Origin of the sequence: Mesorhizobium yinganensis (genome assembly GCF_040081985.1) — a bacterium.
Classification (GTDB): Bacteria; Pseudomonadota; Alphaproteobacteria; order Rhizobiales; family Rhizobiaceae; genus Kumtagia; species Kumtagia yinganensis.
This window is the reverse complement of record NZ_JBEBMH010000006.1, coordinates 223,539-278,255: the sequence shown is the minus strand read 5'-3', so window position 1 is coordinate 278,255 and position 54,717 is coordinate 223,539. Positions and strand designations below refer to the sequence as shown.

At 62.3% G+C, this 54,717-nt stretch carries 61 protein-coding genes and 2 pseudogenes (2 of these 63 running past the window's edge); 27 read left to right on the top strand and 36 right to left on the bottom strand.

What is annotated here, in order from left to right; all coding sequences use genetic code 11:
- On the bottom strand, positions 1-108 hold the 5' portion of the coding sequence (locus ABMA59_RS14825) for a DNA polymerase IV (protein WP_349006130.1). It extends 1,221 nt beyond the left edge of the window; the window shows 108 of its 1,329 coding nt (coding positions 1-108); the start codon lies at positions 106-108; its stop codon lies off the left edge, out of view.
- Between the two features lie 64 nt (positions 109-172).
- On the opposite strand from ABMA59_RS14825, the gene ABMA59_RS14820 reads away from it, so the two are divergent.
- Together ABMA59_RS14820 and ABMA59_RS14815 are read left to right on the top strand one after the other, a co-directional pair.
- On the top strand, positions 173-748 hold the full coding sequence (locus ABMA59_RS14820) for a GNAT family N-acetyltransferase (RefSeq protein ID WP_349006129.1): 576 nt from the start codon (positions 173-175) through the stop codon (positions 746-748).
- A gap of 261 nt (positions 749-1,009) precedes the next feature.
- Positions 1,010-3,499, top strand: coding sequence for a M10 family metallopeptidase C-terminal domain-containing protein (locus ABMA59_RS14815; protein ID WP_349006128.1), 2,490 nt, complete (start codon positions 1,010-1,012; stop codon positions 3,497-3,499).
- Between the two features lie 261 nt (positions 3,500-3,760).
- Here ABMA59_RS14815 and ABMA59_RS14810 read toward each other — a convergent pair whose 3' ends face one another.
- Entirely contained in the window at positions 3,761-4,414 is a 654-nt protein-coding gene (locus tag ABMA59_RS14810; RefSeq protein ID WP_349006127.1) for a hypothetical protein, read from the bottom strand.
- A complete protein-coding gene (locus ABMA59_RS14805; RefSeq protein WP_349006126.1) occupies positions 4,411-4,707 on the bottom strand; it encodes a DUF3572 domain-containing protein in 297 nt (98 codons plus the stop codon). Before ABMA59_RS14805 ends, ABMA59_RS14810 begins: the two co-directional genes overlap by 4 nt.
- Before the next feature lie 216 nt (positions 4,708-4,923).
- Between ABMA59_RS14805 and ABMA59_RS14800 the strand changes: the two genes are divergently transcribed.
- Both ABMA59_RS14800 and ABMA59_RS14795 read left to right on the top strand, forming a co-directional pair.
- On the top strand, positions 4,924-5,295 hold the full coding sequence (locus ABMA59_RS14800) for a response regulator (protein ID WP_349006125.1): 372 nt from the start codon (positions 4,924-4,926) through the stop codon (positions 5,293-5,295).
- Between the two features lie 37 nt (positions 5,296-5,332).
- Positions 5,333-6,706 (top strand): PleD family two-component system response regulator, encoded by a 1,374-nt coding sequence (locus tag ABMA59_RS14795; RefSeq protein WP_349006124.1) that lies wholly within the window; start codon positions 5,333-5,335, stop codon positions 6,704-6,706.
- A 516-nt stretch (positions 6,707-7,222) separates the two neighbouring features.
- Here ABMA59_RS14795 and ABMA59_RS14790 read toward each other — a convergent pair.
- From ABMA59_RS14790 to topA, 7 genes are all read right to left on the bottom strand, one after another.
- The gene (locus tag ABMA59_RS14790) at positions 7,223-7,510 is read right to left on the bottom strand and encodes a hypothetical protein (RefSeq protein WP_349006123.1); all 288 of its coding nucleotides are present in this window, start codon (positions 7,508-7,510) and stop codon (positions 7,223-7,225) included.
- A gap of 199 nt (positions 7,511-7,709) precedes the next feature.
- Positions 7,710-7,877, bottom strand: coding sequence for a 50S ribosomal protein L33 (rpmG, locus tag ABMA59_RS14785; RefSeq protein WP_349006122.1), 168 nt, complete (start codon positions 7,875-7,877; stop codon positions 7,710-7,712).
- A 100-nt stretch (positions 7,878-7,977) separates the two neighbouring features.
- Positions 7,978-9,126, bottom strand: a complete 1,149-nt coding sequence (locus tag ABMA59_RS14780) for an MFS transporter (protein ID WP_349006121.1) — start codon at positions 9,124-9,126, stop codon at positions 7,978-7,980.
- 56 nt (positions 9,127-9,182) lie between these two features.
- Positions 9,183-9,923, bottom strand: coding sequence for an NUDIX hydrolase (locus tag ABMA59_RS14775; protein ID WP_349006120.1), 741 nt, complete (start codon positions 9,921-9,923; stop codon positions 9,183-9,185).
- 99 nt (positions 9,924-10,022) lie between these two features.
- Positions 10,023-10,457, bottom strand: coding sequence for a DUF983 domain-containing protein (locus ABMA59_RS14770; RefSeq protein WP_349006119.1), 435 nt, complete (start codon positions 10,455-10,457; stop codon positions 10,023-10,025).
- Between the two features lie 2 nt (positions 10,458-10,459).
- The gene (gene rnr, locus ABMA59_RS14765; RefSeq protein WP_349006118.1) at positions 10,460-12,778 is read right to left on the bottom strand and encodes a ribonuclease R; all 2,319 of its coding nucleotides are present in this window, start codon (positions 12,776-12,778) and stop codon (positions 10,460-10,462) included.
- Between the two features lie 6 nt (positions 12,779-12,784).
- Entirely contained in the window at positions 12,785-15,439 is a 2,655-nt protein-coding gene (gene topA, locus ABMA59_RS14760) for a type I DNA topoisomerase (protein WP_349006117.1), read from the bottom strand.
- Between the two features lie 288 nt (positions 15,440-15,727).
- On the opposite strand from topA, the gene ABMA59_RS14755 reads away from it, so the two are divergent.
- Positions 15,728-15,931, top strand: coding sequence for a hypothetical protein (locus ABMA59_RS14755; protein ID WP_349006116.1), 204 nt, complete (start codon positions 15,728-15,730; stop codon positions 15,929-15,931).
- Here the strand turns inward: ABMA59_RS14755 and ABMA59_RS14750 are convergent.
- From ABMA59_RS14750 to ABMA59_RS14725, 6 genes and pseudogenes are all read right to left on the bottom strand, one after another.
- Positions 15,893-16,483, bottom strand: a pseudogene (locus ABMA59_RS14750) (DNA-processing protein DprA); the annotation flags it as partial. The gene ABMA59_RS14755 and the pseudogene ABMA59_RS14750 overlap by 39 nt on opposite strands.
- Positions 16,484-17,082: 599 nt before the next feature.
- Positions 17,083-17,898: a hypothetical protein gene (locus ABMA59_RS14745; protein ID WP_349006115.1), complete on the bottom strand. Its 816-nt coding sequence runs from the start codon at positions 17,896-17,898 to the stop codon at positions 17,083-17,085.
- 110 nt (positions 17,899-18,008) lie between these two features.
- Positions 18,009-18,767 carry an exodeoxyribonuclease III gene (locus tag ABMA59_RS14740; protein ID WP_349006114.1) on the bottom strand — a complete coding sequence of 253 codons (759 nt, stop codon included), beginning with the start codon at positions 18,765-18,767 and terminating at the stop codon, positions 18,009-18,011.
- A 16-nt stretch (positions 18,768-18,783) separates the two neighbouring features.
- Entirely contained in the window at positions 18,784-20,223 is a 1,440-nt protein-coding gene (locus ABMA59_RS14735) for a 5'-methylthioadenosine/S-adenosylhomocysteine nucleosidase (RefSeq protein ID WP_349006113.1), read from the bottom strand.
- Position 20,224: 1 nt separating this feature from the next.
- Positions 20,225-21,091, bottom strand: coding sequence for a hypothetical protein (locus tag ABMA59_RS14730; RefSeq protein ID WP_349006112.1), 867 nt, complete (start codon positions 21,089-21,091; stop codon positions 20,225-20,227).
- On the bottom strand, positions 21,091-22,314 hold the full coding sequence (locus ABMA59_RS14725) for a radical SAM protein (RefSeq protein ID WP_349006111.1): 1,224 nt from the start codon (positions 22,312-22,314) through the stop codon (positions 21,091-21,093). The genes ABMA59_RS14730 and ABMA59_RS14725 overlap by 1 nt, the downstream gene beginning before the upstream one ends.
- A gap of 713 nt (positions 22,315-23,027) precedes the next feature.
- Between ABMA59_RS14725 and ABMA59_RS14720 the strand changes: the two genes are divergently transcribed.
- Positions 23,028-23,255, top strand: a complete 228-nt coding sequence (locus ABMA59_RS14720; protein ID WP_349006110.1) for a hypothetical protein — start codon at positions 23,028-23,030, stop codon at positions 23,253-23,255.
- Between the two features lie 55 nt (positions 23,256-23,310).
- Here ABMA59_RS14720 and ABMA59_RS14715 read toward each other — a convergent pair whose 3' ends face one another.
- The 12 genes and pseudogenes from ABMA59_RS14715 to ABMA59_RS14660 form a co-directional block, all read right to left on the bottom strand.
- On the bottom strand, positions 23,311-23,766 hold the full coding sequence (locus ABMA59_RS14715) for a hypothetical protein (RefSeq protein WP_349006109.1): 456 nt from the start codon (positions 23,764-23,766) through the stop codon (positions 23,311-23,313).
- Positions 23,767-23,855: 89 nt separating this feature from the next.
- Complete coding sequence (locus ABMA59_RS14710; RefSeq protein WP_349006108.1) at positions 23,856-24,062, bottom strand: hypothetical protein; 207 nt, start codon at positions 24,060-24,062, stop codon at positions 23,856-23,858.
- Positions 24,063-24,066: 4 nt separating this feature from the next.
- Positions 24,067-24,795 carry a hypothetical protein gene (locus ABMA59_RS14705; protein WP_349006107.1) on the bottom strand — a complete coding sequence of 243 codons (729 nt, stop codon included), beginning with the start codon at positions 24,793-24,795 and terminating at the stop codon, positions 24,067-24,069.
- An 8-nt stretch (positions 24,796-24,803) separates the two neighbouring features.
- On the bottom strand, positions 24,804-25,514 hold the full coding sequence (locus ABMA59_RS14700; protein ID WP_349006106.1) for a hypothetical protein: 711 nt from the start codon (positions 25,512-25,514) through the stop codon (positions 24,804-24,806).
- Between the two features lie 73 nt (positions 25,515-25,587).
- Complete coding sequence (locus ABMA59_RS14695) at positions 25,588-26,097, bottom strand: hypothetical protein (RefSeq protein ID WP_349006105.1); 510 nt, start codon at positions 26,095-26,097, stop codon at positions 25,588-25,590.
- A 388-nt stretch (positions 26,098-26,485) separates the two neighbouring features.
- Positions 26,486-27,091, bottom strand: a complete 606-nt coding sequence (locus tag ABMA59_RS14690) for a hypothetical protein (protein ID WP_349006104.1) — start codon at positions 27,089-27,091, stop codon at positions 26,486-26,488.
- Between the two features lie 102 nt (positions 27,092-27,193).
- Positions 27,194-27,802 (bottom strand): hypothetical protein, encoded by a 609-nt coding sequence (locus ABMA59_RS14685; RefSeq protein WP_349006103.1) that lies wholly within the window; start codon positions 27,800-27,802, stop codon positions 27,194-27,196.
- 643 nt (positions 27,803-28,445) lie between these two features.
- Entirely contained in the window at positions 28,446-29,954 is a 1,509-nt protein-coding gene (locus ABMA59_RS14680; RefSeq protein WP_349006102.1) for a recombinase family protein, read from the bottom strand.
- A gap of 61 nt (positions 29,955-30,015) precedes the next feature.
- Positions 30,016-30,555 (bottom strand): annotated as a pseudogene (locus ABMA59_RS14675) (DNA-processing protein DprA); the annotation flags it as partial.
- Positions 30,552-31,139 carry a glycerol-3-phosphate 1-O-acyltransferase PlsY gene (gene plsY, locus ABMA59_RS14670; RefSeq protein WP_349006101.1) on the bottom strand — a complete coding sequence of 196 codons (588 nt, stop codon included), beginning with the start codon at positions 31,137-31,139 and terminating at the stop codon, positions 30,552-30,554. The pseudogene ABMA59_RS14675 and the gene plsY, both read right to left, overlap by 4 nt.
- A gap of 36 nt (positions 31,140-31,175) precedes the next feature.
- On the bottom strand, positions 31,176-32,462 hold the full coding sequence (locus ABMA59_RS14665) for a dihydroorotase (protein WP_349006100.1): 1,287 nt from the start codon (positions 32,460-32,462) through the stop codon (positions 31,176-31,178).
- Positions 32,459-33,424: an aspartate carbamoyltransferase catalytic subunit gene (locus ABMA59_RS14660; protein WP_349006099.1), complete on the bottom strand. Its 966-nt coding sequence runs from the start codon at positions 33,422-33,424 to the stop codon at positions 32,459-32,461. Before ABMA59_RS14660 ends, ABMA59_RS14665 begins: the two co-directional genes overlap by 4 nt.
- 196 nt (positions 33,425-33,620) lie before the next feature.
- Between ABMA59_RS14660 and ABMA59_RS14655 the strand changes: the two genes are divergently transcribed.
- The 7 genes from ABMA59_RS14655 (at position 33,621) to ABMA59_RS14625 (ending at position 39,361) form a co-directional block, all read left to right on the top strand.
- The gene (locus ABMA59_RS14655; protein WP_425475917.1) at positions 33,621-34,586 is read left to right on the top strand and encodes an ABC transporter substrate-binding protein; all 966 of its coding nucleotides are present in this window, start codon (positions 33,621-33,623) and stop codon (positions 34,584-34,586) included.
- A gap of 50 nt (positions 34,587-34,636) precedes the next feature.
- Positions 34,637-35,290 carry a L,D-transpeptidase gene (locus tag ABMA59_RS14650; protein WP_349006098.1) on the top strand — a complete coding sequence of 218 codons (654 nt, stop codon included), beginning with the start codon at positions 34,637-34,639 and terminating at the stop codon, positions 35,288-35,290.
- Positions 35,291-35,309: 19 nt separating this feature from the next.
- Positions 35,310-35,639, top strand: a complete 330-nt coding sequence (locus ABMA59_RS14645) for a hypothetical protein (RefSeq protein WP_349006097.1) — start codon at positions 35,310-35,312, stop codon at positions 35,637-35,639.
- Between the two features lie 112 nt (positions 35,640-35,751).
- A complete protein-coding gene (locus ABMA59_RS14640; RefSeq protein WP_349006096.1) occupies positions 35,752-36,579 on the top strand; it encodes a nickel-binding protein in 828 nt (275 codons plus the stop codon).
- Positions 36,580-36,752: 173 nt separating this feature from the next.
- A complete protein-coding gene (locus ABMA59_RS14635; protein ID WP_349006095.1) occupies positions 36,753-38,378 on the top strand; it encodes an acyl-CoA dehydrogenase family protein in 1,626 nt (541 codons plus the stop codon).
- A 114-nt stretch (positions 38,379-38,492) separates the two neighbouring features.
- Positions 38,493-39,041, top strand: coding sequence for a hypothetical protein (locus ABMA59_RS14630; protein ID WP_349006094.1), 549 nt, complete (start codon positions 38,493-38,495; stop codon positions 39,039-39,041).
- Positions 39,041-39,361 (top strand): DUF6105 family protein, encoded by a 321-nt coding sequence (locus ABMA59_RS14625; RefSeq protein ID WP_349006093.1) that lies wholly within the window; start codon positions 39,041-39,043, stop codon positions 39,359-39,361. The genes ABMA59_RS14630 and ABMA59_RS14625 overlap by 1 nt, the downstream gene beginning before the upstream one ends.
- On the opposite strand, the gene ruvX is transcribed toward ABMA59_RS14625, so the two are convergent.
- Positions 39,319-39,813: a Holliday junction resolvase RuvX gene (ruvX, locus tag ABMA59_RS14620; RefSeq protein ID WP_349006092.1), complete on the bottom strand. Its 495-nt coding sequence runs from the start codon at positions 39,811-39,813 to the stop codon at positions 39,319-39,321. The genes ABMA59_RS14625 and ruvX overlap by 43 nt on opposite strands.
- Before the next feature lie 63 nt (positions 39,814-39,876).
- Here ruvX and ABMA59_RS14615 point away from each other — a divergent pair, with 63 nt between their 5' ends.
- The 7 genes from ABMA59_RS14615 (at position 39,877) to ABMA59_RS14585 (ending at position 45,537) form a co-directional block, all read left to right on the top strand.
- A complete protein-coding gene (locus tag ABMA59_RS14615; protein WP_349006091.1) occupies positions 39,877-40,584 on the top strand; it encodes a metal-dependent hydrolase in 708 nt (235 codons plus the stop codon).
- Positions 40,585-40,604: 20 nt separating this feature from the next.
- Positions 40,605-41,222, top strand: a complete 618-nt coding sequence (locus ABMA59_RS14610; protein ID WP_349006090.1) for a hypothetical protein — start codon at positions 40,605-40,607, stop codon at positions 41,220-41,222.
- Entirely contained in the window at positions 41,191-41,610 is a 420-nt protein-coding gene (locus tag ABMA59_RS14605; RefSeq protein ID WP_349006089.1) for a hypothetical protein, read from the top strand. Before ABMA59_RS14610 ends, ABMA59_RS14605 begins: the two co-directional genes overlap by 32 nt.
- Positions 41,611-42,353: 743 nt before the next feature.
- On the top strand, positions 42,354-42,641 hold the full coding sequence (gene gatC / locus ABMA59_RS14600) for an Asp-tRNA(Asn)/Glu-tRNA(Gln) amidotransferase subunit GatC (RefSeq protein WP_349006158.1): 288 nt from the start codon (positions 42,354-42,356) through the stop codon (positions 42,639-42,641).
- A gap of 2 nt (positions 42,642-42,643) precedes the next feature.
- A complete protein-coding gene (locus ABMA59_RS14595) occupies positions 42,644-43,108 on the top strand; it encodes a GNAT family N-acetyltransferase (protein WP_349006088.1) in 465 nt (154 codons plus the stop codon).
- Positions 43,109-44,677: an amidase gene (locus tag ABMA59_RS14590; RefSeq protein WP_349006087.1), complete on the top strand. Its 1,569-nt coding sequence runs from the start codon at positions 43,109-43,111 to the stop codon at positions 44,675-44,677.
- A 62-nt stretch (positions 44,678-44,739) separates the two neighbouring features.
- Entirely contained in the window at positions 44,740-45,537 is a 798-nt protein-coding gene (locus ABMA59_RS14585) for a YdcF family protein (RefSeq protein ID WP_349006086.1), read from the top strand.
- A 39-nt stretch (positions 45,538-45,576) separates the two neighbouring features.
- On the opposite strand, the gene ABMA59_RS14580 is transcribed toward ABMA59_RS14585, so the two are convergent.
- Entirely contained in the window at positions 45,577-46,296 is a 720-nt protein-coding gene (locus ABMA59_RS14580) for a DUF599 domain-containing protein (protein ID WP_349006157.1), read from the bottom strand.
- A gap of 322 nt (positions 46,297-46,618) precedes the next feature.
- Here ABMA59_RS14580 and ABMA59_RS14575 point away from each other — a divergent pair, with 322 nt between their 5' ends.
- Both ABMA59_RS14575 and ABMA59_RS14570 read left to right on the top strand, forming a co-directional pair.
- Positions 46,619-46,747, top strand: a complete 129-nt coding sequence (locus ABMA59_RS14575) for a hypothetical protein (protein WP_349006085.1) — start codon at positions 46,619-46,621, stop codon at positions 46,745-46,747.
- A 187-nt stretch (positions 46,748-46,934) separates the two neighbouring features.
- A complete protein-coding gene (locus tag ABMA59_RS14570; RefSeq protein WP_349006084.1) occupies positions 46,935-48,335 on the top strand; it encodes an L-serine ammonia-lyase in 1,401 nt (466 codons plus the stop codon).
- Between the two features lie 28 nt (positions 48,336-48,363).
- Here the strand turns inward: ABMA59_RS14570 and ABMA59_RS14565 are convergent, their stop codons facing one another.
- Positions 48,364-49,242 carry a hypothetical protein gene (locus ABMA59_RS14565; protein ID WP_349006083.1) on the bottom strand — a complete coding sequence of 293 codons (879 nt, stop codon included), beginning with the start codon at positions 49,240-49,242 and terminating at the stop codon, positions 48,364-48,366.
- Positions 49,243-49,290: 48 nt separating this feature from the next.
- On the bottom strand, positions 49,291-50,253 hold the full coding sequence (locus ABMA59_RS14560) for a hypothetical protein (RefSeq protein ID WP_349006082.1): 963 nt from the start codon (positions 50,251-50,253) through the stop codon (positions 49,291-49,293).
- Between the two features lie 228 nt (positions 50,254-50,481).
- On the opposite strand from ABMA59_RS14560, the gene ABMA59_RS14555 reads away from it, so the two are divergent.
- Positions 50,482-50,919: a DUF1489 family protein gene (locus tag ABMA59_RS14555; RefSeq protein WP_349006081.1), complete on the top strand. Its 438-nt coding sequence runs from the start codon at positions 50,482-50,484 to the stop codon at positions 50,917-50,919.
- A 54-nt stretch (positions 50,920-50,973) separates the two neighbouring features.
- Here ABMA59_RS14555 and ABMA59_RS14550 read toward each other — a convergent pair whose 3' ends face one another.
- Entirely contained in the window at positions 50,974-51,675 is a 702-nt protein-coding gene (locus tag ABMA59_RS14550) for a TIGR02281 family clan AA aspartic protease (RefSeq protein WP_349006080.1), read from the bottom strand.
- Between the two features lie 10 nt (positions 51,676-51,685).
- A complete protein-coding gene (locus ABMA59_RS14545) occupies positions 51,686-51,910 on the bottom strand; it encodes a DUF1289 domain-containing protein (RefSeq protein ID WP_349006156.1) in 225 nt (74 codons plus the stop codon).
- A 132-nt stretch (positions 51,911-52,042) separates the two neighbouring features.
- On the opposite strand from ABMA59_RS14545, the gene ABMA59_RS14540 reads away from it, so the two are divergent.
- Positions 52,043-53,047 (top strand): nicotinate-nucleotide--dimethylbenzimidazole phosphoribosyltransferase, encoded by a 1,005-nt coding sequence (locus ABMA59_RS14540; RefSeq protein WP_349006079.1) that lies wholly within the window; start codon positions 52,043-52,045, stop codon positions 53,045-53,047.
- A gap of 18 nt (positions 53,048-53,065) precedes the next feature.
- Here the strand turns inward: ABMA59_RS14540 and ABMA59_RS14535 are convergent, their stop codons facing one another.
- Together ABMA59_RS14535 and ABMA59_RS14530 are read right to left on the bottom strand one after the other, a co-directional pair.
- Positions 53,066-53,473 carry a cupin domain-containing protein gene (locus tag ABMA59_RS14535; protein ID WP_349006078.1) on the bottom strand — a complete coding sequence of 136 codons (408 nt, stop codon included), beginning with the start codon at positions 53,471-53,473 and terminating at the stop codon, positions 53,066-53,068.
- A 60-nt stretch (positions 53,474-53,533) separates the two neighbouring features.
- A complete protein-coding gene (locus tag ABMA59_RS14530; RefSeq protein ID WP_349006077.1) occupies positions 53,534-53,716 on the bottom strand; it encodes a hypothetical protein in 183 nt (60 codons plus the stop codon).
- Positions 53,717-53,872: 156 nt separating this feature from the next.
- Here ABMA59_RS14530 and ABMA59_RS14525 point away from each other — a divergent pair, with 156 nt between their 5' ends.
- From ABMA59_RS14525 to ABMA59_RS14515, 3 genes are all read left to right on the top strand, one after another.
- Positions 53,873-54,196 (top strand): ArsR/SmtB family transcription factor, encoded by a 324-nt coding sequence (locus ABMA59_RS14525; protein WP_349006076.1) that lies wholly within the window; start codon positions 53,873-53,875, stop codon positions 54,194-54,196.
- Positions 54,193-54,624 (top strand): SRPBCC family protein, encoded by a 432-nt coding sequence (locus ABMA59_RS14520; protein ID WP_349006075.1) that lies wholly within the window; start codon positions 54,193-54,195, stop codon positions 54,622-54,624. Before ABMA59_RS14525 ends, ABMA59_RS14520 begins: the two co-directional genes overlap by 4 nt.
- 61 nt (positions 54,625-54,685) lie before the next feature.
- Positions 54,686-54,717 carry the 5' end (the start) of a hypothetical protein gene (locus ABMA59_RS14515; protein WP_349006074.1) on the top strand. It continues 196 nt past the right edge of the window, so 32 of the gene's 228 nt are visible here — the first part of the coding sequence; the start codon lies at positions 54,686-54,688; its stop codon lies off the right edge, out of view.

Genomic DNA, 54,717 nt, shown 5'->3' with positions numbered 1-54,717 from the left:
ACTCCCGCATCGCACGCAGCGAAGCGCGCCGCCCTGCTGGAACGCCAGGCAGTCGCGGCAGAAGCCGTGGTCGGGGTTGTTGACAGGCGTTGCCATTGATGCGAACATAAACAGAACACCGCAATGGTAAGACAGTGGGACGCTGCCCGCAAGGCGCGGCGATGGACAATCCATGCCGGAAACCGTCAAGCCGCTGACGCCCGATATGTGGCCGGCCTTCGAGGACCTGTTTGGCCGGCAGGGCGCGTGCTATGGTTGCTGGTGCACCCATTTCCGCTTGCGGCCGGCGATCCGCCGCGAGAATGACCGGCAGCGCAACAAGGACCATATCCGCGCCCGAATAGAGGCCGGGCCGCCGCCCGGCCTGCTTGCCTTCGATGGCGAGAAGGCGGTGGGTTGGATGCAGGTCGGGCCCCGTGCCGACGTGCCGGAATGGAACAATGCCGGCCGCGTGTCGGCACCGCTGGAGCCGGACCACGGCGCCGATCCGATGATATGGGCGATCTCATGTTTCTTCATCCGCAATTCGGCTCGGGGCAGGGGGCTTTCGCATCGGCTGGTGGCCGCGGGCATCGTGTTTGCCCGTGAAAATGGCGCACGCCTGCTGGAGGCCTGCCCGATCGACCAGTCGAAGGATTCGCGTTCCGTCGGTCTGTTTGTCGGTTCGACACGGGTGTTCGAGAAGGCGGGTTTCACACGGGTCGCGGAGCGCAAGGCCGGGCGGCCGCTGGTCAGGCTTGAGTTCTGAAACGGCATGATTGTCGATCCGTTGGGCGAAGAATCAGATCGTTTCTTTTCCAATCGGCTCGGCCGCCAGTCCGCCGAGCCGATTGGCTTGGAAATGAGGTGTGGCGTCTGGGACATGCGCCGGAGTGAATTTAACTTCGTTTCTGACAGGGGCAGACTGCGGCTTACCAAACCGGACGTGCCCGTGCCATAAGCGGAACAACCATAGGTGTTAATGCGATTCACTAAGGCGTCGGCATCGACAGGCCTTTGAGGGGGACTAATGACGGATATCATCGAGACGACCGACGCCGCTGCGGGCAGGAATACAGCCTATACGCTGGGCATTGGCCAGACCGCGCAGGGATATTTGACCAGAAGCGGCGGCGTGACCGAGCACGATTGGTACAAGGTCGATCTCGTTGCGGGCCAGACCTATACTTTCGCGCTCGCCGCCACGGGCGTAACCAACGGCAGCCTGGAGGATCCGTATCTGCGCTTGCGCAACGGCAACGGCGCGCTGCTGCTGGAGGACGACGACAGCGGCCCGGACCAGTTCTCCAGCATCATCTACAAGGCGACCACCACCGGCACCTACTATCTCGATGCGGGTCCCTTCGACGACGATTCCGCGGGCCAGTACGGGATTTCCGCCGTCCTCGGGAGCAGGGCGCACTATGACGCGATGATGGGCGCGGGCGACCTGACCAGCATCGTGCTGTCCTGGAGCACGCCCGGCACGCCGGCCACCGTCACCTGGGGCGTGCGCTCCAGTTTCTCGGACAGCACCGACGCGGGCGGAGACAGCGCGCCTTTCAGCCGGCTGAGCACCCAGCAGATCGCAGCGGTGGAAATGGCTCTCGGCGACTATGAGGAGATTGCCAACATCACCTTCACCCGAGTGAATCCGACCGGCGTGACCAACAGCGCGACGATGCTGTTTTCGAACTATAATTCCAGGACGGACGGATCAGGCGCTTACGCGCTTTATCCGGGTTCCACGGCATCGTCCGCCGCCGCTGGCGATGTCCGCTTCAACAAGCAGAGCGTCTCCACCACCGATCTGGAGCGTGGCACGTATTCTTATGCCACCGTTCTGCACGAGATCGGCCATGCGATCGGTTTCGCGCACCCCGGCGACTATAATGCCGATCCGGACGTCGAGATCACCTATGGCAAGCACGCTCAGTTCATCGAGGACTCCTACCAGTATACGGTAATGAGTTACTTCCTCGAGACCAATACCACCGAGGCTTTCGGCAGCGATCCGGACACGCTGATGCTGTTCGACGTATTGGCGTTGCAGCAGCTCTACGGCGCCAACATGTCGACGCGGACGGGTAATTCGGTTTACGGTTTCGGCGCCAATACAGGGGATGTCTACAACTTTGCCAAGAACACCGATCCGGTCCTGTGCATCTGGGACGCCGGCGGCAACGATACGCTGAACGTTTCGGGTTTTTCGCAGAACCAGGTCGTCGATTTGCGCGACGGCAAATTTTCCAGCATCGGCGGCTTCAAGGGCAATGTCTCGATTGCCGTCGGCGCGGTGATCGAGAATGCGAGCGGCGGCAAGGGCGCCGATACGTTGATCGGCAATGCATCCGCCAACATCCTGCGGGACGGAGCCGGCAAGGCCGACACGCTGAAAGGGCTCGGCGGCAGCGACACCTACCAGATCTATACATCCGGCTCGAAGATCACCGAAACCGCGAGCGGCGGAACGGCTGACCGAGTGACGGCGGCGGTCGATTACGTGCTCGGCAGCGGCGTCTATGTCGAGATCATGACCACCAACGGTTCGACCGGTACGGCCGCTATCGACCTGACCGGCAACGCGTTGAAGCAGGACATTACCGGCAATGCCGGAGCCAATATCTTGCATGATGGCGGCAAGGGGGCGGCCGACGTCCTGCGCGGTCTTGGCGGCAATGACACGTACCGCGTGTTCAATTCCGCGGACGTGATCGTCGAATCCGCCACGCAAGGAACCGCCGACAAGGTTGTCGCGGCGGTCGACTACGCGCTCGGGAGCGGCGTCCATGTCGAGATCATGACCACCGACAACGCCGCCGGTACATCGGCGATCGACCTTACGGGCAACACGCTCGCCCAGGACATAACCGGCAATGCCGGCGCCAACATTTTATACGACGGCGGGACGGGCAAGGCGGACATCCTGCGGGGGCTCGGCGGCAACGACATCTATCGTGTCTACAATTCCGCGGATGTGATCGTCGAATCCTCGTCGCAGGGTACAGGTGACAAGGTGATGGCCGCCGTCGACTACAAGCTTGCCGCGGGTGTTCATGTCGAATTCTTGAGCACCAACGGTTCCACGGCGACCACGGCGATTGCTCTTGCCGGAAACGACATCGCCCAGGTGGTCACCGGAAACTACGGCGACAACAGGCTTGAGGGCAAAGGCGGCAGCGATACGCTGCGTGGCCTTGCCGGAAATGACACCTTTGTCTTCGCCACGGCGCTCGGCTCCAACAATGTCGATAAGATAAGCGATTTCAGCGTCTTGGATGACCGTTTTCTTTTGTCGGATGCGATCTTCACGGCGCTTTCCGTCGGCACGCTTGTCGCTTCGGCGTTCCGGGCGAACACGACCGGACTGGCAGGGGATGCCTCCGACCGTATCATCTATGAGACCGATACGGGCGAACTTTATTACGACGCCAACGGCATCGGTTCTGGCAGCGGTATATTGTTCGCGATTGTCACCGCTGGACTGGCGCTCACCAATGCGGATTTTTTGGTCGCTTGACTGGACTTGATGAGTGACTTTTGTAGGCGTGAACAGTATCTTGAATTTATTATGAAAACGGATTTTTCGATCGAAGTTATGCCGCGCGGCGAATGACCTCGGGGTCTTCGCGGCAAGTCCGAAAGATCAAGCAATTCCATCGGGTTGTCGCGAATGTCGGCTGAAAATCGCCTTTTGCCCTGACGCGGACCCCTGACGGACTTGCCGCGCCACCCGATTTCAGGCGTTTCGCACCGGCGGGTACGCAGGATTCCCGTCCGGTCAGATGCCCAGCGCCGCCGCGATCCTCGGTTCAGCCTCACGCCAGTCGTCGACGATCTCGATCTGCTCGGGAAGGGGCGGCAGCAACGATCGCATCTGCGGCAGCGCCATCAGGTGGAAAAGATGCGCCTCGCTGACGGCGGCGCGCACCGAGACCAGATTGTGCGGGATGTCGTCGACGAAAGCGACGGGGCGAGCAGTCATGCCACGGAGTTCGCGGATCGCCGGTCCCTTGGCTGTCTCGGTCGTCAGCAGCGGGTAGGGGAAACCGAGCCGGTCGAGATGCGCGCGGCGCGTCGCGCGGTGACGGTGCGGCATTGCGGTGAGCATGACGATCTCCGCCTGTCGCGCCAGTTCGGCTATCGCGCCGACCGCACCCTCGAGCGGCGTCTGCCATTCGGCCTGAACGGCGAAGAAACCGTCGATCAATGCGGAAACCGGCTCGCGGTCAAGCGCTTCGCCGGTTTTCTTGTCGCGGATGTTGCCGTGCAGGCGGAAGGTCGCAAGCGTCAGTTCCAGACCTTGCGCGTCAAGGAACAGCATGAACGGGCGAACGAACTCCATCAGCACGTCATCGACGTCGAGCACCAGCAAGGGCCTTGTGTCGAGCGACAGTTCGGCGATCTGGCGCGCGGTCTCCGGATCCTCGCTCATGTCGAGGCCAGATAGCGATCGTCGCCGGTCGGCAGGGCTTTCAGCGCCTCGCCGACGGCTGCCGGCGCAACGCCGGCATGTTCGGCAAAGGCGGTCAGCGTCGGTTCATGCGCCAGGATGAAGCGCAGTACGCCAGCGAGGAAACCCGGTTCGCGGGCAGCTTGGCGGATCGCAGGGGCCTCTATGCCGGTGAGTGCGAGAAAGCGCGGCAACAGCACCGGGTCGTTCGCGACATAGACCAGCGCCGAAACGGCCAGCGCTTCGGCGTCCTGCGATGTGAGTTTGCGCGTCACTGGCGACTCCGGTAAGCGATCCCTATGTCATGCAGTAGCGGCGCGAGACGCTGCCTGCAAGCCGGCGACACCGGTCCCGCAAATCGCCGGAAATCAGCTAGGAACGGTTTCCGTTTCGTCAATGTTCTTCGGCTAGGGTGCGGCGGGGTTCGACGCAGGGATTGCGGATGGAACGGGCTGCCCCGGCAGGTGCGGTCCCCGTCGGGGAATAGGCGAATGGCCAAAAAGGTAATGATCGTCGAGGACAACGAGCTCAACATGAAGCTCTTCCGCGACCTGATCGAGGCGAGCGGCTACGAAACCGTGCGCACGAGGAATGGCCTCGAGGCGCTCGACCTGGCGCGCCTGCATCGCCCCGACCTTATCCTGATGGACATCCAGTTGCCCGAGGTTTCCGGTCTCGAGGTGACCAAGTGGCTGAAGCAGGACGATGATCTACACACGATCCCGGTGATTGCAGTGACCGCCTTCGCCATGAAGGGGGACGAGGAACGCATCCGGCAGGGTGGATGCGAGGCCTATATTTCAAAACCGATCTCCGTGCCGCGCTTCATCGAGACGATCAAATCCTACCTGGGCGACGCATGATCGGCGTGGCCGACGCATACCGGAGTGCTTGCAGCCGATGACCGCGCGCATCCTCGTCGTCGACGACATCCCGGCGAACGTGAAGCTTCTCGAAGTGCGGCTGCTCGCCGAATATTTCGAGGTGCTGACGGCGTCGAATGGCGAGGACGCAATCGAAACCTGCGAGAACGGCAAGGTCGACGTCGTCCTGCTGGATGTGATGATGCCCGGTATGGATGGGTTCGAGGTCTGCCGCAGGCTGAAGGCCGACCCGACGACGGCGCATATCCCGGTCGTCATGATCACCGCGCTGGGGCAAACCACGGACCGCGTCAACGGATTGGAGTCGGGCGCCGACGATTTTCTGACAAAGCCGGTCAACGACCTGCAACTGATGACGCGCGTGAAAAGCCTCGTGCGGCTGAAGATGCTGACCGACGAGTTGCGCCTGCGCGCGGCGACGACACGCAATATCGGGATCGAGGAATTGCTGTCGCGGCGGCTGCCGGCGGACGATCTGACGCCGAAGGTGCTGCTCATCGACGAGCGGCCTTCCTCCTGCGATGCCATCCGCAAATTCCTGGCGGGCAAGGCCGAGCTCGACGTCGTCAGCGATCCACAGGCAGGCTTCTTCCAGGCGGCGGAAGAGCCCTATGAATGCGTTCTGATTTCCACGGCGTTCGCCAACTACGACCCCTTGCGGCTCTGCTCGCAGCTCCGCTCGGTCGACCGCACCCGCTTCCTGCCGATCATCCTGCTCGCCGATGTCGGCGACGAGAACCGGATCATCCGTGGCCTGGAACTCGGCGTGAACGACTATCTGGTGCGGCCGATCGACGAGCAGGAACTGACGGCGCGGCTGCGTACCCAGGTCAAACGCAAGCGCTACAACGATCATCTGCGCGCAAGCGTGACCCAGACCATCGAGATGGCGGTGACCGACGGGCTTACGGGCCTGCACAACCGGCGCTATCTCGACAGCCATTTGAGGACGTTGTTCGACCGCGCGGTTTCCCGGCGCCGCCCGCTTTCGGTGCTCGTCCTCGACCTCGACCGCTTCAAGTCGATCAACGATACGCATGGTCACGATGGCGGCGACGACGTGCTGCGCGAGTTCGCCGGGCGGCTGCGCAAGAACGTACGCGGCATCGACCTTGCTTGCCGCTATGGCGGCGAGGAGTTCGTCGTCGTGATGCCCGACACGGAAGCCTCGATCGCCGAGAAGGTGGCTGAACGCATCCGCGCAGAAATAGAACGCAACCCGTTCACGGTCGGCAAGGATGCCGTGACGGTCGGTTTGACCATCAGTGTCGGCGTTTCCTCGGTGCAGCGAAGGAGGGATACGGTCGAGGATTTGATGAAGCGGGCCGACCTTGCCGTCTATGAAGCCAAGAGCGGCGGCCGCAACAGGGTCGTGGCGAAGGCCGCCTAAAAGTTGCAAATATTTGCATCAACTTTTTGCGAGCAATCGATGCAATTATAGAGCGAGACCGAACGATTTATGGTCATCGCATTTCGCTCTAGATCGCCGCCGTATCATGTTGAAATGGCGCATATTCTCTGGACGGTCCACGTCCATTTTTGCGGCTTTTTGACCGTTTCCCGCCTGCTGGCTAAGGTTTCGTGTTTACCTTAATAGCAGCGCTTTGCGCGGTTTGGTTAAGAAATGATTGATTTTTAAGTCTTCTTGCGCGACGATCACGTTCAGGAACAAGAAAGCGCCATATTGAAAGGCCTAGTCTGGCGCTGTCAGAGTTACCCCATGATGCTCAGGTCCGCCGCATCTCCTGGGTCCGTGGGGTCGGCCGGCCGGCGCTGGCACACAGTGGCCTCCTCGTACCGCTGCCAGATAGCCGGCCGGCCCCCATCGCTTCCTTCCTTGCGATAAGATTTGCGCATAGTTGCCAATGATGCGCCGCGAACAGGTTGTGAAATATCGGCGCTGTTGTCAGTAAGCCGATATGCACTTCTTGACCGGGCAAGACTTGTTGTCCTTGGTCGGCACGCTGCCAAACGCGATGGTGGTGCGGGAATCGCAGTAGTTCGAATCCGCCACATAGCGGCTGTAAAGGGGCGCGCCGCTTGTCTTTGACCGGTACCGCAGAATCGCCGAGCCGCTGGATTTCACTGCCGCCTGGACTGCTTTGCAGGTCATGTTGGTGACGGTGTAGGACGGGTCCGCGCCGGCGGCTGATGCCAGAAGAAGCATCGGGATGGCGTAGGCTATGGGTTTCATCGCCTTCTCCTCTCGCTTCGGCCATCATCGTCGGATGCTGTCGACCGTACAAGGAGAAGCGCTGACCTTGTTCTGGGCCAGACCGACGGGCCGCAAACGCTTGTGCGCTGCCACAGGAGGGGCCGGCGGAGAGATCGGCCGCCACAGAAACGAAAAAGCCGCCCGGAGGCGGCTTCGACGGCATATTGGAGGACGAAGATTACTTGATCTTCGTTTCCTTGAACTCGACGTGCTTCTTCGCGATCGGATCGTACTTGCGGAAGGTGAACTTGTCGGTCTTGGTGCGGCTGTTCTTGCTCGTCACGTAGAAAAAGCCGGTGTCGGCGGTGGAGAGCAGCTTGATCTTGATGTTCGCGGCTTTTGCCATGGAAAGGTTCCGTTCAACAGACTGGGGTTCGAACCGCCTCTAAGGGGCGGAACCCCGGCGCGGAAAACTGCCGCGACACATAAAGATCGGTGCCGGAAAGTCAAGAGCGGCGGCGCGACGCGGCGATGCGGGTTATGGCAAGCACGATATAGAACAGGAAGAAAAGCGCCAGCGCGCCGGCGAAACCCTCGTTGCCGAACAGGTCCATGCCGATGCCGATCGCCTGCGGCCCCAGCACCATGCCCAGCCCGTAACACAGCACGAAGGCGGCGTTGGCATTGGCCAGTTCATGGCCGGAGAGCCGCGAGCCGAGATGGGCGAGACCGACCGTATAAAGCGCGGCAACCATGCCGCCCCAGACGAACAGCACAGCGGCCATGATGTACCAGTTGCCGACCACGGTGGGCAGGAAGATCATGCCGGCCAGGCCCACGATCGCACAGCCCAGAAGCAGGTAGCGGCGGTCGGGCATACGGTCGCTCAGCATGCCGATCGGAATCTGCATCAGCACGTTGCCGAGGCCGATCATGGTGAGGAGCAGAGCGGCTTCGCCCTCCGAATAGCCGCTTCGCGCGCCGTAGACCGGGAAAAGGGCGAACCCGCCGGTTTCGACGGCGCCGAACACCAAGACCGCGGCGGTGGCCGTCGGCACCAGCCAGATATAGCGCAGGAAATGGCCGCTCTCGTCGCCGCTTGGGTGGATGTCCGGGCTCTGGCGCCAGGCAGCGATAACCGGCACCAGCGCGATCATCACCAGCACGAACACGGTGCCGAACGGTGCGAAACCGCCGCTGCCGATGCGTGAGAACAGCCACGGGCCGAGCGCGAAGCCGAGCGACAGCACGGTGGCGTAGATGCCGAGCACGAAACCGCGCCGATGCGGTGGCGCCGAGGAGGAGATCCAGAATTCGGAAAGGATGAAGAGTACGGTGAGCGCGATGTGCAGCACCACGCGCAGCGGGAACCACATCCAGAAGGCGGTGGCGAAGTAGAAGCCCATGAAGGCCAGCGCGCCGAACAGAATCATGGCGGCCATGGTCCAGACCACGCCGAATCGCATCGCCAGCGGCGTGGCCATTGGCGCGCCGACGATCGAGGCAACACCGGCGATGGCGGTGTTCAGCCCGATCATGCTTGCCGAATAGCCGCGAGTCTCAAGGATGACGCTGAGCAGCGGCATGCCGAGGCCAATGGCGATGCCGACCACGCTGATCGATGCGATGGCCGCCGAAATCGGCAGCCACTGCATGTGCACGTGTTCGTCCCCGGGATGAGCACTGCGGTTCATGTCGGAACTGGTATCTGCTAGAGGATTTCGCGGATGAAGCGGTTGCGGACCATGCGATAGAACGGGACCGCTCCACCGGGCCGCAACAGCGGATCGAAGGCCAGCCGTTGCTCGAGTTCGCCGAGAACGGTTCGCGTGATCGTCGGGATATCGGCCTGCTTGGCCTCGTCCAGCGGCAGCCAGACGAGTTCCTCCAACTCCTCCGTCGGCCCGCCGCCGGGCAGTTCCACGGCGACCGCGTCACGCCAGGCAGCGAGAAAACGTGTATCGAAACGGCGCACCCGTCCCGGCGGGGTGATGGCGCGGACGAGATAACGGAGCCCCTCCAGCGAGGGCGCGATGCCGTTTTCGGCGAACCCCTGCCAGCCGGGCTTCGGCGTCTTGAAGGGCGCCTTGTGGCCGATCAGCAGCCCGGCCTCCTCATAGGTTTCGCGGACGGCCGAAAGGGCTATGGCACGGGCGCGAACCGGACTTGTCCGGCCGGCACGCCGTAGGAGGTTTTGTTGCTCATCGGGGTGCAGGTCTTCGGCGACCGGCACAAAACTGTCGCCGGGGTCCGTGCGGCCGCCGGGGAAGACGAATTTTCCGGGCATGAAGGCGTGGCGTGCGTGGCGGCGGCCCATCAGCACCTTCACCGCGCCATGCTGGCGCTCGAGCAGGATCAGGGTCGCCGCGTCACGCGGGCGCAACGGTCCCTTGCCGAGCGCGAAATCCTTGGCTTCGGCCTTGTCGAGGTCGGTTCGGCTCATTCCGTCCATAAGGCTTCCCTTAGCGGAGCGAAGACGGCGATGGAACCACTCTTTTGATCGGAAAACTTAGACCAGAGGAGGTTTCAGCTTCGGATCCGGCGCTGGAAATCACGCCTCCGGGTGCTGTTCGATCAGATCGTGCTCGCCACCGAAGCCGTGCATATAGAGCGCCCATTGCAGTCCGACGACAGCGCCCTTGACCGGCCGCAGCAGCGCCAGCGCCATGATGATGGTGAGCGGCACCCAGATGGCCAGATGCTGCCAGGTCGAGAGCGTGCTCGTCGCCTCGACGCCCATGAAGGCGCCGACGACCACATGGCCGACGATGACCACCACCAGATAGGCGGGCAGGTCGTCGGCGCGGTGGTGAAACATTTCCTCATGGCAATGCTCGCAGCGGTCCACGGTCTTCAGGAACGAACGGAACAGTTTGCCCTCGCCGCAATGCGGGCAGCGTCCGAGAAAACCGCGCTTCATCGCCGTCCACAGCGGGCGAGCCACCCTGCCGGTATGATTGATCCCGCCGAAAACCTGTTCTTCCATCGTCATCTCCTGCCGCGAGGGCCCCGCGACATGGTGGCGCGCCCGCGCTTCTGCCGGGCCTTCGCTTTATGAAACGACCGTTTGGCGCCCGGCAGGGGCTTCGGCTCGCTCAGCATCTCGAAGCGGAGCGCGCCGGCCAGCGGCGCGACCTCGACGAGTTTCACCAGCACGGCGTCGGCAAGCTGATATCCCTTGCCCGTCCGTTCGCCCACCAGGGCCCGCGCCGTCTCGTCGAAGATATAGTAATCGCCGTCGAGTGTTGCGACGGGCACAAAGCCATCGGTTCCGTACTGCGGCAATTGGACAAATAGTCCCGCCTTGGTGACGCCGGAGACGCGGCCGTCGAATTCGCCATTGATCTGTTCGGCCAGATGCGCGGCGATCAGCCGGTCGACGGTCTGGCGTTCGGCGGCCATGGCGCGCCGCTCGGTGGTCGAGATCAGTTCGGACATATCCTCCAGCCGCGCTTCCTCCGTCGCCGTCAGCCCGTCCTTGCCGAGCGAAAGTGCTGAGATCAGCGCCCGGTGCACGATGAGGTCGGCATAGCGGCGGATCGGCGAGGTGAAATGCGCGTAGCGGCGCAGGTTCAGGCCGAAATGGCCGAGATTGTCGGGCGAATAGACGGCCTGGCTCTGGGTGCGCAGCACCACCTCGTTGACCAGCCCTTCATGTTCGCCGTCGCGGACCCGGTCGAGGATGGAGTTGAACTGCTGGGTGCGCAGTTCGGCGCCGCGCGCCAGCGAGATGCCGATGGAATGCAGGAACTCGCGCAGCGATTCCTGCTTCACCAGCGAGGGCGAGTCGTGGACGCGGTAGACGAGTTTCTGCCGCTTGGCCTCCAGGGTCTCGGCCGCCGAGACATTGGCCTGGATCATGAACTCCTCGATCAGTTTATGGGCGTCGAGGCGCTCCGGCACGATGACGCGATCGACCGTTCCGTCCGGCTTCAGCAGGATTTTGCGCTCCGGCAGGTCGAGGTCGAGCGGCCCGCGCTTGTCGCGGCCCCGCTTCAGAACGGCGTAGCCGTCCCATAGCGGCTTCAGCACCGGATCGAGCAGCGGCGCGGTCTTCTCGTCGGTCACGCCGTCGATCGCCGCCTGCGCCTGGGCGTAGGCAAGTTTGGCGACCGAGCGCATCATGACGCGGTGGAAGCTGTGGCGCAGCTTGCGGCCGTCGGCGGCGAATGTCATGCGCAAGGCGAGCGCCGGGCGATCGACGCCCTCCTTTAGCGAGCAGAGGTCATTGGAAATCCGTTCGGGCAGCATCGGCACGACGCGGTCCGGAAAATAGACGGAGTTGCCACGGTTCAGCGCCTCGCGGTCGAGCGCGGTCCCCGGCCGCACGTAGGACGCGACATCCGCGATGGCGACGGTGGCGATGACGCCGCCGGGGTTGGCCGGATCGGTGTCGGGCGTGGCGTGGACGGCGTCGTCATGGTCCTTGGCGTCGGCCGGATCGATGGTCAGCAGCGGCAGTTCGCGCCAGTCCTCGCGGCCATCCATGGTGGCGGGCTGGGCGGCTTCCGCCTCCGCGACCACCTCGCGCGGAAAAATGTGCGGGATGCCATGGGCGTGGATGGCGATCATCGAGACCGCCTTCTCGCTGGTCAGCGAGCCCAGCACCGTGACGACCTTCGCCTGCGGCAGGCCGTAGCGCGTCGACCGCCCCGTCTCGATCTCGACCAGGTCGCCGTCGCGGGCGCCGTTGCGGAACTCCTCCGCCACCTCGAATTCGGGCCGACCGCGCTCGACCGGAACGATGCGAAGCCCGCCGCCGGACAAGGTGCGGAACACGCCGAGCTCGGTCTCGGCCCGCTTCTCGAACACCTTCATCACCCGCGCGGTATAGGCAGGTCCCGGGCCTTCGTTGCGGAAGGTTTTCGCCAGCACGCGGTCGCCGATGCCGGGCGCCGAGCCGCGGCTCGCCTTGGCCGTCTTGATGGCGACCACCACGGGGGTATCAGAGGCGTCGCGCTCGGCGGGACGCGCCAAAAGGTTGCCGTCGCTGTCTCGGGAAAAGATGTCGAGCACCGTTACGTGGGGCAGGGAGCCCGGACGCTTCAGCCGCTTCTTGTCCTTCTCGATCAGGCCTTCGTCGTGGAGATCGGCCAGCGTGTCCTTGAGCCAGACGCGGTCCGCCCCTTTCAGCGAGAAGGCGCGGGCGAGATCGCGCTTGCCGCTCTTGTCCGGGTTCTCATCGATATAGGTGAGAAGCTCTTCGCGGCTGGGCCGAAAATCGCCCGCCGTCCTCGGATGCGCGCCCGGCCCGTAGGCTGGGCTTTTGCCGCTTTCCCCTCTCGGCGGAGACGGTTTTTTCGCCAACCGGGACTATTCCTTTTTCTGCGCCGCAGCCTTTTTCGCGGCAGGTTTCTTCGCCGCCGACGTTTTTGCGTCGGATTTCTTCGCAGTCGCCTTGGCCGCCGGCCGTCTTGCGCTGGCCGGCTTCTTGCCGCCTCCGGTCTTGGCTTCGCGCTCGGCGATCAGCACCAGCGCTTCCTCCATGGTGACCGATGCCGGGTCCTTGCCCTTGGGCAGTGTCGCATTGACCTTGGCGAAGTTGACGTAGGGGCCGTATTTGCCGTCGCGCACCGTGACCTTGCCGCCGCCATCCGGATGTTCGCCGAGATCCTTGAGTGCCGCCGGCGTGCCACCGCGCGCGCCTTTGCCCTTGGACTGCTTGTCAGCAATCACCGTGACCGCCCGGTTCAGACCGATCGAGAATACGTCCTCGATGCTGTCCAGGTTGGCGTAGGTGCCGTCATGCAGCACGAACGGCCCGTAGCGGCCGAGCCCGGCGGAGATCATCTTGCCGCTCTCGGGATGTTTTCCGACATCGCGCGGCAGTGACAGCAAGGCCAGCGCCTTCTCGTGGTCGATGGAATCCACCGTCCAGCCTTTCGGCAGGCTGGAGCGTTTTGCGTCCTTGCCGTCGCCGCGCTGGATGTAGGGGCCGAAGCGGCCGCTGCGCAGCGTGATCTCCTCGTTGGTGTAGGGATCCTTGCCCAGCACCTTGGTGCCATTGTCCTCGGCCTGGCCGTTCTCTCCCTCGCCATTGGCGGCGTCGCCGAGCTGACGGGTATAGCCGCATTCCGGATAGTTCGAGCAGCCGACGAAGGCACCGTATTTGCCGAGCCTGAGCGACAGCGTGCCGACGCCGCATTTCGGACAGACGCGCGGGTTGGAACCGTCTTCCCGCGCGGGGAAGATCAGCGGCGCCAGTTCCTCGTTCAGCGTCTCCAGCACGTCGCCGACGCGCAAATCCTTGGTCTCGGCGATGGCCGCCGAAAAATCTCTCCAGAAATCGCGCAGAACATCCTTCCAGACCAGCTTGCCGTCGGAAATCTCGTCGAGCTTTTCCTCCAGCCCGGCGGTGAAGTCGTACTCCACATATTTGGCGAAGAAGCTTTCGAGGAAGGCCGACAGCAGGCGTCCACGCGAATGCGGGATCAGCTTACGCTTGTCGATGATGACGTATTCGCGGTCTTCGAGCGTCTTCAGGATCGCCGTATAGGTGGAGGGACGGCCGATGCCGAGTTCCTCCATCTTCTTGATCAGCGTGGCTTCCGAATAGCGCGGCGGCGGTTCGGTCGAATGCTGCGTCGCCTGGATAGACTTGCGGTCGAGCGCTTCGCCGGCCCGGATTTCCGGCAGGCGGCCGCCTTCATCATCGTCAGTCGCGTCTTCTTCCTTCTGGTCGGTATAGGCGGCGATGAAACCGTCGAAGCGGATCACCGAGCCGACGGCGCGCAACGCGGCCGTGCGCGCGCCATTGACCGCCTCGATCTCGACGGTGGTGCGCTCGATCTCGGCCGGCTGCATCTGGCTGGCGATGGCGCGCTTCCAGATCATCTCGTAGAGCCGCGCCTGGTCCGCATCGAGATATCTGCGCATCTCCGCCGGCGTGCGGGAAAAATCGGTCGGGCGGATAGCCTCGTGCGCTTCCTGCGCGTTCTTGGCCTTGGCCGAATAGTAGCGCGGTTTTTCCGGCAGGTATTTTTCGCCGAACTCTTTCGCGATCGCGCCGCGGGCCGCGGAGATCGCCTCGGGCGCCATCTGCACGCCGTCCGTACGCATATAGGTGATCAGGCCGGCCGTCTCGCCGCCCATGTCCAGGCCTTCGTAGAGGCGCTGGGCGATCTGCATGGTGCGCACGGCGGAAAAGCCGAGGCGCGACGACGCCGCCTGCTGCAAGGTCGACGTTGTGAACGGCGGGCCGGGATTGCGTTTCGTCGGCTTTGCGTCGACCGAAAGCGCCCGGAAGGTTCCCCCCTCCAGCATCGCCTTGATGCCGTTGGCCTGTTCCGCGTTGTTGATGTCGAGCTTTTGCAGCCGCTTGCCGTCGAAGCCGGTCAGCCGCGCCTCGAACAGATCGGCGCGCGGCGTCGCCAGCGTTGCCGCGATCTGCCAGTATTCCTGGCGGACGAAACGCTCGATCTCGGCCTCGCGGTCGCAGACCAGCCTGAGAGCCACCGACTGGACGCGGCCGGCTGAGCGGGCTCCCGGCAGCTTGCGCCACAGCACCGGCGACAGCGTGAAACCGACCAGATAGTCCAACGCCCGGCGCGCCAGATAAGCATCGACCAGCGGCACGTCGATCTGGCGGGGATTGGCCATCGCATCCAGCACCGACTGCTTGGTGATGGCATTGAAGACGACGCGGCTGACCGGCTTGCCCTTCAGTGCACGTTTCTGTTGCAGCACCTCCAGGACGTGCCAGGAGATGGCCTCGCCCTCGCGATCCGGGTCGGTGGCGAGGATCAGGCCATCGGCTTCCTTCACCGCCTTAGCAATGTCGCCGAGCCGTTTGGAAGAAGGGCCGTCCACCTCCCACGACATGGCGAAGTCCTCATCGGGCCGCACCGATCCATCCTTGGCCGGCAAGTCGCGGACATGGCCGTAGGAGGCCAGAACCTTATAGTTGCGGCCGAGATACTTGTTGATTGTCTTGGCCTTGGCAGGCGATTCGACGACGACGACGTCCATGGATTCCCGTTTTTCCGCTAGGTGGATTGCCCCCAGTCGACGCGGCTCCCAGCCGTCCGCAATCCGTTTCGGGTTCGTCACATGGCTGTCCGAAGCCCGTTGGTCAAGGGTCGCGACCGAAATGCTCTTCCACGCCACCCGATACAACCCAGGGCATAGGTAAACATTCCTTGCAATTTCAGATTTATATGGTAAAATTGGATACGACTTATGATTGTATAATGAGGTAATGCATTTGCCGGACCGGGCCTATAGCAGGCTCCGCGCCCAATCGGGGTTGGGGGAAACATGAGTCAATCACACGGAAAACGCCGAACGGAACAACTCGACTATATCCAGTCCATGCTCCGCCAGTTGCGGGGCATGGCCGAGGCGGAGCGATGCGACATGCTCGCCTATCTCATAGAAATGGCCTATCTCGAAGTCAGCGACATCGCCACCAACGAACGACGGCTACGGGTCGGGGAAGACAAGCGAGACAGCGCCGCCTGAGTGGCGCTCCAGCCGCCCCGCGAGGTCCAGTTCAAGCAGGATCATGAATACCTGGGCCGGGTGCAGACCGGTGTGCCAGATCAATTCGTCGACGCTGCTCGGCACAGGGCCGAGCGCCTCCAAGATCTTGGCGCGGTCCGTCTGCGCGGGCACGGGCGCGTCCGAAAAGTCGGGCGACTCGTCGAGGTCGATCTCCGGCGGCGATTCGGTCAATGTCAGCGGCGCCAGCGCGTCCAATATGTCTTCCGCTGACGTCACCAGCACGGCGCCTTCCTTCAGCAGCTTGTTGGCGCCCTCGGCGCGCGGATCGAGCGGTGAACCGGGGACGGAGAAGACGATTCGCCCCATCTCATTGGCCAGCCGCGCGCTGATCAGCGAGCCCGAACGCCGAGCAGCTTCGACCACCACAAGCCCAAGGCCTAGCCCGGCCACGACGCGGTTGCGGCGTGGAAAATCCTGCGCGCGTGGTTCCCAGCCGAACGGCATCTCGGTGACGACGGCGCCGCTCTCGGCGATGCGCTCGCACAGGCCGATGTTTTCGGGCGGGTAGGGACGACCTTAGTGGTCAATCTACGAAATGCAAAAAACGCATAGCTTCAAGGCGGCTCAGATTGGGCCTCCTGACCGGGATCGGGGGCGCTAAGGAGGCCTTGTGTTACAAGGGCTTCGGGCTTGGGCACTGTACCGGCATGTACGATTTTCTGTACCGGATGTCCGTCAAGTTTTCGCGATATAGTAAGGCGAAAGCGGAGGCATGAGGTACCCTACGGGGGAAATAGGCTAATCTGCATATGCGTAAATCCTGAAACAGATTTTCCCAAAAAGGGTCGCGACCCGCTAGCGTCGGAGGGACCCAAAAAGAGCTCAACTGGGGCGGAGTTCATACTGGCCAAGACCGACAGTGGCCCTAGTTGTCCTCAAAAAGTGTCCACGGTTTGCTCAACCCAAACGAGGCCCAAATTCCTCCGTCCGCTCGTCGCGGTAGCGGGCAGGAAGTCCGCCCAATGCTGGCAGAAGTGAAACAGGAGGACAGCAACCACCACGGAACACGACTTGGGAGCGGCGAAGCCTGTTGAGAGAAATCCCCGTCTGCCGGGCGACGTTACAGGCCCCCGAACGCAAACGCCGTGCCTGGTCGGCAAAATTGGGAATTATGCATTCGGCGGAGAATAGCTTTCGGGGTACGTTTTGCCGAACTGGCTATAAGTCTTTTCGCCCTCGGAGTGGACACGTAGCACTTTCGATCCCGGAATTGTATGATCGACGCAGATATCACGACCTTCCGGCCACAGTTCACAACCAAGGGATTGGGCGTATTGCTTTATCACAACCTCACCGACAGAAAAAGCAGCCCGCCCGCTATTTGCGTTTAGGAGCGGCACCAAGATTTCCAGGATGCGGCCTCGACCAATCCCCCGCAACACATCTAACATACCTTCATCGCGAGCGCCCGTAAAACGCCAGTACGCCGATTCGCCCCCCCAAAACCCGACTAGAAGATTAACCGCACCATCGCTGGGTTGAAAGGGTACAGTGGTTGTCCAGAACCCTTTGCGAATACCACTATCGGCAAAATGAAGTGGACTCTCCGCAAATATTCTCCCACCCTGTTCCTTCGACAAAAGCCCTTCCTCGACGATGTGGTCAATTCTCTCTTTCAAGAAGCTCGAAGAAGTGGGAACAATACCGTTTGAGACAAGCGATTTTACCTCGCGATCCGTCATCCTGCTATAATGAAACACACGAATTTCTTTGCTCGCCAAGATGCCAGCCAAGTCCTCTCTGGCACGAAGATAGTCTGCGGAATAAGGGTTGGGTGGGGAAGCACTCCACCGTGCCTCCTTTTCCATTTCCTCGTCGCGCTTTTTTTCGAAATCGAAGTAGCCGAGTATCAGTGATTTGTGTCGATGCAACCAGTCCTCAATATCAGCATCGTATGTTCCGACGTCCCATAGATCGAGTGACATGCTCCCCCACCTCAGTACTCGAGTGTCATCACTGGAATCGCAACTAGCCTGCAGCGTCCCGATTGACGGCTGCCTCCGCCGCAGTAGCAAACGAAAAGGCTAGCGGCCCGTCAGGAAAGTTCTACCGAGACTGGGCAGTGATCCGATCCAGTCCGCTCGGCCATGTGACGACAATTTAAAAGCCTGCTCTCAAGTGATTCAGTTACCAAGATATAGTCTAGCCGCCACCCGACATTTCGATCCCGCACGCCCGAGCGTAGGCTCCACCAGGTGTAGTGTCCCGAGCCCGGTTCGAACTTTCGGAATGCATCTACAAAACCCGATGCTAGCATTCCGGAAAGCCACTCGCGTTCCTCAGGCAAGAACCCCGCATTTCTGGCATTTGCCTTAGGATTCGCCAAGTCAATTTCGGTGTGCGCGATGTTTAGGTCACCAAGCACGATAGATGGGCCTTTAGTAGCGTTCCGCGCCAAAAACGAAGACAAAGCTGCGAGGAACGCAAGCTTAGCGTCAAGGCGTATTAGTGTACGGTGACTATGCGGGGCGTATACGTTGACTATCTGTATACCTAACACCTCAAGCGAAAGAACTCTCCCTTCCACATCGGAATCTGGATGGCCTATACCTTTGTAGAAGATGCTCGGAGCCAGACTTTCACGTACTAAGGTCGCAACACCGCTGTAGCCGGGGCGCTCGGAGGTATTCCAAAAGGACTTATACCCACCAAACCAATTTGTTGTTAAGAGGTCTTCCTCTATCTTGACCTCCTGTAAGCAAATCACATCCGCATCCAGTTGGCGGAGCCAATGTTCGAAATCACGACGGACCACAGACCTTAGCCCGTTTACGTTCCACGTGACGATCTTCATTCGAGCCTTTTCGTGCTCAGGAGGGGTCTCTAGAGTGTCGCCCACGGGGCGTGGGCATACTCTCAATCAAAGTTACCGCGAACACTGCCGCAGCGGTCGCCGCATAGGGCTGCCATGACTTTTCCTTCGCATCATTCGCGTAGTCGCATATGCCACGCACAACAAAGAACCCTGTTCCATTCTGCATTGCCGCTTCCGCGACGCCAGATGCTTCCATCTCAACCGCTAATAGTTTAAAGTCACTTCGCAATCTCTCTCGATCAGCCGCGTTTTTCAACACAGTATTGGCACTGCCGATCGGACCGGCATGGACTATGGGAGTATTCTTGATTCGTTGCGGATTGGCCGGTCGCCGTAGCGGCTTTCCCCTCTCAGGTTTGGGATCATCTATCAGCCTGTCGCGTTTGCCTCGTCTTAGCGCGCGCGCCGTGGTAACCTGTGAGAGTCGCGTACAAAATTTCGCAATTTCTTCAGGTTTGGCGAGTAGCCCAGTAGATCGCGTCAACCAAGCTTGCGAAGGGGGGCGCGGTTGGTAAATGTACTCCACGCCATCTGAGGTTTTCTTATTGAAGTCGGTTTGGATCACGCCCATTTCGTTAGATATAACAACGTCACCCAATCGGACGTCAGCCTGCCCCTTCTGTAGTTGCGGAATCCCCGCAGCCACACCGACCATAATAACTTCATCTAGCTTGAAGTCTGAGAGCATCCGTTCAGTTAACACGGAGGCGCGGTTATTCCCTTTTCCAACTTGCGTCACAACAATGTGATGCTTGCGACCGTCGTGGGAGGGCAACGTCCCGTGTTCGTATTCTCGGAGCGTTCCCGCGCTATCTCTCTCACGCTGTCCGCGTCGGTCATTTAGTAAATGCACGATGGCCTCATATTCCACCTGCAGCGCCACGACGATACCAATCGTTGGTGCAAATTCTTCGGCCTTTCGCCTAGCCATACTGATCTCGTGTCGCCTGCGGTTGACAAGGGTATCAACGGTTCGCACACAAAGTTTCCCGTCCGCTACCTCTTCTGGTCTGAAAAGATCAATCGAAACACCGTGGTGCTCAAGCCGTTTGCGAATGAAACCCTCGGCAAACGACACTGGCAGAGCGACATGAAGTTTCTTTCTGAAAGGCCTGCCGTTTGAAGCCTCCTCATGTGACAACTCTAGTGCCTCTGCAGACACACCTGTGCTTCCCGCGATCATTACGAAGGCATCGATCGACTCGACCGACGATCGGGCGATATTGCTTGTGAGTGCCCGATGGATGTCCTCAATTGACTTTATGTCGGCCCCCAGCCGCGCGAGAACATTACCTAGCGCCATACCAGCGTCGCAATATAATTCCTTGGAACGAGAGTGCCTCACGCGAACGCTCAACCCTTGTAAGGGCAACGGTTCCGTGACGCAGCAAAAATCGAGATGGTCTTCCGCCACTTTGAGCCAATAGTCGAACAATTCATATCTCTGTGTCTTGAAAGAACGATCTCCCAGAATCGGTTAGCGTAAGTCCTGAGTGCTCAGACGGCAAGACAAATGCCATCCTGCATAGTGCGTCGAGCGTGATTTCCGGATTCAAGGTGGTGGTGTAAAACCGCCGATCAGCCAGAAGCCCGTCCTTATCGATGCCGGGGGTGCGACCAATCATGGCCAAAAAAGCGCGCGCCAAATTGCTATGTAGTGTTCCAACAAAGTCGTGGAAGTGCCCTTCGTCGATTTCGGTAGCGTCGTCGAGAGCGATTTGCGCCTGCTCACGCAAGATACCGTTGATATTTTCCGATTCTAGCAACCAAATTGGCTTTGCCAGCGCTGTGTCGCTATGTTTAGCCTGCAGTTGAACATATCGATCGCCGAAGACAGAATATTGAATTCCAGTTTGAGCTTCCTGTCCCTTGAGGTCCACACCTCGGCGACCGATCATGTCGATCGTGAGCAGTTTCTGTTGCCAACGATGTAGACCTTTAGCTTCCCATTGTTCGAGGTTCCAAGATACAAGGTCCCATGGGCTTCCCATGCGATCTGATGGCACATGATATAGTACCTGAAAAGGCTGTTTGTTCTCACCCAGCATCGCCTCACAAATCCGGCGATGGAACGGGTCGGTTAGTGCGCGCGCGCCGCCGGTGACATGAATGCAAGTGCCAAGTTCATCGTTTCTCAACAACTCAAATATAATGGTGTTCGTATTTCTATGGACGCGTTCGTTGTCTTCAGAATTGGCCGATGAAGAATTTAGTATCTTGGCCTGTCGAGCGAGAGGAGCAGAAATCCCTGCTTGTTCCAGGGTCTCAAGCAGCAAGCTGTCGCCACTGTTGAATCTAACCATCAGACGGCTTCCACAATCGGGGCGGCACGGTTACTTTCCCAATTTAGGCGGTGTTGCCACACATATTCATCCTGTCCTGGCTTGAACGAAAAGCAAACGGGAACGAGGTCTCCGTATTTCCTATGACGGCTGCGGTTTGTGCACGGTGTCAGCCTATTCAATTCATGTCCTGCGATCTCATTGGCATCGCTGCGATCCCATCTTATTTGCCTCTCGCCGTACCGCGCTGCACCGAAGGCTGTGCAGATAAGGTTCGAACAAATCCGTATTGTGCCGTTTGGATGGACCATCACCCGCTCGCCCAATTTCACTGGGCAATAGCCATAGTAGGCTGGATTTCTTGCGAACTCCGCTTTTGTAACGAAGCACTGAGGCAACCGCACTGAAATCGAAAAATCGTCTCTCGCAACTTTCTCAGCCAACTCGGCATACACCGGGATCCAGTCCTTGGGACGAGGCGCAAAGTTTCCTGTCCACGTGTCCATGGGAATCCCCACCTTGAATAAGTCATGAAAATTGATCTGATGGACTCCTAATTCCTCCGCAAAGCGGATCATTTTTTCAAGCAATAGCGTACCTTCATCATCGCGCTCCAGAAATATCCTCTGAACACAGCATGTGATACTGACGGCGTACCCGCTCTGGAGTGCGCTTCGGATACCATCGACCGCCCGTATGAAGGTGCCGCGTCCTCGCAGAGGATCGTTAATTTCGGGCGAAAATCCATCGAGGCTGAAAGCAAGTTCGTCTAGTTTGGCGAACGATTGAGCACTCAGCAATGGCTTCACCCGCTGCCCGTTGGTGTCGAGCCGAATGTATTCATAACCGAGTGCCCGCGTCCCTTCGATGAGATCGAGCAAAGGCTTTCCGCCCTGGCGATGGCCATAAAGGGTTGGCTCCCCGCCCAAAAACGTAACCTTACCTGCGCCAAGTTGACGAAAACTCGCCAACAGGCCCAAAGCGTCGTTCAACGATATTTCTTCGTTGATAAAGTGAGTTATACTGGGCTTGTAGATGCATTGTTCGCATTCTAGATTGCATCGGTCGGTTATGTACATAAAGACCTGATGCAGGCGCGCGAAGTGCTTCTGAAAAGCGGCGTCCATAGCGAACGCATTTTTCGCAGGTTCGACTATGCCCGTTTCCGAAACCGTCATGTCCGTCCCATTGCCCACGAAGACCCCGCCACCAAAAATGCCGCTTGGCCGCTCGGATTTCACCATCTAATGCGACTCGATCCTGAACTGTATGCCCTCGTCACGAACTTGGCCAGAGGATCAGCCCTTCGAGGTCGTCTACCCCGTTCGCCGCTGACGGTGCTGTAGGAAAAGCCTTAGCGATGCGGGTTAGGGCGATGGCTCAGATAGGCCCCGATTCTGGCGTGTGTAGGTGATATATCTACGTTACCGGAGAGGCTCCACTCTACTAGGCATTTATTCCTTAAGTGCATGGGTCGGCGTCTGCTTCGATGCATCTGTGAATTTCACCGGCCATTGGGTGCAGCATGGAAAATTAGCTGATCACCAACACCAACAGACACGGCTTACAGATAGGGGAACTCGTGAGCTCCCAACCCGGACAACGGGACGCCTGCGCCTTCGGTTGGAACAACGCACCCGAGGGAACAGACGATTTCCAAGTGTACAGCGAGGACGACTATGCCGCGCTGACAGGCGGCGCGGGATATCGGCTACGCGGTAGCTGACGATAGAGCTTTTCTTCGTGAGCAGAAGGGCCGCGTGTTTTCATGGGCCTCATACGATTTGGAGAGGTGACATGGCATCAGGCGGTGAATTTTTTACCGTGAGGAGAAGCTTGGCGGGTCGATCTCTCCACTAATGGAGAGTCTCCACTAGTGTAGGTATTTATTCCTTGACCTTGCGCGTCGGCTCGTGCTCCAATGCGGCTGTCAACTTAACCGGCCATAGAGGGCACCATGGAAAATTACCTGATCACCTTCACCAACGAACACGGGCTGCCCGCAGGGGAACTCGTGACCGCGCAAGCCTCTCACTGGAACGCCTGTGACCACGGGTTGAACAATATGCCCGAGGGGGCCACCGAGTTCGAAGTGTACAGCGAGTATGAGTACATACGTCTGGTTGGAGCCACATTGGACGGCAGGCCCTTATTGCCGGTGTCAGATGGGGCTGTGGCGGCATAGATGGACGCGGGGGGACCAAAGCTAATCTGGTTAGGCTTGGTCCCCCTTCGCTTTTTTACGCTTCCACGCCAGCAACCTCGGGGCCGCGCAGTTGCGGAAAGAGCCGCTCCAGTTCCTCCTGGGTGACCTTCGGTGTCCCGGCACCCAGGTCGCGCTGCGGCTTGGTCTCGGCGGTATAGGGCAGGCCTGTGGCCGGGTCGTTGGTGCCGTGCTGGATGCCGCGCTGGACCTCGGCCATCGACATACGGGACGCTCGCTCCCCCGCTTCGGTGAACTCAAAACTCAGCGGACGGTTGCGAATGTCCACCTTGTGGACGGCATCGCGAACAAGCTGCATGGCGTCCTGCGCGAGCTTCAGTTGCCGTTCAAGGTCTGTGCGCTGCGAGACGAATGAGGCGTTCTCCTGCTTCAGGTGTGCAACCTCGGCTTTGAGCGAGGCGACCTCTGTCGAGTTGTCGAAGGCTTCGAGTTGGGCGAGGAGTTCCTCGCGGGTCACGGTCTTCTTTGCCATGATGATGGTGTTCCTTTCAGGTGATGAGTTGGATGAGGCTGGCCATTGCGATGGTCAGCACGTAGGCGTTGATGGCGGTCCCGAGCATGTCAGCTAACGCCGATGCCTGTTGGGGCGCTGTTGGTCCCCAAGCCAGCGGTGCCGATGCCGGATGCCGTCCGGTACTTCTTGGTCCCGATGGCCAGCGCACTGGCTGGCGTCTCGGCTGTCTTCTTCTTGGCCGGTGCGGCTTGCTTAAGAACCTCGGGCGGTGGGGCCGGTGCGGGAATGTCAGCGTCGGAATTGTTGAAGCACATCGTCTCAGGCCTCCGTGTCCGGTAGCGAGTTCCACCACATGTCGTACGCCCTCGGCAGTTTCGACGGATGAAGTTCCCCGGTGATCACACTCGTGAGCACACGGCGGGCAAACGGGTCCGGGGTGGACGTCGCGGCGTAGACCAGAGAGGACCAGCGGTCTCCGCCGATGTACTCTGATGCCACCGGCGCGGCTTCCATGATCGTCGTCTCGATGAGGCTTGCCGATGTCTGAGCGTCGAGGCCAGTAGCGGCGGACACACGAGCAAGGGTGTCCTCGGCATCGCCGTTCTTGATCATGGCTTCCAGCCCTTCCGCCAAGTGCTCGGCATAGAAGCAATCTGCGATCTCGTCATAGGTGGACGACAGGGACGGCTCGCGTTCCGTGCGGGCTTCGATCTGTTCCTGAAGGTCCGCAAGTTCCTCGTCGGACATCTCGCTGTCAGCCTCGGCCCATTCGTTCGGGTCGGCACCGGGGCGCAGGCCGAGTGGGTTCAGGGCGTCGGTATTGTGCGGGTTGCCCTCGGGCCCCGCCGTGCCAGCCGTAAGCCCAAGCTGGGCGGCAACGTCGGCGTCAACGTAGGTGTTCAGGCCGCTGACAAAAACCTTGCCCTCCGGAACGGGACCAGCAGCACTGCCGATACTGTAGCCGGGGGTGCTTGGTCTGAGCCATTCCTGGGGGTGGTCAGGGTTCGGGAGGAGGCTCCGGGGAGCGTAGTCATCGTGGTCGTGCATAGTGTCCTTCAAAGGAGGTTGGCGGCGCGGAGCGCCAGTTTCGCGTAGTCGAGGATGGTCATTGATTGGCCGGATGCCGTGGCCACCGGAGAGGACCAGAAGTCCCTGCCGTAGACCGTGGCCGCGTGCCGCGTGAGGTGTGAGCCGAGGTGCCGCTTGACGGCTCCCGAGACCACCTTGGCCATCTTGGCGGACGGCTTCGATATGTCGCCAAAGACGGCCCCGGCACGGGTGTCGAGGAAGGCTTTCCGGTTTCGCCAGAGGCCTCCAGAGGTGCCCGTGTCGTAGTAGACCGACATCCACCCCATGAGGGCGAGCGCATGGATGACGGCTTCGGTATAGGTCCGCCCGTGGCGATGCTGCCAATTGGCGCGGAGGCCGGTTGTCTTGGCCACCACGGGCAGCTTGCCATGGATGTCGCCGGGGGAGAGGCAGAAAGACGGGGGCAACGTCATCCGCCGTTCAAGGGCCGAAAGGTCCGTTGTGACCTTCGCGGCCATCTTGGGGTCCGTGCCGAGGTAGAGCGCGATGGCCCGCTTGAAGATCGCGAGTTCATTGCGGGATGGCAGGCGGGACAGAGGGTCGCCCCTGTCGCTCTTGGCCTGCTTGTGGGTGGCGCAGTAGGGCGAGATACCGGCACGGTTCCGGGTGCAGCCGGGGCACGAGCAGGATTTGAGTTCGTTGGTGATCTGGCGTGCCCAGAGGGAACGCACAGACACGTCAGACTGTCTGGCTACCCGCCAGTCACGCGGGTGCCCTCGCGTGGTCGGGAGGGGCATGGGGTTCCTTTCGTCATTTTCTGAATTTGCCGTAGCCGTCGAGGCCAGCGGTCGCGATGTTGCTGAAGGCGTTCAGTGGGCTGAGGGACGCCTCGGTGGCGATGCGGTTCGTCGCGCCGATCTGCGTGTTCTTGCCAGCCAGGGCGTAGTTTGCACCCGCTGCGGCGCTACGGTCCTTAGCGTTGGCGATGGACAGGGCGGACTGTCGGGATTGTTCGGCGGACCTCAGGCCTGCCGTGAGGCCCTGCATTCCAGCGCCACTGGCTTTCACGATGGCTTGTGCGCGGTCGCCCTCAAGTGCGGCCTGATAGGCGTCCTTGTTCGAGGCGTCGGCTTCCACGAGAAACTCACGCTCTTGCGTGGCGTATTCGAGGTTGGCCTGTTTCTTGATCAGGTCGCGGTTCTTGTCGGCAGTTGACGCCTGACCAGCGGCTTGCGCGGCCCCGGCAGCAATGCCGAGGGCTAATCCCATGTCACACATGGTCTTATTCCTTTCGATGATGATGGTGATGAGGTTGGCCACAGGTGACCGAAGTCACGAGTGGGCAGGGTCTATCGTTACCCTGTGCCTGTCGTCAGGAAGAGAGACGGGCTTTGCCCGTTCTGACGGGTCAACAGGAACCCGATAAAAGTCATCCTTCGGGGGTGAGACCGAATAGATTATTCCGATTGAATGGAATTTTTGTCTTCCATCCAAAGGCATGTCTCGGGATGGATAGGCTGAACTCGGTGGAAAGCGTCAGTCTGCGCGTAGCGCGGCTCTCTGCCTGACGATATCCCGAGCGCGTCCTATGTACTTGGCTCGCCTCGGGCTGTTCGTCACTGGGTGAGTCAATCTCCAGCTTCCGACCGATGCTAACCCGAGTTCTCTTTACTACGCGGACGTGCATCACTTCTGACGCAGCGTCACCTCATGCGGCCAGCCGCTTCATATGACGGGACACGGTGGTCTGGTTGCATCCCAATTTCCTCGCGATGTCCCGGTGACTGAGCCACGGTGCCGTATCAGCGAGGTGTCCAATCCGGTCTCGTAGCGTGGCATCGGAAACCCGTGGTCCGCTCAGGCCTTCCCGGATGAAGGCTTGGCCCCTCGGCGTGAGCAGTTCCATTGGCTGGCCATCGCGCGCCTTGATGACTACGCCGTGACCCTCCGCCAGTGCCCACGGGGTTAACGTGTGGCGGTGGAAGTATTCCGGCTTGGTCGTCGCGGGAGCGGTGATCGTTGGTACATCCTTCCAACTGAGGACACGGTGGACGACGCCCAAGGCCTCCAGCTTGACGTACAGGCCTCGCGTGGTGGTGCCGAGTTCCGTGGCGAACCTGCCGACCGTGAGGCATGGGGACATGAGTTCTCCGGTTTGAGGATTGACGATCTCTCCCGGCTTGCGGTCTCGGGTTGCCATCAGGGCGCTGTCGAGGAAGCCCTCGTCGTAGCCTTTCGGAATGTAACGGAGGGCCCTGCCACCTCTGGCGATAGCAGTTTGTCGATGGCCGTCGAGCCATCGTTGATATTTCATTGGCGGTGATCCTTTCGATGACCATGCGAAGGCCCCTCACGGACTCAGGGAGTCGCGTGGAATGGCGTTGCGGTGATTGCGGTATAGGAAAGCGGGTTGAGGCTAGACGCCGCTGGCGCGCCTGTGTGACTCGCTGCGGGCCTCCCTGCCGTATCTGAGTGCCGCGAGTTCGTCGGGGGACTGACGTTCTGCGAACCCCGCCGGGATGAGGTCGGCGGTGTCGTTCGGACGCACGGCTTTGCGGGCAACGATGCCCGTGACCTGAGCGTAGTTCAGATAAGCCGTGTCGCCGGGAAACCAGCCGAGCAACCTGAATTCCCACAAGTTGCTCATGATCTCCTTCACGGTCTCGGCGCTCAAGTCGTGGCGATAGCGTGTGTCGAATAGGGTGTTATGTAAGCAGCCTTCCGGTGCCATTGCGCCATGGTTTGCGAGACGCCGCGTAGCACAATTGAGACGGATAGGCATGGGGTTGGCGCGGGTACGCTCGATGCTCACGACTTGCCGCTCGTATGGGGTGCGGGGTGCGCGGGTTCGCGTCTCAGCCAGTATGCGTTCTTTCTCAGCGGCCACAATCCGCCCCGCTTCTGCGGTGTCATCTTCATGCATCTTGTGGAGGCGCTGCATGTATTCTGCGCCGGTTTCGTCAGGACGTTTCGTGTAGGGATTTTCGCGACGTGGACGTCTTCGCAGAGGGCGTGCGGTTTTCATGGGTGGTCCTTTGGTTTCATGGGTGAGGCGCGCCAAACTGCACGCCCAAGTCAAAAGACATGAGCGGACGTACGGACGGACGCGGAGGGGAACGGCGGGCTTTCGATATCTCAATATGAGTACCTAACTGGACCAAGCCGCGTTTGGACCAGAGGCGTTCGCTATCTCAATATGCAGGGGTAATAGGTGCGGCTGGCAAATGCCCGTTCGGTCGTATCATTACGGGGCCCGAATTGGCCGAGGCTCGCGGGCCATCCGGGTTCCTGTGTGCTATATGGGCCCCTAATCGCCATTCGTCGGTGCCTACTGCATGGGCAATAACCTGGCACCATGCGCGCGACAACTGGTGCGCCGTTCCCTCAATCAATATGGAGGGGCAACTCACGCGGCCCGGCGTTAGATATGTTCTTTATGAGGGGGTAATTAGGTTTCGAAAGTCGTCTGCTCGTTTTCAATATGGGCAGGTAATCAATTTGAGGCGCGGGAGCGCGACAGGTCCTTGGCCTTGCATCCTCTATATGGGTACCTAATTTCCACCGCCGTTCGGTGTTTTCTATATGAAGCCGTAATCACCGTTCACTTCTGTCTATATGGCAACCAAAATGACGCAGATGGGTCTTCTGTCTGTACGAGTACCAAACTGCTAACCACCGAGAACGAAACCAACTTGCGACCCGTTCCGCAGCGTGACAGAGGCGCGCCGCAAGGTTTCCGGCGTAACCCTGCCCACACCATCGGTCTCTAGGTCGATGCGTTCCACAAGGTCCCCGATGAGACGCTGCGCGCCCTTGCGGTCCTCCTTTGCCAAACGCTGTATCTCCGCAAGGTCCGCCTCAATGTCGACCACGGACGCAGCGGCATCATGGAAGCGCGCGGCACTCTCGCGCAACCGGACCAGTTCGGCCTTTCGGCCTTCGATGTCGCGGGATATGGCCGCAGCTTGGTCAAGCAGCACTTTGCGAATGTCCGCCGTATCCGCCTCTGCGATACCCGCCAGCACGTTGGCGCGCTTGGTTTCGAGAGCGTTGAGCGCCGCATCCAATTCGGCCACGCGGGTGACCTCGGGGGCCGCAGGGTCCGCCGGTACAGGAACGGCTAGTAGGCCGACGCGGCTGACAAACTCCGCCTCAAACTCATCATAGCGCCAGTTGGGGGCGTTGCAGTCCGTCCGCTTGAAGGACTTCCCTTCGCAGACAAGGTAGCGCCAGAGGCTACCGCGCACATGCGATGTCGAGACATTCATCGGGGAACCGCAGACAGCGCAGCGGATTAGACGCGGGAACAGGTTCGTGGTGCCCGAGGCCTGTGGGTTCCGATGGCGTTCGCCCTGGCGCTGCTGAATTGCCAGCCACTCCGTTTCGGTGATCAATGCGGGATAGTAGCCGGGGACTTCTTCCCCCTTGACCACGAGGGAACCATAGGACGCCTTCGACTTCAGGACGTCTTGAACCACGGACTTGCCCCAGGTGCCTCCACGTGGCGATGGAATGCCGCTTTCGTTGAGATGGTTGGTGATGGTCCATTGGCCAGCACCCTCCTTGGACATCCTGAAGATCATCCGGGCAACGTCAGCTCGTTCGTTAAGCTGCTGTGTTTGTTGATCAATCCAGAAGGGAACCTTGGACATCTTGACCCGGCCCTGCCGCGCACGCTTGGCGCGGTTCTTCCACTCATCCCCAACCCGGAACGACAGCTTGGCGCTGTATTCGTGTGCGGCCTGCATCGCCATGAGGGACATCATGAGGTTGGCGAAATTGTCGTCATAGCCTTCGCTTGTATGGACTCGCTGATCCGTCAGGGTGACCAGCGTCAGGCCTGTGTCCAGAAGGTCGAGGAAGTAGCGAATGGCGCGCGTAGGTTTGACGCGAGTGATGCGGTCTATGTTCTCGACAATGAGAACCACGTCAGCGGCAATCTTACCTTCCCGCACGTTGGACACGAATTGCCCAAGGCTGGCTTCTAGGTTCGCGCCCTTGAAGGCCGAGACGCCGTCGTCGGTTATCGCCCTGTCGAGCGTGAGACCGTAGGTTGCGCAGAAGTTGGCGGCTTCTGCTGTCTGTCGGCGGAGGCTGTCACCCTTTGCTTGCTGTCCCGAGGACCAACGCGCGTAAGAAATGGCGGTGCGGCCTTTGAGGTCTCGGGGTTGCAACATGGCGGTATCTCCAAATCAGGTGGTCTGACTTGGGTGATAATGTTTTGTTGAATGACCGTCAAGGTCGGTCGAGACCGCCGGCCAGCACGCCCACCGTGCCGGTTGCGATGCTGCCTTCATGGGCCGCGGTATCGATGCCGCGCGCCAGCCCGGAGATGACGGCATAACCCTCCTTGCCGACCGCGGCGGCCAGCATTCGCGCCATCTTGAGCCCGGCGAGCGAAGCGTTGCGCGCGCCCACGATTGCGACGGCCGGTAGGGAAAAGATCGCGCCGTTGCCTTTCACGGCAATCAGCGGCGGCGGATAGTCCATGCGCCTGAGTTGCGCCGGATAGTCGGGTTCGCCGATGCCGATGAACCGCGCCCCGTGCCGCCGCGCGGTTTCCATCTCGGCTTCGGCGGCGGCGACGGGCGGTATGCGCGGCGCGGCGGCGGACCCGGCATTGCGCATGAGGGCCGGCAGTTCTTCGATCGCCGTCTCGGCGGAGCCGAATCGGTTGATCAGGTCGCGGAACGTCGCCGGCCCGACATTCGGCGTGCGGATCAGTCTCAGCCAGGCGAGCCGCTGACGCTCCGAAAGCAGCGGCCTTGGCTGGGTCATCCCCTGGAGCCTATCCGGGTCTCGGTGCCGGCAAGAAGGCGCGAGATGTTGGCGTGGTGTTTTATCCAGATGATCGCCGACATGACGGCGAATGCGATCGCAAGGTCGGTGCGGCCGGTGAAATACAGAAACACGGGGACCGCGACGGCTGTTGTCAGCGACGCTGCCGAGGAATAACGGAGCAGGAAGGCGACAGCCAGCCAGACGACCGCGAACACCAGCGCGGCCTGCCAGGCAAGGCCAAGCGCGACGCCAAGATATGTGGCCACGCCCTTGCCGCCCTTGAAGCCAAGCCAAACCGGAAAGATGTGGCCGATGAAGGCAGCGAAGCCGGCGGCGATGCCGAGTTCCGGCGCAAAATGCCCGGCAATCAGCGCGGCGACCGTGCCTTTCAGCATGTCGAGCAGCAGCGTCAGCGCCGCCAGCCCCTTGTTGCCGGTCCTCAGCACATTGGTGGCGCCGATATTGCCGGAACCGATCTTGCGCACGTCGCCGAGCCCGGCGGCGCGGGTCACCAGCAGCCCGAACGGGATCGAGCCGAGCAGATAGCCGAAGACCACTGCGACAATGAGATTGATCGTCATGAGCCTCCCCCGGACGGCTCGCGCCGCCCCTCGGAACTATGCCTCGAAAACCGTGCGTCCGGCAACCAGCGTGCGAAGGACGCGGCCCTGCAACCGGGCGCCCTCGAAGCAGGTGTTTTTCGAACGCGAGCGGATATCGCTTTCGCGGACCACCCAGGGCTCGTCGAGATCGACGAGCACGAGATCGGCCGGCGCGCCGGGCTTCAGTGTGCCGCCCGGCAGGCCGAAGAGTCTTGCCGGCGCGGTGGACAGTGTCTCGACCAGGCGCGGGAGCGGTACGTCGTCATTGTGGTAGAGACGCAGCGCAGCGCCGAGCAGCGTTTCCAGCCCGATCGCGCCGTCTGCGGCGTCCGCGAAGGGCAGCCGCTTGGTATCGACGTCCTGCGGATCGTGCGAGGAGACGACGATATCGATAGTCCCGTCGCGCAACGCCTCGATCATCGCGAGCCGATCGTCCTCGGCGCGCAGCGGTGGCGAAAGGCGGAAGAAGGTGCGGTATTCGCCGATGTCGTTGTCGTTCAGCGACAGATGGTTGACCGACACACCGGCCGTTACGTTGGCGCCGTCCGTTTTGGCACGGGTCACCGCCGTGGCCGAGAGCGCGGTCGAAATCTTCGCCGCGTGATAGCGACCTCGAGTAAGGCGGGCCAAGGCAAGGTCACGCTCCAGCGGGATCGATTCGGCTTCGCGCGGAATGCCCGGGAGCCCAAGCCAACTGGCGAACAGCCCCTCGTTCATCACCCCGCCGGCGGCGAGATCGCGATCTAAAGTCTCGTGGCAGATCACCGCGTCGAAATCGCGCGCATAGGTCAGCGCCCGGCGCATCACAAGCGCATTGGCGATCGAATGGCGACCGTCGGTGAAGGCGACCGCGCCGGCCTCGCGCAAAAGGCCGAACTCCGTCATCTCGCGGCCTTCCAGCCCCTTGGTGATGGCGGCGGCGGGAAAGACATTGACTTCGGCCGTGTCGCGGGCGGTGCGCAGCACGAACTCGACCAGCGCGACATTGTCGATCGCCGGATCGGTGTCCGGCATCATGACGAGCGAAGTGACACCGCCGGCCGCCGCGGCGCGGCTGGCCGAGGCGATGGTCTCGCGATGCTCGGCGCCCGGCTCGCCGATGAAGACCCGGCCGTCGACCAGTCCGGGCAGGATCGTCTTGCCTGTGCAGTCGATCACGGTAGCGCCGCCCGCAAAACCCTGGTTCAGCGCCGAGGCGCCGGCCGCCAGAATTGTCTTGCCGTCGACGATGACGGCGCCGACTTCGTCAATACCGCGCGACGGGTCGACGATGCGGGCATGGGAAAAGACGGTGACGCTCATCCGGCGCGCCCTTCGGGATTGCGGCGCGGGTCGAGCAGCGCTTCCATGACCGCCATGCGCACGGCGACACCCATTTCCACCTGTTCCTGGATGACGCTCTGCGGCCCGTCGGCGATTTCCGAGGCGATCTCGACGCCACGGTTCATTGGGCCGGGATGCATGACCAGCGCATCCTTTCTCGCGGCCTTGAGCTTCTCGGCGTCGAGGCCGTAGTAGCGAAAATACTCGCGCGTCGACGGCACGAAAGCGCCGGCCATGCGCTCGCGCTGCAGCCGAAGCATCATCACCACGTCGGCGTCGCGCAGCGCGTCCTCCATCGTCGCGCAGACATCGACCGACATCTGCTCGATGCCGGCGGGCAGCAGCGTCGAGGGCGCGGCGACCCGCACATAGGCACCCAAGGCGGTGAGCAGCAGGATGTTGGAGCGCGCCACCCGTGAATGCAGGATATCGCCGCAGATCGCCACCCCCAGCCCCCGCAGCTTGCCCTTGGCGCGGCGGATGGTGAGCGCGTCGAGCAGCGCCTGCGTCGGGTGCTCGTGGGCGCCGTCGCCGGCATTCACCACCGAGCAGCCGACTTTTTGCGCGAGCAGCGCTGCCGCGCCCGCGGAGGCGTGGCGGATGATAAGAATGTCCGGACGCATGGCGTTGAGCGTCATCGCCGTGTCGATCAGCGTTTCGCCCTTCTTCACGGACGAGCTGGCGACGCTCATGTTCATGACGTCGGCGCCGAGGCGCTTTCCCGCCAGTTCGAACGACGATTGCGTGCGGGTCGAGGCTTCGTAGAAGAGGTTGATCTGGGTGCGTCCGCGCAGCGTCGAGGTTTTTTTCTCGGACTGCCTGGAGATCGCTACGGCGGCGTCGGCTCGGTCGAGCAGATGCTCTATATCGGCCGCCGAAAGGTCGCGGATGCCAAGCAGGTGGCGGTGGGGAAACAGCGGCAGGGATGCGGCGTCGATCATCTCAAGCGGCTGCTATAGGCTGCGCATCGCCTTGCCACAAGGTGATATCCAACGTCGTCAACAAGATGCCGGTAACTGTTTCCACGCTGCCGGCCATGAGTCCTTTCCCGCAACAACGATGGCTTATGCAAATTGCGCTACGTCCCCAGACATGTAAAAGTCTTGGGGGGCGCGTCACGGTTGAGAGGGACTCCGCATGCTCTACGCATGGTCTTGGCTGAAGACTGCGTTGGCCGCCTCGACGCTTTGCCTTTCCTGCATGGGCGCGCAAGCCGCCGACCTCGTCATCGCGATGCCCAACTGGTGGTCGGGCAAGGCCTCTGCCAACATCATCAAGGTTGGCCTGAAGAAAGAATTCGGCCTTGAGGCCGACGCCGTCGAGATGGGCACGCTGATCGCCTTTGCGGGGCTGGATTCCGGGCAGGTCGACATCCACCCGGAAGTTTGGCTGCCCAATCTCGACAATCTCGTCAAACGCTACGTCACCGATGCCGGCACCGTCGCCATCAGCCCGATCGGCGTGCCGGCGTGGCAGGGCATCTGCGCCAACAGGGTGGCCGCGGACAAGGACGGCATCCGCGATATCTCCGACCTGAGCGACCAGAAGAAGACCTCCGTGCTCGACACCGACGGCGATGGACAGGGAGAATTGTGGATCGGCGCGCCGACATGGTCGTCCACCGAGATCGAGCGCATCCGCGCCAACAGCTACGGCTATGCCAAGAAGTTGACGCTGCTGGAAGTGCAGGAGGATGTCGGCATGGCGGCCGTGGACGCGGCCGAGGCCACGGAGCGCCCCATGGTCTTTGCCTGTTACGCGCCGCACGCCGTGTTCAAGCTGCACGACATCGTGCGCCTGACCGAGCCGCCCTACGATCCTGCCAAATGGAAGGTGGTGCTGCCGGGCGAGGACCCGGAATGGCTGTCGAAATCGAGCGCGCCTGTGGGCTGGGACGCCGCCCATTATCACATCGCCTATGCGACCGCGCTGCGCCAGAAACACCCGGATGTCGCCCGCTTCCTCGATCGCATCGATTTCAAGCCCGAGGAGGCGATCGACATGAGTTATGCCTTGCAGGTCGAACGTCAGGACCCTCTCGCCTTCGCGGAGCAGTGGGTGGAAAAGAACCAGGCGCGCGTTGACGGGTGGGCGAAGCCATGACTGGACCTTCCAGCAGTCCTGCGCTTTCCAGGGCCCTGATGCGCGGCCGGATGATCAAACTCGGCGCGCTGTTCGCGGCCGGGCTGATGCTTGCGACAGCGGTAGCGTTCGCCGCGGCCGGAACTCAGGTCTACGACCCGAAGACGCGGACCTGGACCAGCTACGACCGCACCAAGGCCTACAAATACTGGCGCCAGCACAAGCAGGTGCCGGAAGCCTTCCGGCCGCAGGTGGTAAAATTCCGCACCGCCGAGAAGCCGGGCACCATCATCATCGACGGCAATCAGCATTTTCTCTACCTCGTCCAACCCGGCCAGCAGGCGATCCGCTACGGCATCGGCGTGGGGCGCGAAGGGTTTGGCTGGGCCGGCATCGTGCGCGTGGGGCGCACGGCGGAGTGGCCGATCTGGACGCCGCCCGCCGAGATGGTGGCGCGCGATCCGAATGCGCGAAAATGGGCCGGCGGCCAGCCGGGCGGTCCGCAAAATCCGCTCGGCGCGCGGGCGCTCTACCTCTACGAGGGCGACCGGGACACGATCTACCGCATCCACGGCACGCCCGAGCCCTGGACCATCGGCCTCGACGTGTCGTCCGGCTGCATCCGCATGAACAATGACGACATCGTCGACCTGCATTCGCGCATCGAGATCGGCGCCAAGGTGATTGTGCTGATGCAGGGGGCCGCTCTCTACAAGGGGGTATGACTTTTCCAAGGAGGGGATGATGACTGCTTGCGTAAACTGGGTTGTCAGGTCGGGGCCGTGGCCCGGCCTGTTTGCGGCGGGGCTCGCCGCGGCGCTGAGCGCCTGCACGACCGGCCCGACGCCCGACCAGATGGCCAGGACGACGCTGGAAACGGCCCCGGCCGACCTGCAACTCCTGTGTGCCACCGAGGCTGCGCGATCGGCCAGCTTGGAGGCCAGCAAGGTGCTGCCCGTGAGTTCGCGCAAGCTGGACGCGAAAAACTATCAGGTGGAACTCAACGCCGCCGGCAAGCCGACCACCTGCCTCATCGACGCCGACGGCAAGATCGTATCGATCCAGCCGGCTTGATATAGCCTGGAAGGATCCCTGACGGTGCGTCTTCGACACAGCGGTTTGCGAAAGGGCCGCAAGCGGAATATCCTGCCGTGGATAGATGGGTGACCGAGCCGGAGTGCAGGACATGCCCATTTTCATGGACCGGCATGATTTGCGCGGCATGACCGCTGCCGAGATAGCCAGCGCGCACAAGCTGGACCTTGCCACGCAGGAACTATACGGGGTGAAGTTCCTCACCTACTGGTTCGACGATCGGCGCGGAACCGCCTTCTGCCTCGTTGACGCGCCTGACAAGGACGTTGCTCAACGCGTGCATCATGAAGCCCACGGCCATGTCGCCGGCGAGATCATTGAGGTTTCGCTGGCCGTGGTAGAGGCGTTTCTCGGTCGCATCCAGGATCCCGAACCGCCTATCGGCACCGAAAACCCGGAGATGGATGCCGGCCATCGGACAATCATGTTCACCGATATCGTCGGCTCGACCAGCATGACCGAACGGCTTGGCGACAAGAGCGCCACTGAACTGGTCCGCGCGCATGATTCGATCGTGCACCGCTGCCTCGCCAGGTCCGGCGGCCGCGAGGTCAAGCACACCGGCGACGGTATCATGGCTTCCTTCACCTCGGCCGCGGATGCGGTCGAATGTGCGATGGCCGTCCAGCGGGAGTTCCGGGCCTTCAACAGTGGCAATCCTGAGCCACTTCACGTGCGCATCGGTCTCGACTGCGGCGAGCCGGTCGCCGATGGCAACGACCTGTTCGGCTCGACGGTACAGCTTGCCGCCCGGTTGTGCTCCGCAGCGTCCGGCGACCAGATCCTCGTCTCCGAGAATATCTGCCGCGAATGCGGCGATGCAGGCGCGTTCCTGCGCAGCAGACGCCGGCGCCTCAAGGGTTTTTCGCAGTTGGTGTCGTCTTTTGAATGCACATGGGCTGGTTCGCAAACGCCCTGACAGCTGCCCCGCCTGTCCATCCTCCACCGCGCCCGTGTCGGTCATGCTACTTGCCGTCTCGTCGATGCGAGCAAAGGCCCCGTTCGGGTTTTTTCGTCGTGCGCCACACTTGCCATCGGTTATAAGCATCGGCAGGCGCTTGGATTCGAGGGCGCAGGGGAAAGAGATCCGGCGTGACGCACGAGGTAACCAACCAGCCGCCGCCGCTCGCCGGCGGCAACGCATGGCGCGGCGATCCGCTGCTCGTGCAACTGGCCGAGGATTTTTCCGAGCCCGTCCGCAAGGAACTCGATGCGCACGGCAAGTTCGTGCTGAGCCAGGAGGCGCAGGAACTGGCGCGGCTGGCCAATGCCGAGACTCCAAAACTCAGGACGCATGACCGGCAGGGCAGGCGGCTTGATATCGTCGAATACCATCCCGCCTACCACGCGCTGATGCGCCGCGGCATCGCCGGCGGGCTGCATTCGTCGGTATGGGAAAACGGCGAGCAGGAGACCGGCCGCCGGCACCAGGTGCGCGCCGCGCGCTTCTACCTCACGGCGGAACTCGAGGCCGGGCATCTCTGCCCGATCACCATGACCAGCGCCTCGCTGGCGGCGCTGATGGCCAGCCCGAAACTTTTCCGCGAGTGGGCGCCGCGAATCACCAGCCGCAAATACGACCAGACCCAGAAACCGCCGGTGCAGAAGGCCGGCCTGACGCTCGGCATGGGCATGACCGAGAAGCAGGGCGGCACGGACGTGCGCGCCAACACGACGCGCGCCGAACGGGCAGGCAGTGGTTTTTATCGAATCACCGGCCATAAATGGTTCATGTCGGCGCCGATGTCGGATGCGTTCCTGGTGCTCGCCCAGGCGGCGGAAGGGCTGACCTGTTTCCTCGTCCCGAGGATCCTGAGCGACGGCAACGGCAACGGTTTTCGGTTCCAGCGGCTGAAGGACAAACTCGGCAACCGTTCCAATGCCTCGACCGAGGTCGAGTTCGAGGGTGCCGTCGGCGAGCCGGTCGGCGATCCCGGCGCCGGCGTCAGGACGATCATGGACATGGTGACGCTGACCCGGCTCGACTGCGCGGTGGCATCCGCCGCGATCATGCGCGCCGGCGTGGCGGAGGCGGTGCACCATGCCCGCCACCGCAAGGTTTTTGGCGGCAATCTGATCGACAAACCGCTGATGCAGCGCGTGCTGGCCGACATGGCGCTGGACGTCGCCGGCGCAACCGCGCTGTCGTTCCGGCTGGCGCGCTCCTTCGACGAGGCGGCAAAGGATCGCGGCGAAGCGGCGTTTGCCCGGGTCATGACGCCGGTGGTCAAATACTGGGTCTGCAAGGTCGCCCCGACCCTGCTGGCGGAGGCGATGGAGTGCCTCGGTGGCAACGGTTATGTCGAGGAGGGGCCGCTGGCCCGCTATTATCGCGAGGCGCCGGTCAACGCCATCTGGGAGGGGTCCGGCAACGTCATGGCGCTCGACGTGCTGCGCGTGCTTGGCCGAGGGCCTGGCCTTTTCGACGAGGTGCTTGCCGGCATTTCGCGCGACCTCGGCGCGGGCGGGGCAGGGACGGTGGGCGTGTTGCGCGCCGCCATGCAGGTGGCCTCCTCGGACGAGGGGTCGGCTCGGGTTCTGACCGAACAGCTTGCGCTGTCGGCCGCCGCCGCCGAACTCAGGCGCATAGGCGCAGGCCGAATCGCCGACGCTTTCGTCGAGACCCGGTTGGCCGGCCAATGGCGTACTACCTACGGAATGCTCGCCCCGCGCCACGATCCGGCGCTGATCCTCGACACGCTCTATCCCGCGAACTGAGCCGGCGAGTGGGCACGGCGGGCCGTTTCTCCCCAGGCCGTTAACCTTAACAAATGGTTTACGTTGCGCCGGAACGGCAACGGCCCCAGTCTGTGTCCCACGAATGAGGACAGCATGCCTCGGTTACTGACTCTTTTTCTGGTTCTGCACTGGGCGGTGCTGTTTTCACTGCTGGCTGGGCTTGCCGTATTCGGCGGCGATGGCGGAGGATTGACCTTCCTCGGCATAGACATGTCCGGCCAAGACATCTTCCTTGCCTCCGTGCCGGTCATGAAAGCCACGGTTTCATTCGGCTTCGCGATCTGTTCCGTGCTCTTCTGGTGGGCTTTCGTGACCTTCTTCGTCTCGCCGGGGAACCGCGTGGCCGGCGACGAAGTTCTGCGCATGGCATTCTCGACCGCTTCCGGATTGATGACCCTCATGCTCGTCGTCGGCACCATCAAGGCCACCGCCGGCCTGTTTCCGGCGATGGCCGCGCATTTTGCCGCGCTGATCGCCTCCTATGTCGCGATCCGGGCCGAGCGGCAACTCGATCCACACCAAGCCGTCGATGGCGGGGAGGCGCGGCTCGCCGCGCGTGTCAAGGCGATCGACGCCTCGCGGACGGCGCGGCTGTCGCGTTTCGTCACAGCCTACGACGGCCAGCGGAGCTTCGATCGCTGATGCGCTACATCCTGACGATCTGGGCGCTGCCGCTGGTGATCTTTTGGGGTTGGTTCGGCCTGTCCTATTACGACATGAATTTCGGCTACCTGATGCTGTCGCGGCAGGTGCATGACATCTATTTTCAGCTTGCCGGCCAGATCATGAATGTCGAGCCGGCGTCGGTGCCGTGGTTCATCGCGAAGGCCTGCATCTTCGATACGCTGATCCTGCTGGCGATCTGGGCTTTCCGCCGCCGCCGCGAGGTTGCGGCCTGGCTGCGCAGGCAGCGCGAGCGCTATTCAGGCCAGGCACCCGCCTCGGATTCGCCCAGCGCCTGAAGCCGATCCAGCACGCCCTGCAGGATGAAGGCGGCCGCGGCCGAATCGATCTTGCCTTTTCGCTTCTCGCGCGAAAAATCCATCTCGATCAGCGTGCGCTCCGCAGCCACCGTCGACAGGCGCTCGTCCCAATAGGCGAAAGGCAGATCGGTCAGCCGCTGCATGTTGCGCACGAACGCGCGCGTCGCCTGGACGCGCGGGCCTTCGCTGCCGTCCATATTTACGGGCAGGCCGATGACGATCGCGCCGGTCTGCTCGGAGGCGAGCAGTTTCAGCAGCGCCTCGGCGTCGGCCGTGAATTTCTTCCGCAGAATCACCGGACGCGGATGGGCGAAGGAAAGGCCGCGGTCCGACACCGCCACGCCGATGGTCTTTTCGCCGAGGTCGAGCCCGGCCAGCGTCATGCTGCCTTGCAGGAGTTGGGGTAGGGCTTCGATGGTGACGACCGGCACGGGCTTTCCTTTCGGCTTGCCGGCGTTCTATCCTCTTGGCAACGCGAAATCGAGGAGACCGTCATGAAACTCACCTGGCACGGCCATTCGGCCTTCCGCATCGACGCGGGCAACGCCAAAATCCTGATCGATCCGTTCCTCAGCGGTAATCCCTCCTGGGGCAAGGGTTGGGAAGGGCCGGCCGACGGCATCACGCACGTGTTGCTGACGCATGGCCACAACGACCACGTCGGCGACGCCGCCGAAATCCTCAAGAAGACGGGCGCTCAGCTCGTCGCCTGCTTCGAACTTTGCATGTATCTGGTCGGCCAGGGCGTTGCGGGAGACACGATCAATCCCGGCAACACCGGCGGCACGGTCGACTGCGGCGGCTTCACCACGACCTTCGTGCAGGCGCTGCACTCCTCGTCCTTCAACATAGGTGACGGCTCGAACACTTATCTCGGCAACCCGCTCGGCCTCGTCCTGCATTTCGCCGACGGCCGCTCGCTCTACCACATGGGCGACACCGATATCTTTGGCGATATGGCGCTGATCGAGGAACTGCATCAGCCGGAAATCGGCATCGTGCCGATCGGCGACCGTTTCACCATGGGCGGCGCGGTGGCAGCCCTCGCCTGCAAGCGTTTCTTCAACTTCAAGAAGGCCGTTCCCTGCCATTTCGCCACATTTGGCGCACTCGACCAGAGCGCCGACAAGTTTGTTGCCGGGCTGGAGGGCAGCGGCACGGAGGTCGTGCTGCCGAAGATCGGGGAAGCGATGGAGATCTGATCTCGAGGGATCGGGCTCCCATGGCGAAGGAATTCGACCGGGCTGAATTGCTCGCCGCCTTCGACGAGATCGGCGAGGCGGCTCACCGGAACGGCGCCTTGATCCACTTTGCCGTCTATGGCGGCTCCGCGCTGATGCTCGCAAGCAACTTCCGCTTTGGCTCGGAAGATGTTGATATCGCGGAACTGCCGATGCCTTGGCCGCAATGGCTTGCCGAAGTGGTAGCCATGATTGCGGCCCGGCATGGCTGGTCCAAGGACTGGCTGAACGACGCGGTATCCTTTCATCTCAGCCGCATCGCAACGATGGAGGGCGATCACGTCGAGTTCGGCACATTTCCGCGTTCGGATGTGGAGCCCGGCCTTGTCGTTTATGTCCCAACCGCCGAATATCTGCTGGCGCTGAAGGTGAAGGCGATCCGCGTGCTCGATCCGCTGCAAGGCGCGAAAGAAGCGGAGGATATCCGCAACCTGATGAAAATTGTCGGAGCCGAGGGCCCGGACGCGGCAATTGGCATCATGTCGCGTTATTTTCCGCGTTCGGCCGCCGATCCGGAAAAGCGGCTTTTCCTGCTCAGGCATGTCCTCGACACTTTCGGAGCCGCCGATGCGCCCCGCTACCCTGTCTCAAACCTGTGAGCGCATCATCGCGGGCGAACCCCGCGAGAAGGCGTTCGCCGAGTTTCTGGACACATTCTATGGGCTCGCGGATGCCGACGCCCGGTCCGCTGCCCTAGCTCCCGAACCGCCGCTGACCGGTGACGAGCGGCTCGACGCGCTTGCCGGGGCCGCGGCCTCCTATCTTGCAAAAAAATACCGGGCACGGGTCCCCGCCTGGGTGGCCGCGCCGTCGCGCTATCTCAAGGAACCGTGGTTCACCACGGAAAAACCCGGATTGGGCATCAACGAATTCCTGTGGCATTCGAGTCCGGCCGAATTCCGCTCCCGCAACATTTTCACGGAGGCCCGGCCGCTCAGGCGGGCTTCGCAGGCGCTGTTGCAACGGCGGGCGGACGGCGCGAAATGATCCCGCCGTTCCCCTCTGCTGTATTTCGCCGCCATGACCGGCAAGGCGGCAAAGGCGCGTCCGACGGGGACAGGTTTCACCCCATTCTGCGAAAATATGATCGTCCAACAACGCGCCTGAATGAGAAAAGAGCGATTTTTCAAGGCTTTACCTGGACCCACCGCGTCGCCGGAAAACTGAATCGTTCGATTTTCGCCCGGCCTCATCCCCGCCGGCCCATTCCGCCTCATAATCCCCGCGATCGCTCTCGCGGGAAACCTGGTGCGCACCGGGTATCAGGGGAGAGCATCGGCGCCGGGGTGGCCGCGTAACGGTGCGCGGCCTGGCGAGAGCCTTTACGCCCGGGCCCCAGATCGCGACGACGCGCTCCCGATCGAGTGGGCGGTATCAGCGGTCGGGCAAGCACGCCGGCGGGGCGCGAGGGTCGCGCCACGTACAAAAACTTTGAGAGGCTCGGCTTCGCGCCCCGCTTCCCACGCTCTCGGAAGGGAGTTTTTCCACTCAATGGCCAGGGCGGAGTTCCGCAGCGTGGCGACGGGGAAGGCTGCATGCCGGGGACAGTTTACTTTTATCCCCGGAAAGGCGTGGTTCTGGATGGGTTGGTGCGAGGGGATAAAAGTAAACTGTCCCCGGGTTTTCCCACGAAAAGCGGCGCGGCGGCCTTGCCGTCTGCGGTTGCGCGGCGCGCGGCGCGCCGCTATAGCCCGGACTTCGCCTTTCCCCTCCTTTCGCTGAGGCAAGAGATGTCCGTCGATATCGCCACCGTGAAGCGCGTCGCGCGCCTTGCCCGCATCGCCGTCGACGATGCGGATGCCGAACGCATGACCGGCGAACTCAACGCCATCCTCGGCTTCGTCGAGCAGTTGAACGAGGTCGACGTGGCCGGCGTCGAGCCGATGGTGTCGGTGACGCCCATGGCCATGAAGAAGCGGCAGGACGGCGTGACCGACGGAGGAAAGGCCGCCGACATCGTCGCCAATGCGCCGGCGACGGCGGAAAACTTCTTCCTGGTGCCGAAGGTGGTGGAATAGTCATGGCACTCGAGATCACGGTCGAGACGCCGCTGCAGGACGATGTCCGCACGATGGTGGCGGCCCTGAACGCCACCATGATCCCTCTGACGCCGCGCGAGTTCCAGTTCCAGCTCACCGTCGAGCAGATGGCTGAACCGTCCGTCACCCTGTTCGTGGCCCGCGACGAAGGCAGGCCGGTCGGCATGGGGGCCTTGAAGGACCACGGCGATGGCCTCGGCGAGGTCAAGCGCATGTTCACGCTGCCGGAAGTGCGGGGAAAACGCGTCGGCTCGCAACTGTTGCAGAAGGTCGAGGCGCTCGCTCGTGAAAAAGGCATTTCCCGGCTGGTGCTGGAAACCGGCGAAGCGCCCGGCTTCGAGCCGGCCTACCGCGTCTATGAGCGCGGCGGCTTCACCACCTGCGGCGCGGTGCTCGACTATCCCGATTCCGGCCATTCCCGATTCTACGAAAAGAAGCTTTCCTAAATGACCGAGCTCACCGGACTGACCATTGCCGAGGCCCGCGAAAAACTCCGGGCGAAAGAGATCTCCTCGGTCGAACTGACCGACTCTTATCTCGCGGCGATCGATGCCGCCAACCCGACCTTCAACGCCTATGTTGCCGTCACCCACGACAAGGCGCGCGCCATGGCGAAGGCATCCGACGCGAAACTGGCCAAGGGCGAGGCCGGCGCTCTGGAAGGCATCCCGCTCGGCATCAAGGATCTGTTCTCCACCGAAGGCGTCCACACCCAGGCGTGCAGCCACGTCCTCGACGGGTTCAAGCCGCGTTATGAATCCACAGTAACGTCCAACCTGTGGGCCGACGGCGCGGTCATGCTCGGAAAACTCAACATGGACGAGTTCGCCATGGGCTCGTCCAACGAGACGTCCTATTACGGCCCGGTCGTCAATCCGTGGCGGCGCCAGCGCACCGAGCAGAGCGTCATGCCTGCCACCCATATGGGCGAGGGTGGGTTCGTCTCGGCCGGCGGAGGGGTCAGGAAGGCGCGCGCGCTGGACAATATGCGCCTTGTGCCCGGCGGTTCGTCGGGCGGTTCGGCGGCATCGGTCGCGGCCTTCCTCTGCGCCGGCGCGACCGCCACCGACACCGGCGGCTCGATCCGCCAGCCGGCGGCCTTCACCGGCACGGTCGGCATCAAGCCGACCTATGGCCGCGTCTCGCGCTGGGGCGTCGTCGCCTTCGCCTCCTCGCTCGACCAGGCCGGCCCGATCGCGCGCGACGTGCGCGACGCCGCGATCATGCTGAAGTCCATGGCCTCCGTCGACGCCAAGGACACGACTTCCGTCGACATCCCGGTGCCCGACTATGAGGCGGCGCTGGGCAAGCCGATCAGGGGCATGAAGGTCGGCATCCCGAAGGAATACCGGGTCGACGGTATGCCGGAGGAGATCGAGACGCTCTGGCAGAAGGGCATTGCCTGGCTGAAGGACGCCGGCGCCGAGATCGTCGACATCTCGCTGCCGCACACCAAATATGCGCTCCCGGCCTATTACATCGTCGCGCCCGCCGAAGCCTCGTCCAACCTCGCCCGCTACGACGGCGTGCGCTACGGCCTGCGCGTGCCGGGCAAGGACATCATCGACATGTACGAAAAGACCCGTGCCGCCGGTTTTGGGCGCGAGGTCAAGCGCCGCATCATGATCGGCACTTATGTGCTGTCCGCTGGCTACTACGACGCCTACTACCTCCAGGCGCAGAAGGTGCGCACGCTGATCAAGCGCGATTTCGAAAAGGTGTTCGCCGACGGCATCGACGTGATCCTGACGCCCGCCACGCCGTCCGCAGCCTTCGGCATCGCCGACGAGGACATGGCGAACGACCCGGTAAAGATGTACCTGAACGACATTTTCACCGTCACCGTGAACATGGCCGGCCTGCCGGGCATCGCCGTTCCCGCCGGCCTCGACGCCAACGGCCTGCCGCTCGGCCTGCAGCTCATCGGAAAACCGTTCGACGAGGAGACGCTGTTCCAGACAGGGCATGTGATCGAGCAGGCCGCCGGACGGTTCAAGCCGGAGAAGTGGTGGTAGGGTCGCCGTCGGACGTGTCGCCCTTCCATTTTTTCTGAACTCGGCAGGAGGTTGATCGACCTATGTTCTTCCTCCTCTCAAAGATTTTCTGGTTCTTCGTCCAGCCTCTGAATCTGGCGATCTTCCTGCTCGCCGCCGGCTTGTTGGCTGGCTTCTTCCATCGCCGAAAGCTGATGGCGGCAGGTGCCGGCGGCGCCTTAGTCATTCTGGCGGTGGCGACATGGACGTCGTTCGGCCAGACTTTGCTCAATCCGCTTGAGGAACGTTTTCAGCGCCCGAACCCCGCGCCGGAAAAAGTCGATGGCATCGTCGTGCTCGGCGGCGGGCTGGAAGGTGCGATCAACCTGGTGCGCGGCGGCTATGAGGTGAACGCCGGCGGCGACCGCTACATCGAGACGGCGGTGCTGGCGCGGCGCTATCCGCAGGCGCGGATCGTCGTCAGCGGCGGCACCGGCACGGTGTTCCTGGAAGGTGAGGGTGACGGGGCCACCGCGCCGCGCCTGCTGACCGCGCTGGGCGTCGACCCGGCGCGGTTCGTGCTGGAGAACCAGTCCCGCAATACCTATGAGAACGCCGTCTTCACCAAGAGGCTGGTGACGCCGCAACCCGGCGAGACCTGGCTGCTGGTGACCTCAGCCTTCCACATGCCGCGCTCCATGGCGCTGTTCCGCAAGGCGGATTTTGCCGTGCTGCCCTGGCCGGTCGACTATCGCACCTCCGGCAGGGAAGGCCTGTTCTTCGCCGACAACGCCATCGATTCGCTGCAGGCGACGACGCTCGGCATCCGCGAATGGATCGGGCTTCTTGCATACTGGCTGTCGGGACGGATCGACGAGCCGTTTCCGAAGAGTGGGCAGTAGGGAATAGGCAGTAGGCAGTAGGAATTTTTGCCCGACTGCCTACTGCCGATTGCCCACTGCCTTCTCTCCCAATGCCACGCTGCGCGCCTCCGAAAAGAATTGCCGGCGCACAAGCACGGCAAACAGCAGCAGCGTGGTGAACAGGAAGGCAGCCGGGCTCAGGAACCAGCCGAGATAGGCGAGCGAGAAGAAGATGCCGCGCAGGCCTGCGTTGAAATGCGAGCCGGCCAGCATGTTCATGCGCGCGGCGCGCTGGATCGCGGCCTCCATCGCCGAGGGATCGTCGAGGCTGTCGCGGTGCATCGGCACGGCACCGACCAGGATCGAGCAGTAGTTGAAGAGGCGATACGACCAGCCGAACTTGAAGAAGGCATATGCAAGGATGGCGATCAGCCCGACCACCTTGACCTCGAAGGCCTGGCGCGAATGCTGCGCGGCGAGCGGCAGCTCATTCACGACCATCAGCACGTTGTCGGCGCCCCTGAGCAATGCGAAGCAGCCGCCGAGCGCGATGAGCGCGCTGGAGGCGAAGAACGCCGTCCCCTGCTGCAGACCGACCATGATGCTGGTGTCGATCATGCGCAATTCGCGCCGGCCCATCGTGTGCATCCAGGCGAGCCGCTGGGCATTCATCGCGGCCGTCAGTGACACGCGCTTGACCAGATGGCCATTGGCCGCCAACGCATGGACAACCCATACGACCAGGAAGAAGGCGAGGGCGGCAAGATCCGCCGGAGACAGGATCAGCGATTCGGCCATGCCGGACAGGGTAATGCCGCGAGCATAGGGAAGGAAACTGGCGGCGCCAGATTTTGCGGGCACAAGTCCTTACTGCGGCGCAGTTCCGCGCGCGCCGCAATGCCGCCTTATGCGTGAAAACACCGTTTACGGTAAATGACCGCTAACATATTGATTTGATAAAAATGCGAACGCCAACATCCCGTTCCGGAACGGTGGACTGCCATGTTTTCGCCATTTTTCACGTTGCGAAGGCGTGGCCGAAATCGTATTTGAGCAATCGGTACGGGGACAAGGCGGCGTAACGACCGTTGAGCCCCGTACCGGAAACGACGGGAAAATCATGGACGACGGAATTCAGAAGTCCTGCTGGGGCCTCACCGCAAAGGTGGTCATCGGCTTCGCGGGCATCCTCCTTCTGGCCTGGCTGGTTGGAGGCCATCAGACGGCGGCGGTTCTCGCCGCAGGCTGAGCGATAACCCTGGGCGGCATCGGAAAGGTGCGGGCGACCGCGCCTTTCCGCGTTTCGGCCGTCCGGCCTAGCGATGTCGCGGCCTGCACAGCGGATTTCGGAGCGGGCCTAGCCTAAGAGCCGCAAAAGACCGATATCTGTTGCCCGATGTGCGAATGATCGCACCGACCGGACCGGAGCATCCCGCTTGTTTCTTTCCGTCTTCGACCTGTTCAAGATCGGCATTGGCCCGTCGAGTTCGCATACGATGGGGCCGATGACGGCGGCCCGGCGTTTTCTCGACGAGGTTGCCGGCGATGACTGGCCGCGGCCGGCCGGGACGAAAGTCGGCCGCCTCGGCGCCAGCCTGCACGGCTCGCTCGCCTACACGGGCATCGGCCACGGTTCCGACCGCGCTGTCATCCTCGGGCTTGCCGGCGAGACGCCGACCACCGTCGATCCGGACAAGTCGGACGCGCAGATCGACAAGATCAAGGCGGAAAAGCGCGTCTCGCCTCCCGGCCATCCGTCCTACCGCTTCGATCCCGCCGTCGACCTCGTGCTGGACAAGAAGACACCGCTCCCCGGCCATGCCAACGGCATGACGTTTTACGCCTACGACACTGACGACCACCTGATCCTGCGCCGCGTCTATTATTCGGTGGGCGGCGGGTTCGTCGTATCCGAGGAAGAGTTGCAGCGCATGAAGGGCAGCTCCGCCAAGGCTGAGGGTCCCCGCGTTCCTTATCCCTTCGCCGACGCCGCCCAGATGCTGAAGATGGCTGGAAAGAGCGGCCTGTCGATCGCCGAGATGAAGCGGGCCAACGAAGAAACGCGGATGTCGCGCGAGGACCTCGATGCCGGGCTCGACGCGATCTGGAGCGCCATGCGCGGCTGCATCGAGCGCGGGCTGGCGCAGGAAGGCATCATGCCGGGCGGCCTGAAGGTGCGCCGCCGCGCGAGGATGCTGCACCAGAAAATGGAGGAGGAATGGCGGCAGAACCGGCCGAACCCGCTGCTCGCCAATGACTGGCTGTCGGTCTATGCCATGGCGGTCAACGAGGAGAATGCTGCCGGCGGCCGCGTCGTTACCGCGCCAACCAATGGCGCCGCCGGCACGCTGCCGGCCGTGTTGCGCTACTGGCTGCATTTCCATCCGGAGGCCGACCAGCCGAGCATCCGCGATTTTCTTCTAACGGCGGCGGCGGTTGGCGGCATCATTAAGACCAACGCCTCAATTTCGGGTGCCGAGGTCGGCTGCCAGGGCGAGGTCGGCTCGGCCTCGGCGATGGCGGCTGCGGGCTTGTGCGCCGTGATGGGCGGCTCGCCGGAACAGGTGGAGAATGCCGCCGAGATCGCCCTGGAGCATCACCTCGGCATGACTTGCGACCCGGTCGGCGGGCTGGTGCAGGTGCCCTGCATCGAGCGCAATGCGCTGGGCGCGGTCAAGGCCGTCACCGCCGCCTCGCTGGCGGTCAAGGGCGACGGCAAACATTTTGTGCCGCTCGACGCCGCGATCGAGACCATGCGCCAGACCGGGCTGGACATGAGCGAGAAATACAAGGAGACCAGCCTAGGCGGGCTCGCGGTCAACGTCGTGGAGTGCTGAGCCCTAACGACCGCAGGGCTCGCAACCGTCAGTATGGAAACGGCTGGTTCGTCGGGTTGGTCTCGAGGTGGATCGTGGCCGTTTTCTGCAGCTTGGTGAAATTCGCCAGCGCGACCGACACTTCCTTCTGGTCGCCCTTGTCGAAGGCGGCGAAATTCTTGTCGCCCCACAACGAGGCTTCCGATGCGCCCAGGCCGCCGCCATTGTAGTGGGGCGCGATGTACTGGTGCCTGGCCTCGTGCGCGATCAATCGCGCCAGTGCGGTCGCGACGCTGATCTGGTCGTCTTTCGGCCAGTCCGACAGCGGTTTTTCGACCAAATCCCATGCGGTCAAGCCGCGTATGTCGACGAGCGCCTGGTGTCTGCCGTAGTAGCCTGCCAGACCCAGCCCCTTTCGGGTGCGGGTTCCTTCTATCGCATTTTTCTTGTCCGCCAGGATCTCGTTCCTGCTGCGCCCGCCGGCGTTGAATTCGGCGACCGCCTCCTTCACAGTTTCCAGCGACGCCGCGCCGCCGGTCAGCACAAAGGCCAGTTTCTGGCTGCCGGCGGTGAGGATGTCCTTGGACTGGAAGCCGATGCCGCCGCGTTCCGGCACACCCGCATTGCGTTTCTGGGTTCCGGTGTTCAGGGTGACGCCATTCTGTTGGGCCGAATGAGCGAGGTTCGCCGTCTGCGTCCGCACTGACTGGTTGTGGAACGCGCCGACGTCGCCATCACTCTCGACCACCTTCACCACCGAATCGGTGAAATCGAAGCGCGTCGGAAACTTCGACGGCTGCTGCAGGATAACCTTGAAGCCGCTGACGAAGGCAAAGAGGTTCTGGGTTTCGGCGAGCGTCGTGTCGCGCACCAGTTGCGGCTGGCGGCTGAACAGATCGTCGTCGACGATGTAAAGTGTGTTTGCCATGCATCTCCTCCGAGGCTGGCGTGGACAGTGTCCGCCGGGCTGTGACGGTCATCTCGGAACGCGCAACGCATCCAGCAGGGCGGCGCGCTGTCCGGATTGGAAGACCGCGTGGAATTTTTCTGAAACCTTGTCGCCCTTCTTGAGGGCCGAAAGCCGCTGGTTGTATTCGACGGCGCTGCGCTGGGCGATCGTTGCGAAGATCCGATGCAGCTTCAGCAGCGCCGCCTTGTTCTTGTCAGAGGTTCCGGCTGTCGCCGTTGCGAATAACTCCAGCAGTTCCGGGTCCCAGGTGACGTAGTTTTCGTAGGCTACGATCTGCACCTTCATCGAACTCTCGATAAGCCGCCGCGTTTCCTCGGCCATGAGTTCGTTGAGGAGCTGGATGTTCATCCGCGAAACCTGTCGCCTGTAGAATTCCTCGGCCTCGTCGCTATCCATGCCGACGCCGTCGGCGACGGCGATCTCTTCCGGCTTGATGTGGCTGTATTCCGGCAGGCTGGGCACCATGTTGGCGACCGCCCTGATGTCATCCGCTGAAATCTGCGCGCCGTTGCCGCCAGGCTTGCCCAGCTCATATTGCTTCGCCAGCCGCACGCACAGCCGGATCATGTCGTATTCCGGAATGCCGCGGATCGTCGGGGGATCGTAGTTCGGCTCGAGCATCAAATGGTATGTCACCTGAGCGAGATAGGCGGCCGCCTCGTCCGCCACCCGGGTGACCCTAATCTTGTTCATGTCGGTTATGACATGCGTGCATTCATGAAGCACGTTGGAGCGGATGATCGGCGTGAGCGGCGGTTCCTTGGCTGCCGTGCGGATCATGTTGCTCGCGGCGATGTAGAGCGAATAGGTTTCCTTCCACGGTTTTACCGTTATCGCACCTGCCTCGATCAGGTCGTAGACCTTGTCGTACTCGCCGGCATTGATGCTGATCGGCCCGACGGTGAAGCGCATGTTGCGGAGCCGGCCGTCGTCGAGAACCTCCAGAACCTCTTTTTTGGTGATTGGCATTCGGTCTCCTTGGTGTTCGCCATGTGCGACCTTCCGAGAGAATGTGCAAGATTTCACGGTTTTGTATCCATTCTGTGCCTTTCAATGTGGTCCTTTGAATCGTGCTGGGCCTATATGGCGCGTGGGAACGAAGGCGGGTCGACTGGAGGCAAAGTCGTGGCAGCGCGCGACCTGTGCATAACCGGCTAGGCGATTGACCGGCGCGCGTCGTGCGGTAAATCATCAGGCATGGCGCTCAATCTGATAAAGCTCTGTGTCGGCTGCGACAGCGTCGAGGATCTGGAAGAGTGGATCGCCTTCCGCCTCGATGAGAAGCGGCGCGCCGGCGAACCGGTCGAGCATTTCCACACCACGCGCATGGTGCCGACGCGCGCCGCCGAACTGGTGGACGGCGGGTCGCTCTACTGGGTCATCAAAGCGCAGGTGCAGTGCCGCCAGCGCTTGGTGGAAGTCCGCCCGTTCACCGATGCCGAGGGCATAGGCCGCTGCCACCTCGTCCTTGATCCGGTTGTCGAGCGTACTGAATGGCAGCCGCGCCGTGCATTCCAGGGTTGGCGCTACCTCAAGCCGGCCGACGCGCCGGCCGATCTCGGCAAGGGCAGCGCTGGGCTCATGCAGATGCCGCCGCATCTGAGGCAGGAACTGGCGGCGCTCGGGCTGCTTTAGCTGGGCAGTTCGATGCCCAGCGATGCGTCGAACTGCCCGGCCGATGCGGCGCGATCAGTCGCGAAGAGTCAGCCGGTCGCCCCGCATATCGAAACCCGACAGGGTCGAGATGAAATTCATGCCGAGCAGGCTCTGGCCGAGCGAGCCCTCGGCGGCGACGAGAACCGGCTGGTTGCGACGGATGATGCTGCCGACGGTGATTTCGCGCGCCCGCGTCGCGGCGGCCGTCGCGGTGCCGTTGGCGGTGGCGACGGGGACGGAATAGTTGAGCGCGTTCACGTCGATGCCGGCGCGGCGCGCATCCTCCGCGGTCAGCACGGTGCTGGTGGCGCCGGTATCGACCAGGAACTCGACCGGGGCCCCCTCGACGGTGCCGCTCACCTCGAAATGGCCATTCTGCCGCTTTTCCATCATCACGGTGGCGCGGCCTTCCTGATCGAAGGATGAGAGCGGGCTGCCGGGGATCAGGCCGGCGGTGAGGCGCGAAAGCACGTCCTGCATTTCGTAGCGGTACTGGTAACCGGCAACGAGCGCGAGGGCGACCGCCAGCCAGATGGCCGCCGCGCGCAAGCCGCCGCTCATGGCGCGGCGCGACGACAGAAACCAGACGGCGAGGACGGCAATGAGAGCGCCGCCATAGACCAGCCTGCCGAAGTCATTGTTGTCCAGGCCGAAGACAGAGCCGCTGGAATCGGTCATCAGCAGGATGACCAACCCGACGCCGAGGATGATCAGGCCGATATAGTAGCGGTTCATCGATCCGGTCCTACTCCGCTATGCCGCGTTCGCGCGCCATGCGGGCGCGGCGGGTCTCGCGGCGCGGCCGGCGTTCGACGCTCTCCAGCCGCGCCGGCAGCAGCGCCATTACGGCGCGCCGCTGCTCCGGGGTCATGGCGATCCACTCGGAGATCTCGTCGCGCGTGCGCCCGCAGCCGAAGCAATAACCCGTCTTCATGTCGATGGAGCAGACGAGGATGCAGGGCGACTCGATCACGGCCGAAAAGTTTCCGTTTGTTCCTCAGCACATGGGACAGGCGGCCCCGCAATGCAAGGGCGCGATTGTGCCACGCGGCGAGAGCGTCTATGCCCCCCGGCAACGACTGCGAGGCGCGGCGGATACGACATGGCATCTGAACTTCCCTTCGACGACATACGCGGGCTGATCGGGCAATTGCCGGCCGGCGACGAAACGGTAGCGGAGCGCGTGCGCTTCGACTTCCTGTCGCGGTCGCGGCGCTTCGGATCGCTCGGCCGGCTGGAGGAGATCGCGGTCTGGCTGGCGCGCTGGAGCGGCAAGCAGCCTTCGATCCGCCGGCCGCTGATGGCGATTTTCGTGGGCAACCACGGCGTGGCGGTCCACGGCGTCTCGCCGCGCCCGGTCGAGGAGACGGCGCGGCTGGTCGAACTCTGTGCCGCCGGGGGCGCCGCCATCAACGGTGTTTGCCTGGCGAACGATGTCGGGTTGAAGGTCTTCGACCTCGCGCTGCACCTGCCGACCGGCGACATCGCCAGCGAAGCGGCATTTGACGAGCGCGGCTGCGCGGCGACGATGGCCTTCGGCATGGAGGCGGTGGCCGGCGGGACAGACCTCTTGTGCATCGGCAATCTCGGCGTCGGCGGCTCGACGGTCGCGGCAGCGATGCTTGCGGCGCTGTTCGGCGGCGCGGGCGCGGATTGGGCCGGACCGGGCTCCGGCGCCGACGCGGCCATGGTGGCGCGCAAGGCGGAGATCGTCGACCGAGCGCTGGCTCTACATGCCGGGCATCTGAACGACCCGCTGGAGGTGCTGCGGCGGCTCGGCGGCCGCGAGTTCGCGGCAATTGCCGGTGCGATCCTGGCCGCACGCATGGAGCGCGTGCCGGTGATCCTCGACGGCGGTGCGGCGATTGCGGCGGCGGCGGTGCTGAAGAAGCTCGAAGCCGGGGCAACAGACCATTGCGTGCTTGCGCAGCAGCCTGTTGAGCGAGGCCTGACACATGCCGTCAACCAACTTGGCCTGAAACCGGTCCTCGATCTCCACATTGCCGGCGGGGAGGGGACATCGGCCGTTCTCGCCGCAGGGGTGGTCAAGGCCGCCGCGCAGGTGGTATCGACCTTCGCGGAAGCCAGGGCATCCGCCTCCCGATAACGTCTCGGTTTGAACGTCTTAGTTTGAAGGTCGACCTTGGTTGACGGCCGACGGAAGCCAGCGCCGGACAGGCTCGCCGTCCTCAAACAGCGCTTCGAAGATCGATGAGGCGAGTACGGCGCGCAGGTGAAGCGTTTCGGACCCTACATTTCTGAAGCCGTGTTTTCGGCTGGCCGGGACAACAAGCGATTGCCCACCAACCAAGATCGCCGTCTCGTCATCAATCCACATCTCGGCTTTACCCGTGACGACCGTAAGCACTTCCTCGACCGGATGACTGTGCGTGGGAGCGCCCATGGCTGGGGCCACCCATTGTTCGAAAATACAAAGTTGATTTGCACCGTTGCAGGCCGACACGTGCATTCGGGTTTCTACGCCGGCTCGCCATTCCTCGCGCGGCTGATCACCGTGTGAAATCATCTTCATAGGCACCACCGGCTCCAGTTTTGAAGATGCGTTTCCGTTCCTTCCGTAAAACCTGAACGGCTATTGCAACTGCCCGGTCAGAAGCGTCGCCCACAAATGGAAATTCGTCGGCACGTCGCAGAAGCCGGCGTCATAGCGGCGCGGCGTGCATTCCGGCTCGAATGGCTTTGTCGGCGGCGCGCTCTGGCAGGCCGAAAGCAGGGCCAATGCCATGATCGTCGCGGTCGGCAGCAACAGGCGCATCACAAAAATTCCGATTCCCTTGCGCGCGGTTTAGCACGCGGCGGAATGCCGGGCTACCGAGCCGGCGGCTCGCAGCCACGACATGAGGCCAGGCTTGACGAACCCATATCTCGATGGTTATACGTGAATCGATAGCTGGATGGTTATTGATCAAAAATGCCCGACGCCCATGACCTGCTTTTCCGGACGCTTTCGGACCCGACGCGGCGCGCCCTATTCGAGCGGCTGTGCCGTGAAGGCGAGCAGACGGTCGGGGCGTTGACGGCCCGCGCTGGGGTCTCCCAGCCAGCCGTCTCGAAACATCTTGGGCTTCTGAAACAGGCCGGACTGGTTCGAGACCGCCATGAAGGCCGATTGACGCACTACAGCGCCCAGCTCGGCGCCCTGGCGCCGCTGGTCGACTGGACAAAGGAGATGGCCGGGTTCTGGGAAAGCCGGTTCGACGGGCTCGAAGACCTGCTGAAAAGGTTGGACCAATGAACAAAACATCGGCCGAAACGCGCACGGTCATCGTCGAGCGCGATATCCCGCATCCGCCCGAAAAGCTCTGGCGCGCGCTCACGCAACCGCATCTGATCGAGGAATGGCTGATGAAGAACGATTTCAGGCCGGACGTGGGTCACCGTTTCAACCTTCGCGGCGACTGGGGCGGCGCGCTGGACTGCGAGGTCCTCGCCGTCGAGCCGAACACGAAGCTGTCCTACTCTTGGGATTTCAAGCACGACGATGCGGCCTTCAACCTGAAGAGCGTGGTGACCTTCACGCTCAGCCCGACGAGCACAGGGACCCACCTGCGTATGGAGCAGTCGGGTTTCCGGCCGGATCAGAAGCAGGCTTTTGGCGGCGCCAAGGCAGGGTGGCAGCAATTCTTCGCGAAACTGGAAGAGGTTTTGGCGCGCGCGGATTGACGTCTGCCGGCCGCATGGGACACGCCCGATCCACTTCGACTTGCCCTGAAAGGAGATTCCCTTGACCTGGAACAACTGGATTCGCCAGGCCCA

What these genes read in the sequence shown, in the direction of transcription:
- ABMA59_RS14820 (WP_349006129.1), top strand. Translation starts at nt 173, where the DNA reads ATGCCGGAAACCGTCAAGCCGCTGACGCCCGATATGTGGCCGGCCTTC.
- ABMA59_RS14815 (WP_349006128.1), top strand. Translation starts at nt 1,010, where the DNA reads ATGACGGATATCATCGAGACGACCGACGCCGCTGCGGGCAGGAATACA.
- ABMA59_RS14810 (WP_349006127.1), bottom strand. Translation starts at nt 4,414, where the DNA reads ATGAGCGAGGATCCGGAGACCGCGCGCCAGATCGCCGAACTGTCGCTC.
- ABMA59_RS14800 (WP_349006125.1), top strand. Translation starts at nt 4,924, where the DNA reads ATGGCCAAAAAGGTAATGATCGTCGAGGACAACGAGCTCAACATGAAG.
- ABMA59_RS14795 (WP_349006124.1), top strand. Translation starts at nt 5,333, where the DNA reads ATGACCGCGCGCATCCTCGTCGTCGACGACATCCCGGCGAACGTGAAG.
- ABMA59_RS14790 (WP_349006123.1), bottom strand. Translation starts at nt 7,510, where the DNA reads ATGAAACCCATAGCCTACGCCATCCCGATGCTTCTTCTGGCATCAGCC.
- rpmG (WP_349006122.1), bottom strand. Translation starts at nt 7,877, where the DNA reads ATGGCAAAAGCCGCGAACATCAAGATCAAGCTGCTCTCCACCGCCGAC.
- ABMA59_RS14780 (WP_349006121.1), bottom strand. Translation starts at nt 9,126, where the DNA reads ATGCAGTGGCTGCCGATTTCGGCGGCCATCGCATCGATCAGCGTGGTC.
- ABMA59_RS14775 (WP_349006120.1), bottom strand. Translation starts at nt 9,923, where the DNA reads ATGGACGGAATGAGCCGAACCGACCTCGACAAGGCCGAAGCCAAGGAT.
- ABMA59_RS14770 (WP_349006119.1), bottom strand. Translation starts at nt 10,457, where the DNA reads ATGGAAGAACAGGTTTTCGGCGGGATCAATCATACCGGCAGGGTGGCT.
- topA (WP_349006117.1), bottom strand. Translation starts at nt 15,439, where the DNA reads ATGGACGTCGTCGTCGTCGAATCGCCTGCCAAGGCCAAGACAATCAAC.
- ABMA59_RS14755 (WP_349006116.1), top strand. Translation starts at nt 15,728, where the DNA reads ATGAGTCAATCACACGGAAAACGCCGAACGGAACAACTCGACTATATC.
- ABMA59_RS14745 (WP_349006115.1), bottom strand. Translation starts at nt 17,898, where the DNA reads ATGTCACTCGATCTATGGGACGTCGGAACATACGATGCTGATATTGAG.
- ABMA59_RS14740 (WP_349006114.1), bottom strand. Translation starts at nt 18,767, where the DNA reads ATGAAGATCGTCACGTGGAACGTAAACGGGCTAAGGTCTGTGGTCCGT.
- ABMA59_RS14730 (WP_349006112.1), bottom strand. Translation starts at nt 21,091, where the DNA reads ATGGTTAGATTCAACAGTGGCGACAGCTTGCTGCTTGAGACCCTGGAA.
- ABMA59_RS14725 (WP_349006111.1), bottom strand. Translation starts at nt 22,314, where the DNA reads ATGGTGAAATCCGAGCGGCCAAGCGGCATTTTTGGTGGCGGGGTCTTC.
- ABMA59_RS14720 (WP_349006110.1), top strand. Translation starts at nt 23,028, where the DNA reads ATGGAAAATTACCTGATCACCTTCACCAACGAACACGGGCTGCCCGCA.
- ABMA59_RS14715 (WP_349006109.1), bottom strand. Translation starts at nt 23,766, where the DNA reads ATGGCAAAGAAGACCGTGACCCGCGAGGAACTCCTCGCCCAACTCGAA.
- ABMA59_RS14710 (WP_349006108.1), bottom strand. Translation starts at nt 24,062, where the DNA reads ATGTGCTTCAACAATTCCGACGCTGACATTCCCGCACCGGCCCCACCG.
- ABMA59_RS14705 (WP_349006107.1), bottom strand. Translation starts at nt 24,795, where the DNA reads ATGCACGACCACGATGACTACGCTCCCCGGAGCCTCCTCCCGAACCCT.
- ABMA59_RS14690 (WP_349006104.1), bottom strand. Translation starts at nt 27,091, where the DNA reads ATGAAATATCAACGATGGCTCGACGGCCATCGACAAACTGCTATCGCC.
- ABMA59_RS14685 (WP_349006103.1), bottom strand. Translation starts at nt 27,802, where the DNA reads ATGAAAACCGCACGCCCTCTGCGAAGACGTCCACGTCGCGAAAATCCC.
- ABMA59_RS14680 (WP_349006102.1), bottom strand. Translation starts at nt 29,954, where the DNA reads ATGTTGCAACCCCGAGACCTCAAAGGCCGCACCGCCATTTCTTACGCG.
- plsY (WP_349006101.1), bottom strand. Translation starts at nt 31,139, where the DNA reads ATGACGATCAATCTCATTGTCGCAGTGGTCTTCGGCTATCTGCTCGGC.
- ABMA59_RS14665 (WP_349006100.1), bottom strand. Translation starts at nt 32,462, where the DNA reads ATGAGCGTCACCGTCTTTTCCCATGCCCGCATCGTCGACCCGTCGCGC.
- ABMA59_RS14660 (WP_349006099.1), bottom strand. Translation starts at nt 33,424, where the DNA reads ATGATCGACGCCGCATCCCTGCCGCTGTTTCCCCACCGCCACCTGCTT.
- ABMA59_RS14655 (WP_425475917.1), top strand. Translation starts at nt 33,621, where the DNA reads ATGCTCTACGCATGGTCTTGGCTGAAGACTGCGTTGGCCGCCTCGACG.
- ABMA59_RS14650 (WP_349006098.1), top strand. Translation starts at nt 34,637, where the DNA reads ATGATCAAACTCGGCGCGCTGTTCGCGGCCGGGCTGATGCTTGCGACA.
- ABMA59_RS14645 (WP_349006097.1), top strand. Translation starts at nt 35,310, where the DNA reads ATGACTGCTTGCGTAAACTGGGTTGTCAGGTCGGGGCCGTGGCCCGGC.
- ABMA59_RS14640 (WP_349006096.1), top strand. Translation starts at nt 35,752, where the DNA reads ATGCCCATTTTCATGGACCGGCATGATTTGCGCGGCATGACCGCTGCC.
- ABMA59_RS14630 (WP_349006094.1), top strand. Translation starts at nt 38,493, where the DNA reads ATGCCTCGGTTACTGACTCTTTTTCTGGTTCTGCACTGGGCGGTGCTG.
- ABMA59_RS14625 (WP_349006093.1), top strand. Translation starts at nt 39,041, where the DNA reads ATGCGCTACATCCTGACGATCTGGGCGCTGCCGCTGGTGATCTTTTGG.
- ABMA59_RS14615 (WP_349006091.1), top strand. Translation starts at nt 39,877, where the DNA reads ATGAAACTCACCTGGCACGGCCATTCGGCCTTCCGCATCGACGCGGGC.
- ABMA59_RS14610 (WP_349006090.1), top strand. Translation starts at nt 40,605, where the DNA reads ATGGCGAAGGAATTCGACCGGGCTGAATTGCTCGCCGCCTTCGACGAG.
- ABMA59_RS14605 (WP_349006089.1), top strand. Translation starts at nt 41,191, where the DNA reads ATGCGCCCCGCTACCCTGTCTCAAACCTGTGAGCGCATCATCGCGGGC.
- gatC (WP_349006158.1), top strand. Translation starts at nt 42,354, where the DNA reads ATGTCCGTCGATATCGCCACCGTGAAGCGCGTCGCGCGCCTTGCCCGC.
- ABMA59_RS14595 (WP_349006088.1), top strand. Translation starts at nt 42,644, where the DNA reads ATGGCACTCGAGATCACGGTCGAGACGCCGCTGCAGGACGATGTCCGC.
- ABMA59_RS14590 (WP_349006087.1), top strand. Translation starts at nt 43,109, where the DNA reads ATGACCGAGCTCACCGGACTGACCATTGCCGAGGCCCGCGAAAAACTC.
- ABMA59_RS14585 (WP_349006086.1), top strand. Translation starts at nt 44,740, where the DNA reads ATGTTCTTCCTCCTCTCAAAGATTTTCTGGTTCTTCGTCCAGCCTCTG.
- ABMA59_RS14580 (WP_349006157.1), bottom strand. Translation starts at nt 46,296, where the DNA reads ATGGCCGAATCGCTGATCCTGTCTCCGGCGGATCTTGCCGCCCTCGCC.
- ABMA59_RS14575 (WP_349006085.1), top strand. Translation starts at nt 46,619, where the DNA reads ATGGACGACGGAATTCAGAAGTCCTGCTGGGGCCTCACCGCAAAGGTG.
- ABMA59_RS14565 (WP_349006083.1), bottom strand. Translation starts at nt 49,242, where the DNA reads ATGGCAAACACACTTTACATCGTCGACGACGATCTGTTCAGCCGCCAG.
- ABMA59_RS14560 (WP_349006082.1), bottom strand. Translation starts at nt 50,253, where the DNA reads ATGCCAATCACCAAAAAAGAGGTTCTGGAGGTTCTCGACGACGGCCGG.
- ABMA59_RS14555 (WP_349006081.1), top strand. Translation starts at nt 50,482, where the DNA reads ATGGCGCTCAATCTGATAAAGCTCTGTGTCGGCTGCGACAGCGTCGAG.
- ABMA59_RS14550 (WP_349006080.1), bottom strand. Translation starts at nt 51,675, where the DNA reads ATGAACCGCTACTATATCGGCCTGATCATCCTCGGCGTCGGGTTGGTC.
- ABMA59_RS14540 (WP_349006079.1), top strand. Translation starts at nt 52,043, where the DNA reads ATGGCATCTGAACTTCCCTTCGACGACATACGCGGGCTGATCGGGCAA.
- ABMA59_RS14535 (WP_349006078.1), bottom strand. Translation starts at nt 53,473, where the DNA reads ATGAAGATGATTTCACACGGTGATCAGCCGCGCGAGGAATGGCGAGCC.
- ABMA59_RS14530 (WP_349006077.1), bottom strand. Translation starts at nt 53,716, where the DNA reads ATGCGCCTGTTGCTGCCGACCGCGACGATCATGGCATTGGCCCTGCTT.
- ABMA59_RS14525 (WP_349006076.1), top strand. Translation starts at nt 53,873, where the DNA reads ATGCCCGACGCCCATGACCTGCTTTTCCGGACGCTTTCGGACCCGACG.
- ABMA59_RS14520 (WP_349006075.1), top strand. Translation starts at nt 54,193, where the DNA reads ATGAACAAAACATCGGCCGAAACGCGCACGGTCATCGTCGAGCGCGAT.